Genomic DNA, 47,162 nt, shown 5'->3' on the forward strand with positions numbered 1-47,162 from the left:
GACTTCGCGGACCGGATCGACGCGCAGGGCTTCACGATCGACAACCCGAACGCGCAGAACTCCTGCGCCTGCGGTGACTCGTTCCACTGATCGGGCAACCGCTGCGCTGGCCCGTGGCGTAACCAGCAGGCAACTTCGTATCCGAACAGGCCGTCCCGTTCACGGGGCGGCCTGTTCCACGTCATCGCCCGGTAGTCTCTAGTCGTAACGACCCCCTGTTCCCGACCCTGAGGGCCGCCATGAAGATCGCCGTCACCGGCTCGATCGCCACCGACCATCTGATGCACTTCCCGGGCCGGTTCGCCGACCAGCTCATCGCCGACCAGCTGCACAAGGTCTCGCTCTCGTTCCTCGTCGACGACCTGGTGGTACGCCGCGGCGGCGTCGCGCCGAACATCGCGTTCGGGATGGGCAAGCTCGGTCTACGGCCCATCCTGGTGGGCGCGGTCGGCGCCGACTTCGCCGACTACCGGTCCTGGCTGGAGCGGCACGGGGTGGACTGCGACTCGGTGCACATCAGCGACGTGGCGCACACCGCCCGGTTCGTCTGCACCACCGACGACGACCTCAACCAGATCGCCTCGTTCTACGCCGGCGCGATGAGTGAGGCACGCAACATCGAGCTCGCCCCGGTCGTCGACCGGCTCGGCGGCATCGAGCTGGTGCTGATCAGCGCCAACGACCCGGCCGCGATGATCCGCCACTCGCAGGAGTGCCGCAGCCGGGGCTACCGGTTCGCCGCCGACCCGTCGCAGCAGCTGGCCCGGATGGACGGCTCCGACGTGCTGAGCCTGATCCGCGGCGCGGACTACCTGCTGACCAACGAGTACGAGCGGTCCCTGCTGGAGACCAAGTCCGGCCTCACCGGCGAGCAGGTGCTCGACGAGGTGCGGATCCGGGTCACCACGCTCGGCAAGGACGGCGTGGAGATCACCGGCCGGGACATCGAGCGGATCCACGTGCCTGTCGTCCCGGACGTGATCGGCGAGGACCCGACAGGGGTCGGCGACGGCTTCCGGGCCGGCTTCTTCTCCGGCGTCTCCTGGGGCCTGGGCCTGGAGCGGGCCGCCCAGGTCGGCTCGCTGGTCGCGGCGCTCGTGCTGGAGACCGTCGGTACCCAGGAGTACGACGTGAAGCCCGCCGAGTTCGTCAAGCGGTTCGCCGCGGCGTACGGCGAGCAGGCCGCCACCGAGATCACGCCGCACCTGCCGTCCCGCGGGTAGAAACTTTCGAGCATGGTTCTCGCTGTTTTCGCCGGCCTGCCCGGGGTCGGCAAGAGCACCCTGGCCGGCGCCGTCGCCAAGGAGCTGCCGGCTGCGGTGCTCGCCGTCGACGTCGTCGACTTCACTTTGCAGCGGTACGCGGTGCAGGAGTCCCGCCCGGGCCACGCGGCGTACGGTGTGGTGGCCGCTCTCGCCGAGGAGCAGCTCAGGATCGGCCATCATGTGATCATCGACGCGGTCAACCCGGTGAAGTCGGCCCGTGACCTCTGGGTCGACCTGGCCCACCGGATGGCCGTGCCGCTGCGCGTGGTGGAGGTGCTCTGCGGCGACGACGCGGAGCACCGGCGCCGGGTGGAGGCGCGGTACGCCGCCCGCGACCACGAAGGGGTGCCGGACTGGGTGCGGGTGCTGGAACGCCAGTCGGAGTACGAGCCGTACCTCGGTCCCCGGCTGGTCGTCGACACGTACCTGGCCAAGGACCCGGTCCCGCAGGTCGTGTCGTACCTCGGCTGAGGCCGGCGCTCAGCGGCGTCCCGGGCCCGGGACGCTCAGCCGACCCTCCGGACGTCGAACTGCCGGTCGTGGCCGGCGACGAACTCCTGCCCCTTCAGGCGGCACCAGGCGGGGATGTCGTTGGCCGCGGCCGGATCGTCCGCGAGCACCCGGACGATCTCGCCCACCGCCACCTGCGGCATCACCTTGGCCAGCCGGATCACCGGCAACGGGCACTTCTGCCCCAGGCAGTCCAGCGTGATCAGAGCCCGGCCTCCTTCCGGATGTCCGCCACCAGGCCGGGCAGCACCGCCAGGAACCGCTCGACCTGCTCCGGGGTCGTCCCGCGATGCAGCGACACCCGCACGTTGCCGTGGCTGAGCACGCCCATCGCCTCCAGCACGTGACTCGGGCGCAGTGTGGACGAGGTGCACGAGGAGCCGGACGAGACCGCGAAGCCGTGCCGGTCCAGCGCGTGCAGCAGCGCCTCGCCGTCCACGTAGAGGCAGCTGAAGGTGACCAGGTGGGGGAGCCGGTCGACCGGGTCGCCGACGATCTCCACGTCCGGCACGGTGGCCGCGACCCGGTCGCGGATGCGGTCGACGAGCGCGCTCAGCCGTACCGCCTCGGCCTGCGCCTCGGCCGTGACGGCCCGCAGGCTGGCCGCCGCCGCCACGATCGCGGGCAGGTCGGCGGCGCCCGGCGGCTGCGGGCGATAGAGATCATCTTGCGGGGACGGTGATATCCATCGCACCCCTTTGCGGACCACCAGCAGCCCGACGCCCGGCGGGCCGCCCCACTTGTGCGCGCTGGCGCTGAGCAGCGACCAGCCGCCGGGCACCGGCACGCGGCCGACCGACTGCGCGGCGTCCACGTAGAGGGGTACCCCGGATTCCGCGCAGTATTCCGCCGCGGCGGCCACCGGCTGCACCGTGCCGACCTCGTGACTCGCGCTGATCAGGCTGGCCAGGGCCACCCCGGGCCGGGCCACCGCGGCCGCCCAGGCGTCCAGGTCGAGCCGGCCCAGCCGGTCCACGCCCACCTCGTCGGCCTCCGCGGTCGCGGCCGCGTGCAGCACTGTGGAGTGCTCGATCGCCGAGTGCACCAGGGTCCGGCCGGCGCGCCTGCGCCCGGCCAGCCCGCCGAGCACCGCGGCCTGCGCCGCGGCGGAACCGGACGGCCAGAACGAGAGCTCGTCCGTCCGTACCCCCAGAGTCCGCGCCACCACCGCGGACGCCGCCTCGCGCAGCTGCTGGGCCCGCCGGCCCGCCGCGTAGAGGCGGGCCGGATCGGCCCAGCCGTCGTCGAGCGCCGCGAGCAGCGCCTCCCGGGTCACCGGGTGCGGCGGCGCGGCGCTGGCGGCGTCCAGGTAGACCGGCTGATCGCCTGTGTAATCCACAGAGGGAACGGTATCGTCCGGTTGACGGGTGTTTCCTCGCCGAGGCCCGGGGGTTGCCCGGGGGTTCGGCGTGCAGGCCCCCGGTGGCGGGTGGCCCGGTCCTGGTCGAGTAGTGTGCGACCGTCGGTGAGCCTTGCCGCCAGGTGTCCGGTTTCGGCCACGGCGGCGCTGCTAAGGAGGCAGAAGCAGGTGGGCGCAAGTAGTTCGGCCACACGGCCGCGGGCAGCGAAGCGGGCGGCCGGGCTGGGTCTCGGTGGTGCGCTGCTGCTGGCCCTGCTCGCCGGGTGCTCGGTCGAGGACGTCGGGAGCAAGTTCGGCCACTTCGGATGGCCGGGCCCGGGTGTGAGCCTGCAGGCCCACAAGATGTACGACCTCTGGATCGCCTCGGTGATCGCCGCGCTGATCGTCGGCGTGGGCGTCTGGGGCCTGATCTTCTGGTGCGTGATCCGGTATCGCAAGCGCGGCGAGGACCTGCCCGTGCAGACCCGGTTCAACATGCCGATGGAGGTGCTGTACACGGTCACCCCGGTGCTCATCGTCGCGGTGCTCTTCTACTACACCGCGATCGTGCAGACCGACGTGGACAAGCTCTCGAAGAACCCGGACCAGATCGTTCAGATCACCGCGTTCAAGTGGAACTGGGAGTTCGACTACCGCGACGGCATGGGCACCGACGCCAAGACGGTGACCTCGACCATCGGGTCGTCCGACGTCATCCCGATCCTGGTCCTCCCGGTCGGCGAGAAGATCCGCTTCGAGGAGACCAGCCGCGACGTCATCCACTCGTTCTGGGTGCCGGAGCTGCTCTTCAAGCGTGACGTCATGCCGGGCGACGTCCGCAACGTCTTCGAGGTGACCCTCGACAAGGAGGGCCGCTACGTCGGCCGGTGCGCGGAGCTCTGCGGCACCTACCACGCGTTCATGAACTTCGAGCTGGTCGCGACGTCGTCGGCCAAGTTCGACCAGTTCCTGGCGGCGAAGAAGGCCGGCCAGTCGACTCAGGACGCGCTCACCGCGATCGGCGAGAACCCGTACGCGACGACGACGCAGCCGTTCGACACCCGGCGTGGCACGCACAGCTGGAACCAGGGCGCCGAGACCGCCGCCGCGGGGAAGTAGGGACTCGACACATGCGTACCGAATACAAGATCTTCCTGGGTGTCGCCCTCTTCCTCTTCGGCGCGGCGACCGTGTACGGCTTCTACACCAACGGCACCGGCTCGCACGTCGAGTGGGTCGGCACGGTCGCGCTGATCCTCTCCGGCCTGCTCTGCTCGATGTGCGGCGGCTTCTTCTGGTTCGTCGCCCGCCGCATCGACCTGCGCCCGGAGGACCGTGAGGACGGCGAGATCGCCGAGGGCGCCGGTGAGCTGGGCTTCTTCAGCCCGGGGAGCTACTGGCCGTTCGGCATCGCGCTGTCGTCCGCGGTCGCCGGCCTGGGCCTGGTCTTCTGGATGTGGTGGCTGCTCGCGCTCGGCCTGATCGCGGTGATCTTCACGGCCTGCGGGATGCTCTTCGAGTACTACACGAGCACCCGGCAGCCGGCGGAGCACTGACGCTCGCACGTCACGAAGCCCGCGTCTCCTCTGGAGGCGCGGGCTTCGTCGTTCCCGCCCCACCCCGCGGGCCCGTGGGGCGCACAGAACCGCGCCTTCTCCGGGACGCGGGCTTCGTCTTCTCTCCGTCAGCCCACGGGTGCCCCACCCGGCGCCGAGAGGTGTCTCCCAGCCGTTGAGGGACCTCTGGCGTCCAGCCCGAGCTTGCCGGCCGGGGCCCGCCCCGAGGGGTGTCTCGGGGGCCTTGAGAGACCTCTCGGGGTCCAGCTGTGGGCTGGTGGCCGGTGGTTGGGGGTCGCGGGTTTGGTCGCGGGTTTCGAGCACGCCGGGGGCCCAGCGGGGAGGGTGCCGGCTGGGTGGCTCGGTGTGGGAAGTGTGGGCGCGCGGCGTGGACCGGCGACGAGGGCTGGTCAGGCGGCGGCGGTCCGCTGCTGAGGGGCTATGCGGCGCGGGCTTTTCGGTTCCATCCAGAGGTGGACGACGATCGGGGCGATCACCTCGGCGGCGCCGCAGCGGGTGCAGACCAGCTCGGGGCAGTCGTCGTGGCCGTCCTCGCAGGGCGGCGTCTCGAAGAGCATGTCGCCGTCGCAGATGACGCAGCGCAGTTCGCGTTCGTTCACGGGCTTCTCCTCCCGGTGCGGATGGCGGGATTACCCGAATGTCATTCAGACGCTGTCATGCCACCCGGGAGATGCCGAGCATTGACAGCGGCGTGTTGCGGTCTTTTCCGGATTTTTCAGCATCTAGGGCTTTCGGAATACCTCTCGGCTGGCGCTGAGGAGCCTCCGCCGCGGCCGTGACAGCCCTGCGGGCCAGCCGTAGGTCGTCCCGGTCGGCCGGGCACGGTGGGGCCGCTGTGGCCGGCCAGCGGCCGCGGAGGGCCCGTCCTGGGCTCTGCGCAGCCTGCCCCGGCCATGTCCGGGCCACGGAGGGGCGGCATGTGATCGGTCGGGCTCACGGAGGCCGCCGGCCGGGGCTGGGCAGGCTGCTGAGTCGTACCGCGCGGGAAGGGGTCAGTCCGCGGCCTTGGCCGCCTTGGCGGCGGTGATCCAGCGCCGCAGGAGGGCCGTGGTGGCGCCCGAGTCGATGGCTTCCGCGGCGCGGGCGACGCCGGCGCGCATCGTGTCGCGGAAGTCGCCCGGGAAACCGCTCCGCGCCGCGAAAGCCGCGGCCGCGTTGACCAGGACAGCGTCGCGGACCGGGCCGGTCTCGCCGGCGAAGACGCGGTGGGCCACGTCGGCGTTGAAGGCGACGTCGCCGCCGCGCAGGTCGGCCGGCTCGCTGCGGGGCAGGCCCAGCTCGGTGGCGTCGACCAGCAGCTCCTCCACCTTGCCGTCGCGGGCCAGCCAGACCCGGGTGGGCGCGGCCGTGGTGAACTCGTCCAGGCCGTCCTCGCCGCGCATGACCAGCGCGGAGTCGCCGCGCCGGGCGAAGACCTCGGCCATCACCGGGGCCATCCGCGGGTCGAAGCAGCCCACCGCGGCCGCAGTCGGGCGGGCCGGGTTGGTGAGCGGGCCGAGCACGTTGAAGAACGTGGGGACGCCCAGCTCGCGACGGGTGACGGAGGCGTGCCGCATGCCGGGGTGGTACCGGGCCGCGAAGCAGAAGCCGATGCCGGCCTCGGCGACCGTCCGGTGCACCCCGGCGGGCCCCAGGTCGAGCGGGATGCCGAGGTGCTCCAGCAGGTCGGCGGTGCCGGTGGTGGAGGAGGCCGAGCGGTTGCCGTGCTTGATCACGGTCACCCCGGCGGAGGCGGTGACGATCGCCGCCATGGTGGAGATGTTCACCGTGTTGGCCCGGTCACCACCGGTGCCGACCACGTCGACCGCGTTGGTGCGGATCTCCGCGGGCAGCTCCACCAGGGTGGCGTTGGCCAGCATCGCCTCCACCAGGCCGGCCAGCTCGGCCGGTGTCTCGCCCTTGGCGCGCAGCGCCACGGCGAAACCGGCGATCTGGGCCGGCGTGGCGTTGCCCGCCATGATCTCGCCCATCGCCCAGGCCGTGTCCGCGGTGGCGAGCTCCTCGCCGCGCAGGAGGGACATCGTCAGGTTCGGCCAGGTCCGTGCGCCCATGGCGGGAGCCTCCGTCGGGGGTTACGAAAAATCTGTCGTCAGGTGCGGGGCAGGGCGCCCAGCGGCACGGCGCCGGCCCGGCGGGCACGGAGCAGACCGGCGACCGTCCGACCGGCGGTGACCGGGTCCAGCGGGGCCAGCAGGGTTGCGTCGACCTGCGAGTACGCCGCCAGCCACCGGTCCGCGGCACGGGCGATCACGACGCAGGTGGGCGGGGGGTCCGGATACTCGTCCTTGGTCTGACGGGCGATGCCGAGCCCGCCGGCGGGGGTCGCCTCACCGTCGAGCACCATCAGGTCGATCTCGTAGTCGTCGAGCAGCCGGCGGCACTCCTCCCACGAGGAGGCGTCGGTGAACTCGACCGCCAGGTCGGCCGCGGGGCGCGGACCGATGGCGAGCCGGATCCGGTCGCGGACCGCGGGGTCGTCGCTGTATAGCAGAACCGTGTACTTGGTCGTGGCTGGGTCGCTCATGTATGTGCCCCACTTCACCTCGTAGGTCCCGCCGATCGTACCGAATCTGTTATCCGGCGTCGGGGTCCGGTCGGACCGGCTTCTCCGCGGTTGTGATCTTGGCCGCCGTGGCGTCGCCGGCCTCCGCGGGGCCGCCCGCCGTCGTGGCGCCGTTCGTCGCCGCGGGGCCCGCCGCGCCGATGCCCGTTGCCGCGGTCCCGGCCGTCGCCGCGGCGGCAGCGGCGTCCTCTGCCTCGGCCCGGTCCAGGGCCCGGTCGATCCGGCGCGCCTCACGTTCCGACTGGCGTACCCACTGGATCACCAGGATGCCGAGCATCGTGACGCTGACGATCTCCCCGCCCGCCCACAGGATGCCGCCCGCCGTGACCTGGTCGCTGTGCGGATCCATCCAGTTCAGGTGCAGGTTCGGGTACCAGTCCCCGCCGAGCAGGTCCTTCTGCTGCATGATCGTCAGCCCGAGCACGGTGTGGAACGGCACCGACAGCACCATCAGCAGCGCGCGCCCCGGGTACGGCCAGCGGTTCGGCAGCGGGTCCAGGCCCAGCAGCGGCCAGAAGAAGAGGCATCCGGTGACCATGAAGTGGATGTGGATGAACTCGTGGAGCCAGGCGTGCTCCAGGGTCTGCCGGTACAGCGGGGTGAAGTAGAGGACGAACGGGTTCGCGATGAAGAGCCCGAAGGCGACCAGCGGGAACGTGAGCACCCGCACGTACCGGCTGTGGACGAACGCGAGCAGCAGCTTGCGCGGCCGCCCGTGCAGCACCCGCAGCGCCAGAGTGGTGGGCGCGCCCAGGGCCAGGAAGATCGGGCCGATCATGGAGAGCACCATGTGCTGGACCATGTGCACGGAGATCAGCGTGGTGTCGTACGCCTCGATGCCGGTCACCGAGACCGCCGCCACCGAGCCCAGTCCACCCGCGACGAAGGCCACCGTCCGGCCGGCCGGCCAGTGGTCGCCGCGCTGCCGGAGGCGCCACACGCCGTAGCCGTACAGCGCCGCCGCGGCCAGCAGGCCCACCGCGATCAGACTGACCAGGTTGAAGTGGGTGAAGATGGCCGCCGCGGTGAACGGCCGGAGTTCAGTATTCCCGCCCGCGTCCGCCAGCGAGGGCATTTCGACTGACTGCACCACTCGAAGCTAGACCCACCCCCTGGTCACCGAATCTTCCGGGCCGCCCACAGTGCCGGATTAGGGACCCCGCCTGACCTTGGACCTACCGCGGGGGAATAATGAGCCCGTGACAGCGGCAGCCATCGACAAGAGCCGGATCCACTCGCTGACCCGACCGAACATGGTCAGCGTCGGGACCATCGTGTGGCTCTCCAGCGAGCTCATGTTCTTCGCGGCGTTGTTCGCCATGTACTTCTCCATTCGCGCGGCGGCACCGGAGCTGTGGGAGAAGCACACCGAGGTGCTCAACATCCCTTACGCGACGACGTTCACGGTGATCCTGGTCCTCTCGTCAGTGACCTGCCAGCTGGGCGTCTTCGCGGCGGAGAAGGGTGACGTGTTCGCGCTGCGGCGCTGGTTCACGATCACCTTCGTGATGGGGCTGATCTTCGTGCTCGGCCAGGCGAACGAGTACCGCAACCTGGTCCACGAGGGCGTGAAGCTCAACGAGGACGGGTATGGATCCATGTTCTACCTGACCACCGGCTTCCACGGCCTGCACGTGACGGGCGGCCTCATCGCCTTCATCGTCTACATGATCCGCACGACCATGGGCCGCTTCACGCCGGCTCAGGCCACGTCGGCGATCGTCGTGTCGTACTACTGGCACTTCGTCGACATCGTGTGGATCGCACTGTTCGCCATGATCTATTGGCTGCAGTGACAGCGCCGCAGGCGAGGATCTCTAATGACACCCAGAGGGACACAGCCCATGACTTCTGACACCCCCGCCCGCAGGCGTGCCCGGGTGTTCTCCCGGCGCCGCGGCGCGCCCAGCCGGGCGCGCCGTCGGGTCGGCGCGGCGGTGCGCATGCTCGCGGCGCTCGCGCTCGCCGGCGGCGTCTACACCGCCTTCACCCCCGGCGCCTTCGCCGAGGACAACACCCAGCTCTCCACCGCCGCGCAGCAGGGCAAGCAGCTCTTCGACAACAGCTGCATCTCCTGTCACGGGCGGGAGGCGCAGGGTGTCCAAGACCGTGGCCCGAGCCTGATCGGCGTGGGCTCCGCGTCCGTCGAGTTCCAGGTGGGCACCGGCCGCATGCCGATGGCCCGCCAGGAGGCTCAGGCCGAGGAGAAGACGCCGCAGTTCACCCCGGACGAGACCAAGCAGATCGCGCAGTACGTGCAGGAGCTCGGCGGCGGCCCGCAGGTCCCGGCCGGCAGCCTCACCGAGAACCTGAAGGAGAACCCCGAGGCGCTGGCCCGCGGTGGCGAGCTCTTCCGGGTCAACTGCACCTCCTGCCACAGCTTCACCGGCGCCGGTGGCGCGCTCTCCTCCGGGAAGTTCGCTCCGGCCCTGCACGACGTCACGGCGGAGCACATCTACGCGGCCATGCTGAGCGGCCCGCAGAACATGCCGGTCTTCGGTGACAACCAGCTCTCGCCGGACGAGAAGCGCGAGATCATCACCTACATCACGCAGCAGTTGCAGCAGGACAAGGACCCGGGCGGCATCTTCAACCTGGGTGGTTACGGTCCGGCGACCGAGGGCCTGGCGATCTTCCTGGTCGGCATCACGATCCTGGTGTTCACGTCGCTCTGGATTGCGGGGAAGTCATGACGACGGTGCATCACGGCGAAACCGGCGCTCCGGTCGACGTGCACGATCCGAAGCTGACGCGCTTCGACATCGTGAAGGAAGGCCTGCGGCGCGACGACATCGAGATCGTCACGTACGAGTCGCAGTTCCCGGGACCGAACTCGAAGGCCGAGAAGCGGATCGTCCGCAACATCGCCTTCCTGTTCATCATCGCCGGCCTGTTCTCTCTCGCGTTCCTGGTCTTCTACATCGTCTGGCCGTGGAAGTTCGAGCTCGGCCACACGCTGAGCGACTACTTCACCCCGATCCTCGGGATCACGCTCGGCATCGCGCTGTTCGCGCTCGGCATCGGCATCCTGGCCTGGGCCAAGAAGCTGCTGCCGCACGAGCTCTCGATCCAGCAGCGGCACGGCGACCCGTCCAGCGACGAGGAGCGGCTGATCACCGGCCAGACCATGATGTTCGTCGCGGACGAGCTCGGCGTGCAGCGCCGGCCCCTGCTCAAGGGCGCGATCGCGCTCGGCCTGGCCCCGATCGGCCTGGCCGCGGCGGCGCCGCTGGTCGGCGGCCTGATCGAGAACCCGCACAAGGGCGAAGAGCCGATGATGTACCGCACCGGCTTCGACCCGGTGGCCAACGGCGGCAAGCCGGTCCGGCTGACGCGTGACGACGGTTCGCCGATCCGCCCGGAGGACGTCAGCGCGGGCGGTCAGATGACCGTCTACCCGGGCATTCCCGGTGGCGCCACCAACAAGTACGCCGACTCGCCGACCCTGCTGATCCATCTGCGGGCCGACGACGCGGAGAAGACTCGGACCGCCGCGGACAACGACAAGAACGGGCGCAACAAGGGTTCGATGTGGGGCAACTACGTCGCCTACTCGAAGATCTGCACCCACGCCGGCTGCCCGGCCAGCCTGTACGAGCAGCAGACCAACCGCCTGCTCTGCCCGTGCCACCAGTCGCAGTTCCTGATCACCGACAACGCACAGCCGGTCTTCGGCCCCGCCACCAGGCGTCTGCCGATGCTGCCGCTGTCGGTGGACGACGAAGGTTTCTTTGTGGCAACGTCTGACTTCAAGGACACTGTCGGACCCGACTTCTGGGAGCGGCCGTGAAACGCCGAAAGCTAGATCCAGCCGAGGCAACCGCCAACTTCGCGAAGGGCGTCGACGACCGGTTCCAGGTCGCCACCCCGCTTCGGGCGCTTCTAAACAAGGTCTTCCCCGACCACTGGTCTTTCCTGCTGGGCGAGATCGCGCTCTTCTCGTTCATCGTGCTGCTGCTCAGCGGCGTCTTCCTGACCCTCTTCTTCGACCCGTCGATGAAGGAGGTCGCGTACCACGGCGCCTACCCGGCGCTGCGCGGCACCGAGATGTCCGCGGCGTACGAGTCGTCCCTGCGCCTCTCGTTCGAGGTGCGCGGCGGCCTGTTCATGCGCCAGATGCACCACTGGGCGGCGCTGCTGTTCATGGCGTCGATCGTGGTGCACATGGCCCGCGTGTTCTTCACCGGCGCGTTCCGCAAGCCGCGTGAGATCAACTGGGTGATCGGCGTCCTGCTGTTCCTGCTCGGGTTCTTCGCCGGCTTCACCGGTTACTCGCTGCCGGACGACGGCCTCTCCGGCACGGGTCTCCGCATCGCCTCCGCGATCATGCTGTCCCTGCCGGTCATCGGCACCTGGCTGTCCGCCTCGATCTTCGGCGGGGAGTACCCGGGCGAGCTGATCATCGGCCGCTTCTACATCGCCCACGTGCTGCTCATCCCGGGCATCCTGCTGGCGCTGATCAGCGTCCACCTGGGCATCGTGTTCAAGCAGAAGCACACCCAGTGGCCGGGCCCGCTGCGGACCAACGAGAACGTGGTCGGCGAGCGGATGTTCCCGCGGTACGCGATGAAGCAGGGCGGCTTCTTCATGGCGGTCTTCGGCGTCATCGCGCTGATGGCCGGTCTCTTCCAGATCAACCCGATCTGGCTGTTCGGCCCGTACCGCGCCGCCGAGGTCTCCTCGGCCAGCCAGCCCGACTGGTACGTCATGTTCATGGACGGCCTGGTCCGGCTCATGCCGAACTGGCAGATCTACTTCGGCCCGTACAGCCTGCCGCCGCTGTTCTGGCCCGCCGTGGTCGGCCTCGGCGCGCTGTTCACGCTGCCGATGCTCTACCCGTGGCTGGAGGCGCGCAAGCTCAACGACACCCGGTCGCACCACCTGCTGGAGCGTCCGCGGGACAACCCGGAGCGCGTCGGCATCGGCATGATGGCCCTGACGTTCTTCGTCGTCGCGACCATCTCCGGCGCCAACGACGTGATCGCCGACAAGTTCCACATCAGCCTCAACGCGATGACCTGGGCCGGCCGTATCGGTCTGCTGATCCTGCCGCCGCTGGCGTACTACTTCTCGGTGCGGATCTGCCTCGGCCTGCAGCAGCACGACCGCGAGGTGCTCGCCCACGGCGTGGAGACCGGCATCATCCGGCGCCTGCCGAACGGCGCGTTCATCGAGGTGCACCAGCCGCTCGGGCCGATCGACGACCACGGGCACCCGGTTCCGCTGGAGTACGCGGGCTGGGTCGTACCGAAGAAGATGAACAAGCTCGGCGCTCTGGCGCCGACGGTGAAGGGCTTCTTCTTCCCGGTGGAGAAGCCGGCCGAGGCTCCGGTCTCGCCGGCGCCGATCTCCACCAGCGGCACGCGCGAGGAGATCAGCTCGAAGAGCTGAGATGGTACGGACATCGGCCCGCCGGCTTCTGCCGGCGGGCCGGTTCGTTTACCGGAGATGATCCCGGTACGGATAGCATGGGCTGGACATTCGGCCTCATGGGTGAGGAGACCTCAGGTGAACACCGCGATCGTCCACATCGACTGCGCCACCGATTCGATTCCCGAGGTCGCCGAGGCGCTCGCGGCCCTCGACGGGGTCAGCGAGGTCTATTCGGTCGCGGGCGGCGTCGACTTGATCGCGATCGTCCGGGTGGCGAAGTTCGAGGAGATCGCCGAGGTGATCGCCGGCCGGATCTCCAAGACGCCCGGCGTGATCAACACTGAGTCGCACATCGCGTTCCGCGCCTACTCGAAGCACGACCTGGAGGACGCGTTCGCGATCGGCCTTCCCGACGCCGACTGAGGCGGCCGCCGACGGGCGCCGAGGGGAGAGTGGCCGCTAGGGTGTTTCCGGTGACCGATCCGGATTCGCGGCTGCGCTGGATTCTGTGGGACGAGTTCACCGGGGACGAGGACCGCGCGGCCGGTTCGTGCGTGGAGGTCGACGGGCTGTTCGTGGACCTGCCCGTGCCGGTGGAGCGGTTCGTGCTGCGCGGCTGCGTGCCCGGCGAACCGCTGCGCGAGGCGATCGCGGGGATCGGCACGGAACGGGCCCGCCTCGGGACGGTCCTGATCGAGGCCGAGGACGATCCCGGGATGGACCACCTCGACAACCTCTACGACGTCGTCGTGGTGGCCGCCGAGGGCGACGAGGTGGTGCTCCGGGGCCGGATCGAGGAGATCCGCGGCTACCGCCCCGCGACCGAGCCGCCCGCCGCCGAGGGCTTCCGGCTGCGCGACGCGCACGACCGGGCGCTGGGCCACGCCCGTACCGTCGAAGGTCTTCACCGCGAGCGGCCCGAGCTGGCGCCGCCCGCCGTGACCCTCGTCGGCTTCCGCCCCGAACCCTGGTTCCGTGTGGAGCTGTCCACCCGCGGGCGGCCGCGGTTGACGGCCACCGTGCTCGGCCGGGGCGCCGGCGGCGCGCAGCTGTCCACGTACACCGACGGGCTGGACGGCGCGGTGGTCGCGGTGCGCGAGTCGGCGGCCGGTCCGGGACTGATCGACGTGGAGCTCGACGACGGGGTGTTCGAGCCGATGCCGTCGGCCGCGCGGCCGTTGTGGGACCGCTGGCTGCAGGCGCCGCCCACCGAACCCGGCTCGTGGACCATCCTCCACCCGTCGCTGCGGCACGAGTGGCTGCGCCTCGCCCTGGCCCAGGCGCACCCACGGTCCGCGGACCGGCCAGCCGGCCGGACCTACCGCCTCGACAGCCGGCATGTCACCGACCTGAACGGCTTCTACTGCGCGCTCGGTGAGGCGGTGAACGGGCCGGGCGGCTACTTCGGGTGGAACCTGGACGCGCTGATCGACTGCCTGCGTGGCGGCTGGGGCGCCCGGAGGCCGTTCCGGCTGGAGTGGAGCCCCACCGGCGGCGACTGGCACGAGCCGGTCCTGCGGATCCTCGCGGAGAACGGCGTCGAGGTCGGACCGGCACGGTGAGCTTGCCGGCGGCCGGCAAGAACGGTCCCCGCGGATAACAAGGTGGAGGTCAGACCGTCACGGTGAGACCGTCGGCGGCCCGGATCGTGCCGGTGAGCACCTCGCCGGGGCCGACCTCCGCGCCGGGCCAGACCACGCACCTGGTGACGCTGCCGGTCACCCGGGCGCCGGCGCCGATCACCGATTCCGCCACGCTGCCGGTCACTTGGGCGTCGGCGCCGATCGCCGACCCGGTCGCGGTGCCGGTGACCTGGGCAGACGGGTCGATCACGCCGGTGCCGGCGGCGTGCAGGTTGGCCTCCAGGTAGAGGGCCGGCGTGCCAGTGTCCAGATACAGCCCCTGGTAGCCGATCAGCTCCAGCGCACCGAGCGCCTCGGCGGGACGCCACACCGTACGTACCAGATCGGTGTTCTGATCGTGAAGGTCCGCGATGAAACGCCAGGGGAGCAGCGAGAGGCCGGCGAAGCGGTTGCCGCTGAAGCCGCCGGTCTCGCCGGGACGGCAGGGTTTGGTCAGCATCCGCACCGTGTCCCCGGACCAGCCGGCCAGCAGGGCCTCGATGTCCTTGCCGGGCTCGCGGAACGGATCGGCGAGGTAGGCGTCGGCATTGCCGACCAGCGCGCCCCGGCCGTCGATCCACTTCTTCAGCCGGGCCACGCCGCCGGACGTGCCGAGCGGGCCGTCCGGCTCGACGGAGAGGTGCGCGCGGCCGGTGGCGTGCGCGACGACCTGGTCGGCGAGATAGGCCGCGTTCACCGCGACGCGTTCCGGACCGGCCAGGCCGAGGCCGGCGAAGCGGCGCAGGGCGTGATCCAGCAGCGGCAGGTTGCCGACCGGGCAGAGCGCCTTGGGAACGGACGCGGTGAGCGGGCGCAGCCGCTGACCCTCGCCCGCGGCCAGCACGACGCCGCAGATCTCCGGGGCGGTCATGCCGAGGCCGGGCGGGTCGGGGCGGCGTCAGCGGCCGGGACCGACGGGGGCAGCTCGCCGGCCTTCGGCCCGAGGCCGTAGATGCCGAGCAGGCGCGCGGTCGGCCAGGTCAGCGCGGGCAGGTCGTCCAGCGGCCACCAGCGGGCCTCCAGGACCTCGCCACCGTCCACCACCAGGGGCGTGGTGGAGGCCGGGACCCAGCCGAACCAGACCATGTCGACGTTCGCCGCGTTGGGGTGCAGGATCGCGTTCGGGTTGCCGGGGCGCAGGTCGCCCGGCTCGATCCGGACGCCGGACTCCTCGAAGAGCTCGCGGGCGGCGCCGACGGCGGGCAGTTCGCCGCGCTTGAGCAGACCTGCGGGCAGGCCCCAGCCGCGGCTCGACGGCTGGCGCAGCAGCAGCAGGCGGCCCGGCTCGGCGGCCTCCGAGTCGCGGATCACGGCGACCGCGCCGACCAGGAACTTGGGGGAGATCGCCCGGGCCAGGTGGCGGCGCACCGGCAGCGGCAGGCCGTAGAAGACTTGGTACGCCAGGCCGCGCAACTGCCGAGAGATGTTCACGCGCGTAAGGCTAGCCCGGGTTCCTGAATGTCTCAGTCCGGGTGGTCGACCATCGCGATGAGCTGTTCCACCACGGTGTCCGGCTCGACCGTGCGCTCGCAGACCGCGACCAGCAGCGTCTCCAGGTCGGGGTAACCCAGATCCTCGGCGAGGCGGCGCAGTGGCACCTCGCTGGCCAGGCCGCGGTCGTGCTTGCGAAGGGTCAGGCCGATCGTCGCCCGGCCCAGGCGCACCTTGTCGGTGATGCTGATGCCCGGTTCGTTCCGCTCGTCGAAGTAGCGGTTGATCTGCATCTGCGCCTGGCTCGACTTGACGAACCCGAGCCACTCCTTGCGGGGGCCGCGCGGCGCGTTCGGCTCGACCTCGACGTGCCCGTCGTTCTCCGAGAAGATCTCGACGACGTCACCGTCGCGCAGCGGGGAACTGAGGGGCGCGAGGCGGCCGTTGATGGTGGCGGCGAGGCACTGGTCGCCCTTCGCGGGACCCAGCTCGTACGCCAGGTCGACCGGGGTGGAGCCGCTGGGCAGCTCGTACGCGTTGCCGTGGGCGAAGACCGTGATCTGCCCCTCGGCGAGGTCACATCGGAGCGAGTCGAGGAACTGGGCCGCGTCGGTGGTGTCCTGCTGCCAGTCGAGCACACGTTTCAGCCAGGTCAGCTGGTCGGCGCCGGGTGGCTCGTCGGACACCTTGGGATATCGGTAGCTGGTGGCGACGCCGTACTCCGAGTAGCGGTGCATCGTCCGGGTGCGGATCAGCACCTCGACCAGGCGGCCCTCGGGACCGACCACGGTGGTGTGCAGCGAACGGTAGAGATTGTTCTTCGGCGAGGCGATGAAGTCCTTGAAGCGGCCGGCGACCGGGCGCCAACGGCCGTGGATCGCGCCGAGCGCCGCGTAGCAGTCGGTCTCCGGACCGTTCACCACCACCGCGATCCGGGGCAGGTCGAACGGCACGGTGTGGCCGCCGGCGACGGTGTCCTTCCAGATCGAGTAGTAGTGCCGGGGGCGCGGCGTGACCTCGGCGTCCACCCGGGAGCGGCGCAGCGCGACGCGGGCCTTGCCGGAGACGTCGGCGAGGTACTCGTTCCAGCCGGGACGGTTCTTCACGTGCTCGTCGATCCGGGCGAACGCGTCCGGCTCGAGGTGGAAGAGCACCACGTCGTCGAGGTCGCGCTTGAGCGCCTGGATGCCGAGCCGGTCGCTGAGCGGGACCAGCACGTCGAGCGTGGCGTTCGCGATCCGGGCGCGGCTGGCCGGCGACCGGGCGTCCAGCGTGCGCATGTTGTGCAGCCGGTCGGCCAGCTTGATCACCAGCACCCGGACGTCCTTGCCGGCCGCGACGATCATCTTGCGGATCGTCTCGCCCTCGGCGGCCTTGCCGTAGAACGCCTTGTCGAACTTGGTCACGCCGTCGACCAGGTGGGCCACCTCGGGTCCGAAGTCGCCCTCCAGGGCCTCCAAGGTGTAGCTGGTGTCCTCCACGGTGTCGTGCAGCAGCGAGGCGACCAGGGTGGTGGTGTCCATCCCGAGCTCGGCGCAGATCTGCGCGACCGCGAGCGGATGCGTGATGTACGGATCGCCGGACTTGCGGAACTGCCCGCGGTGCATGCTCTCGGCGATCGAGTAGCTGCGGCGGAGCAGGGCCACATCGGCCGACGGGTGGATGTTGCGATGCGTCCGGGCCAGGGTCGAAACCGGATCGTCGTCGTTGCCCTGGAAGCTCAGCAGCGATCGGAGCCGCCGGGTGAAGCTGAGCGGGCTCGGGGACGTGGTGGCCGGCAGGGCACGACCGAGAGCGGCGCCGTGGCCGGCGTCGACGTCCACCCGGACACCCCCTCACCGATCGTCCATGCCTCGTAGAAGAAGCATGGCACGCGAACCCGCGATGGCTGAACCGTCTACAACCCGAATCACCGAAGGTTCGTGCGTGCCCTACAGCCTAAGCGAGCGGACGTCATCCGAACGGTCAGTTACCGATAGGCGAACGGTCGAGTCTCGGGCTGACGCGGCTGATTCGGCGCTGGTGAGGAGCCCGGAGAAACGCGCCGCGCCACGAGCCGGTGACGCCCAGTCGCCAGAGGTTTCCACCAAGCGGGTGTCCACGCGCTCCAGCCAGGCCAGGATCCGCTCGGTCTCCTCGGCCGTCGCGGACGCCACCGGGCCCGGTCCGGGAAGGACCGTCTCGGCGGTCAGCCGCGCCGCGTCCAGGGTGGGGCGAGGGTGCTCGCGCGGCGGCGAGGTGGCCGCGGCGGCCAGCCGGCCGTGCCGGACCACCACGATCTCCCAGCCGCCCTGGTCGTTCCGGCGGGCCGCGACGATCTCCGGCAGGCGGGTCAGCGCCTCCAGTTTCTGCATCCGGATCAGGGCGCGCAGCAGGGCGATCAGGCGAGACCGGACGGTGGCCGCCTCCTCGTACCGCTGCCGGTCGCTGAGCGTCTCGATCCGGGCCAGGATCGCCTCGATCACCGGGCCCGGATCGCCGGAGGTGGCGGTGCGGAACGGGAGGGCGGCGCGCAGGTCGTACTCCTCCGGGGAGATCTCGTGCTCGCAGGGCGCCGGGCAGCGGCCCAGCTCGGCCAGCGCGCAGGCCGGGGTGCGGGTGCGCAGCGACAGCTTGTGGTTGCACTGCCGCAGCGGGACCGCGTCGTAGACCCCGGCGGCGGCCAGCTCCGCGGTGCGCCGGGAGGAGAACGGGCCCAGATAGGTCGCACCGTCCTCGGCGAGGCGCCGGACCACCGAGAGGCGGGGGAAGGCCTCGGCGGTCAGCTTCAGCCAGACCACCCGCTCGGGATGTTTGGACCTGCGGTTGTACGGCGGGGAGTGCGCCGCGATCAGCCGCAGCTCCCGGACCTCCGCCTCCAGCGAGTGCGCACACTCCACCGCCTCCACCCGGACCGCCGCGGTGAGCATCTCGGAGATCCGCGCGCGTTTCTCGCCGGCGGTGAAGTAGCTGCGGACCCGGGTGGCGACGTCCTTCGACGTGCCCACGTAGAGCGGCCGCTCGTCGGCCGCCCGGAAGATGTAGACCCCCGGGACGTGCGGCAGGTTGTCGGCCAGGTGCCGCCGGCTGCGCTGGGCCGGGGTGATCGCCTTGGCGAACTCGATCGCGTCGCCCAGCGTGTGCACCCGGAAGCTGCCCAGCCGCTCGATCAGCCCGTGCAGCACGTCGACGGTGGCCCTGGCGTCGTCCAGCGCGCGGTGGTTGGGCTCGACCGTGGACCGGAAGAAGTGCGCCAGCGTGCCCAGCTTGCGGTTGGGCACCTCGTCGCGGGTCAGCGCGCGGCGGGCCAGGGCGGCGGTGTCCAGCACCCGGGGCGCCGGCCACGGGTAGCCGTGCCGGGCGCAGGCCGCCTTGAGGAAGCCCACGTCGTAGGGTGCGTTGTGGGCGACCAGCACCGCGCCGCGGAGGAACTCCAGCAGGGCCGGGAGAACCGTCTCGATCGGGGGCGCCGGGCGCAGCATCGCCTCGGTGATGCCGGTCAGGACGGTGATGAACGGCGGCAGCGGCTGGCCCGGGTTGACCAGGGTGCCGAACTCGCCGAGCACCGCGCCGCCGCGCACCTTGACCGCGCCGATCTCGGTGATGCCGCCACCGTCCGGAGCGCCGCCGGTGGTCTCCAGGTCGAGCACCACGAAGGTGGTGTCGGCGAGCGAGACCGCCGCCGGATCGACCGAACCGTCGGCGGACAGCAGCGTGTCCAGAGTGCCCTGCACGTAAGCCGGTTGTGCCACGGCGGGCAACACTAGAACGGGGGTACGACATAAACCGAGCCCGCCCGGAAAAGATCACTTGTCTCGGCAAGCGTTTTCGCGGGCCACGGTGTGAGAATGGGTGGATGTCCGCGCCGATCGAGCCCGACGACCGCCCCGTAGAGGAGGCGGCGTCGCAGGCTGCGGACTCCACCCCGGCGCTGCCGGAGCCCATCCTCCCCGAGCCGGTCCGCCAGCGGATCATGGCGCTGGCCGCCGCCGCCCTGCCCGGGCTGCCCAACGACGAGATCCCGGTGGTGCTGCGCCGGGTGGCCCGCTTCGCGCCGAACCGGCGGGCCCGCCTGGGCGGCCGGGAGATCGCCGCCCAGCTCACCGCCGACCCGCTGTTCCGGCAGCGGATCGGCGCCCGGATCGTGGCCGAGGCCGGTGACCTGGGCGCCGCCGTGACCGGTGGCGTCGCCCCGGCCGCGGCCGACCCGGTGGAGGTCGCCGCGCTGGCCTACCTGGCCCGCCCGGACGGCTGGCGCGAGCTGATCGACGCCGCCGGCGACGTGGTGCGGGCCGACGCGGACAGCGCCGCCCTGGCCGACCGGATCCGGGCCGCCGAGCAGCGCGCCACCCGCGCCGAGCACGACCGGGCGGTGGCCCGGGTGGAGGCCGACAAGCTCCGCGACGAGCTGGCCCGGGTCCGCGAGGAGCTCGGCCAGCTGCGCGAGGAGGCGCGGGCCACGGCCAAGGCGCTGCGTGAGGCGCAGGCCGCGCAGAAACGCGCGTCCGACCTGCTGGCCACGGAGAAGGGCCGCGCGGCGCGCGTCGCTCTGGACCACGAGGCGGAGGTACGCCGGATGCGGGCCCGCCTCGCCGACGCGGAGGCCACCGCGGCCACCGGCAAGCAGGCCGCCAAGGACGCCCGGGCGGTCGACGACGCCCGCCTCTGGCTGCTGCTCGAGACGATCGGCCAGGCCGCCACCGGCCTGCGCCGCGAGCTCGCCCTGGGCCCGACCGACAAGCTGCCCGCCGACTTCGTGGCCGACGCCTCGGCCGACCGCCCCGGCGCCCCCGAGCGCTCCCGGGCCCGCGCCCAGGACACCGACGACCCCGGCCGCCTGGACCAGCTGCTCGCTCTGCCCCGGGCGCACCTGATCGTCGACGGGTACAACGTGACCAAGCGCGGCTTCGCCGACATGTCCCTGGAGCAGCAGCGCAAACGCCTGATCACCGGGCTCGGCGGGATCGCCGCGCAGACCGGCGACGAGGTCACCGTGGTCTTCGACGGGGCCGAGCGGGTGCACGGCCTGCCGCCCGCGCCGCGCGGCGTGCGGGTGCTCTTCTCCCGCAAGGGCACCACCGCCGACGAGCTGATCCGGCAGCTGGTCCGGGCCGAGCCGCCGGGCCGCCCGCTGGTCGTGGTCTCCTCCGACCGGGAGGTGGCCGACGGGGTGCGCCGGCACGGGGCGTACCCGATGGGCGCGGACTCGTTGCTGCGCCGGCTGGCCCGGTCCTGAGTTTCTGTCGTACCCCTCGCCTAGCGTGACGGTCACCTGAGGTGACCGGTCCGTCGCGCGGCCGGCCCTCCCGGTGAAGGGGAGAGGTAATGATCATTGATTGTGGTCGTTGCGTCGAACGGACCGACGAATGCACCGGGTGCCTGGTCAGCGCACTTGCCGAGACGCCCGGCGGGATCACCGGGCTGACTCCCGGCGAGCTGCTGGCGATCGAGACCCTCGAGCTGGCCGGGTTCGAGGTGGAGATCCTGCAGACCCCGGAGCCGCCGGCGATCGTGCCGTTCCGCCGCCACGTGGCGTGATCATGAGGACGGCCTAGGATCTTTCGTCATGACTCCCCGGTGGTGGGCCCTCGTGACGTTCGGGGTGCTGCTCGTGGCGCTCGTGCTGTTCGCGGCGCTGACCGTGCCCTGGCACCGCGCGCCCGCGCCACGTGCCGACCAGGTCGCCGCGCTCGGCCGGTTCCCGCCGGAGCAGGTGGCCCGGGCCCGGCGGTTCCGCGCCGAGTTGCGCCCGGGGACGTACGCGGGCATGGCGCTGGGCCTGATGGTGGCGCTGGTGCTCGGGCTCACCCCGATCGGCGCGCGGCTGGTCGAGCTGGCCGGTCGGCCGTTCGGCGACCACTGGCTGGCCCGGGCGGTGCTCGGCGGCCTGCTCGTGGTGCTCGCCGGTGAAGTGCTCACGCTGCCGTTCGCGGCCTGGCGGCACACCATCGTGGTGCGGTACGGCCTCTCCACCCAGTCCTGGGGCGGCTGGGGCGTCGACCTGCTGAAGTCCGCAGCCGTCTCGGTGGTCCTCGGCGGGCTCGCGTTGGCCGGCTTCTTCGCGGTCACCCACGTCGCGCCGCGCTGGTGGTGGGCGTTCGGCGCGGCCGGCGCGGCCGGGCTGGTGGTGCTGCTGTCGTTCGTGCTCCCGGTGGTGGTCGAGCCGATCTTCAACAGGTTCACCCCGATGCCGGACGGGCCGCTGCGCGCCGAGCTGATCGCCCTGGCCGACCGGGACGGCGTGCCGGTGCGCGACGTGCTGGTCGCCGACGCGTCCCGGCGCACCCGGGCGGTGAACGCGTACGTCTCCGGCCTGGGCCCCACCCGGCGGATCGTCGTCTACGACACCATGCTCACCGAGGCCACCCCGGACGAGGTGGTCTCGGTCGCCGCGCACGAGCTGGGCCACGCCAAGGACGGCGACGTGCTGACCGGCACGATCCTCGGCGCGCTGGGCGCCGCGCTCGCCGTGGTCGCGATCCACCTGCTCGGCTCCTGGACCGGCCTGCTCCGGCTGGCCGGCGTCGACGCCATCGGCGAGCCGCGGGCGATCGGGCTGCTGCTCGCCGTCGCCGCGGTCGCCGGCCTGCTCGCCGGCCCGGGCCAGGCGTTCGTCTCCCGGCGCATCGAGGCCCGCGCCGACCGGCACGCGCTCGACCTGACCGGCGACCCGGCGACCTTCGAGGCCATGCAGCGCCGCCTCGGCTCCGTCAACCTGTCCGATCCCGATCCGCCGACCTGGGAGTTCCTGATGTTCGCCTCGCACCCGTCCACCGTGCAGCGGATGGCCGCCGCCCGTGCGTACGCCCGGGGCGAGCGCTGATGGCTCGCACCCTGCTGGTCACCAACGACTTCCCGCCCCGGCCCGGCGGCATCCAGCAGTTCGTGCACAACCTGGCGGTGCGCCAGCCGGCCGGTTCGGTGGTGGTCTACTCGTCGACCTGGAAGGGCGCCGCCGCGTTCGACGCCGAGCAGCCGTTCGAGGTGGTCCGGGAGGCCACCTCGATCCTGCTGCCCACGCCGCGGGTCGCCCGCCGGGCCGCCGAGCTGGCCCGCGCGCACGGGTGCGACTCCGTGCTGTTCGGCGCGGCCGCGCCGCTCGGGCTGCTCGCCCACGGCCTGCGCCGGACCGCCGGGATCACCCGCGCGGTCGGGATCACCCACGGGCACGAGATCGGCTGGGCGGCGCTGCCCGGCGCCCGGGGCCTGCTGCGCCGGATCGCCCGGGGCAACGACGTCATCACGTTCCTGGGGGAGTATCAGCGGGTCCGGCTCGATCGCGCCCTGCACGGGTTGACCGAGCTGCGGCGGCTCGCGCCCGGGGTCGACGTGGACACGTTCCACCCCGGGGTGGATGGGAGCGAGGTCCGCAAGCGGCACGGCCTCGCCGGGCGGCCGGTCGTCGTGTGCGTGTCCCGGCTGGTCCCGCGCAAGGGCCAGGACATGCTGATCCGCGCCCTGCCGGAGATCCGCCGGCGGGTGCCCGGCGCGGCGCTGCTGCTGGTCAGCGGCGGGCCGTACCGGAAGACGCTGGCCCGGCTGGCGCGCGAGCACGACGTCGAGGCGGACGTGGTGTTCACCGGGTCGGTGCCGTGGGCCGAGCTGCCGGCGCACTACGCGGCCGGGGACGTCTACGCGATGCCGTGCCGGACCCGGGCGGCCGGGCTGGACGTCGAAGGCCTCGGGATCGTCTACCTGGAGGCCTCGGCGACCGGTCTGCCGGTCGTCGGCGGGGACTCCGGGGGCGCGCCGGACGCGGTCCGCGAGAGGGAGACGGGGTATGTCGTGGGCGGCACCGACGTGCCCGCGATGGCCGACCGGATCGCGGGACTGCTGTCCGATCCTGATCATGCTCGGGCGATGGGGGCGGCGGGGCGTGCCTGGGTGGAGCGGGAGTGGCGGTGGGAGACCCAGGCGGCTCGTCTCGGCTCCCTGCTCGCCCCGGACCAGCCGCCCCACCCGCGGGCATAGCCCGGCCCGGCTCCGGACCCGTCCCGGCCACGGAACGCCGGCCGGGTCGGTGGTCGCCGCTTCCGGCGCGTGTCGCGGTGCCGGCTGGCACCGGGGGTGTCTCCGGGGCCCCAGGCCGGGTCGAGAGCCTTCACGGTACGGCGGTTCCTGCTCACCGAGGTGGCGCGGTTGCTGCGGATCTCCACGATGGAGGAGGTGCGCGCGGTGACCCGGCGGGTCCCGACCAACCTGTACGGCCGGGCGTCCAGCGGCCCGGTCACCGGTCTGGCCTTACGTGACACTGTGCTGGCTGCTGTGGACGGGCCGGATGGCGCCGGCCGCCGCGGGGCCGCCGCGTTACGCCATCGGCATCGCGGTTGTTCACCCGGTAGGCCGGCGCCTGTCAATCCGCCTGATCACCTGCCATGGTGTTCCCATGGAATTAGTGGGATTGGCGACGGTCGGCGCGGTGCTGGCGGCCGGGGTGGCCGTGGGCGCCTGGCGCCGGCGCACCGACGGCCGGGTGCGCCCGGTGGAGCAGACTGGTGACGTGAGCGAATCCGTGGCGGCCGAGCAGATCGACCGGGCAGTGCTGGACCGGCTCGGGGTCGAGCCCGGCCGGGTCACGCTGCTGCAGTTCTCCACCGCGTTCTGCGCGCCCTGCCGGGCCGTGCGCCGGGTCAGCGCCGAGGTCGCCGGGCTCCTCCCGGAGGTGCGGCACGTCGAGGTCGACGCCGAGAGCCACCTCGACGAGGTGCGTGCGCTGAACATCTGGCGCACCCCGACGCTGCTGGTCCTGGACGCCGCGGGCCGGGTGACCAGGCGGGCCACCGGCGTCCCGACGAAGCCGCAGCTGATCGCCGCGCTCGCCGAGTCAGGCGCCGGCGGGCGCCGTGACGGGCTCGGCGCCGGACCGGCTGAGGGCGCGGGGCCCGGGGATCAGCGGCTGGGACGCGGCTGAGGCGAACAGCACCAAGGCGCAGCCGACCCGCACCCGGTCCAACCCGGGGCGCGCCGACAGCGGGCCGGCCATCGCGTTGCCCAGCGGCATCGCGGGAGACGACGTCAGGTGGTCCCAGGACGCGACCCGAGCGCGAACAGGCGGCGCTCGCGGCGGTCTCGCCGGAGGAACCGGCGCAGCTCAACGATCTCCCGCGTCAAGTCCTACTATCCCCGGAGGAATAATAGGCGCATGTACGTGGACCCACGTGGCCAGCGCTTCGCCGCGGCCGTCACCAGTGTCGTCGTCGCGCTCGTGCTGATCACCGGCTCCGGCTGGCTGGCACTGGCGCAGGCGGTGGTCTTCGCGATCACCGCGTACCGCCCGCACCGGGGCCCCTACGGGTCGATCTTCCGGATGGTGGCGCCGCCGCGGCCGACGGAACCGGCCGCCCCCGTGCGATTCGCGCAACTCGTCGGTTTCGCGTTCCTCAGCGTCTCCGCGGGGGGATACCTCATGGGCGCGGAGACGCTCGGACTGGTCGCCGCGGCGTTCGGGCTGTTCGCGGCGTTCCTCAATGCGGCTTTCGGGTTGTGCCTGGGGTGCGAGGCCTATCTGAGGATTCGTCGACTCTCAGGCAGAAACGCCGAAGGCGTCGGTAATGTCTAGAACTTCGGGGCGTCCGGGGCTTCCAGGAGCCCCAGGCGAAGCGCGGTCATGAGCGCCTGGGCCCGGTTCGCCGCGCCCAGCTTCTCGTACAGCTTCGAGATGTGGGTCTTCGCCGTCGACTCGGAGACGAACAGCTGCTTGGCGATCCCGGCGACGCTCATGCCGTCGGCGAGCAGCCGCAGCACCTGACCCTCGCGGGGGGACAGCTGCGGGCCGGACGGGGCGAGCCGGCGCTTCATCGCCTCGGCGAGGTCGGCGGCGGTGAACGCGCTGGGTGCCGACGCGGCGTGCCGGGCCGCCGCCACCACCTCGTCAGCCGGGGCGGTCTTCGGCACGAACGCGCTGGCCCCGGCCTCGAGAGCGCCGAAGAGCTGGTCGTCGCCGGCATACATGGTCAGGACCACGATGCCCATGTTGGCGTTGTTCTTGCGGAGGGCGCGGGTGGCCTCCAGGCCGCTGCCGTCGGGCAGCCGCAGATCCATGATCACGACATCCGGCTGCAGCGCGCCGGCTTGGCGAACCGCCTCCGCGGCCGTCGCCGCCTCGCCGACGACCTCGAACTGCCGGTCGCGCTCGAATGCGTGCCGCAGCCCCTTACGGATCAAATCGTGATCGTCGACAAGGAGGACCTTGGTGCGCGTCGTCGGCGCAGGACTGGTCGACATGCTCGGGTTACTCCCCTTCTGGAGCGGAAACGCTATCCCGCACGCTATCGCGCCGGGGCGGGGTTCCGAGCACTACGGCGACGGTTGTCCCGCTGGGGTGTCTCGGCGTGATCCGGAGACGGCCCCGGATGCGTTCGGCGCGCTCGGCCATGATGGTCAGACCGTACCGGCCGTCCGGGCGGTTGTCGGCGAAACCCTTGCCGTCGTCGGAGACCTCGATCTGCGCGTACGGCGGGTCGACGGTGCAGGTGACCCACAGGTTGGACGCCCCGGCGTGCTTGCGGGCGTTGGTGATCGCCTCCTGCGCGATGCGCAGCAGCTCAGCCTCGGTCGCCGCGGGCAGCCGCGCGGTCGACTCGTCGAAGGTGAAGTGCACCCGCAGCCCGGCGCTGGTCCCCAGGGTGCGGGCGTACTCGGCGATCGCGGCCGCCAGCCCGCCGTTGCGGTCCACCTCCGAGCGCAGCTCGAACAGGCTCAGCCGCAGCTCGGTGATCACCCGGGTCACCTCGCCGCGCAGCGTGCGCAGCTCCTCGGCCGTCTCCTCGGCGCCCTCCGGCAGGGTGGCCTGGGCGTTGTCGATGCCGTACCCGACCATCACCAGCTCCTGGGCGACCCCGTCGTGGATCTCCCGGGCCAGGCGCTGCCGCTCCTCGTTGGTGGCCAGCGAGCGGACGTCGTCGAAGAGCAGCGCGGCCTCCAGCCGCAGCGCGGCCGGGCCGGTCACCTCGGTCACCGACTGGACGACCGCGGGCGGGTAGGCCCCGCCGGCGTCCGTCTCCAGGATCACCAGGCCGATCGTGCGGACCCCGGCGACCAGCGGGACTACCAGCGAGGAGACCTCGCCGCCGCGATGCGTCCGGGCCTGCGACCGGCTCGCCACGTGCGGCTGCTGGGTGGCCCAGGCGTCGGCGATCGCCGAGTCCGCGTCCAGGGTGGTCTCCCAGTCGACCCGCTCGGCGCCGGTCTGCGCCAGCACCACCAGCCGGCCGCCGCCGCTGGCCGACAGCACCGCGGCGCGGTCGCCCGGGGTGACCGCGCGCAGCTCCTCCAGCAGGTGCTCGGAGATGCCGCCCGGGTCCAGGGTGGCGCCCGGCAGCGAGCGGGCCACGCTGCGCAGCTGGGTGAGCAGGCGGGTGGCCTCCGCGTACGGCTGCGGGGTGGGCTCGGCCGGCAGCAGGAACTCCCGCATCGCCTCGGCGGCGAACGTCACGATGGCGCCCATCACCAGCCACTGCCCGCCCGCCGCCAGATAGCCCCGGTCGGTCAGCACCCGCAGGTCGGCCAGCGCGCCGCCGGCCACCAGCGCGACAGCGGCCACCCCGAGCAGCGCGGCGCCCTCGGTCGGCTTGCGGCGCAGCGCCGCGGTGAGCAGCGGGACGGCCAGGTAGGGCAGGATCGCCTCGGCGCGGAAGCCGGCGGTCGCGCCCTCGGTCGCGTTGGCGATCGAGCCGGCCGCCAGACCGGTGACGATCACCTCGGCGAACCGGCCGGCCGTCGCGAGCGCCGAGTCCTCCCGGGCCACGAAGGCGGGCACCGCGGTGACCGCGAGCAGGGCGATCCAGCCGAGCTGCCGGGGGTCGCCGGTGGCGATCAGGGTGAGCACGGCGACCAGCGCGAGCATGATCACGCGCGATGCGGCTTCGAGCGGGCGTATGCGCGTGGATCCGCTGGCTAGGGCTGGCACGTGACGGATGGTAGCGGCACCGGCGGGAAACGGCTCGTCGGCGACGGGGCGGTGGCGTGCTTTGTCGTACCCAGCGGGTAGCCTCCCGTGCATGGCGGACACCTCGACCCAGTCGATCCAGGTCGCTGCCCCCCTGGCCCGGGTGGCCGCGGTCATCTGCGACTTCCCGAGCTACCCGGAGTGGGCGGAGGCGATCAAGCAGGCCTCGGTCGTCGAGGAGTACGAGGACGGTTATGCCGCCCAGGTCAGCTTCCGGATCGACGCCGGTGTGATGGCCGACGAGTACACGTTGGAGTATGCGTACGCCGACGACCTCTCCCGGATCGAGTGGCACCTGGTCGCGCCCTCCACCACGCAGAAGTCCCAGGAGGGCTCCTACGACCTGGTCGAGCGTCCGGACGGGACGACCACGGTGACGTACACCCTGGCGGTGGAACTCGCCATCGGGATGCTCGGGATGTTCCGCCGCAAGGCCGAAAAGATGATCATGGACACGGCTCTCAAGGAGCTCAAGCGCCGGGTCGAGAGCCTGCCCGCGGTCTGACCGTGGATGCTTGAGGGAGAGGCCGCCCGTGGCCCGATCACGGGCGGGTGAGGGGGAGCGGATGGCCGGGTCGGCACGGGAAGAGGCGGAGCGGCTGGTAGCCGCGATCCTCGCCAGGGCGGCGTCGGCCGGGGCGGGTGCGGCGGCTCGCGGTTTCCGCGAGGCCACAGACTTCGGCGGTACGGCGTCGGCCGGCGGCCGCGATGGCGCAGATCCTTCCGGTACCGCGTCGGCCGGCGGCCGCGATGCCGGAGGTGCTTCCGGCGCGGGGCCGGGAACCGCCCGGGGAACCGGGTCGTGGGCCGGCTCGTCGGCGGCCGGCGGGTCGCCGGTGTCGGATGCGGCCGCCCGGGTCGGTGACCTGGTGGACGGTTTCTTCGGCCTGCTCAACGACGTGGCCGGCGGCTCCTCGCGGCGGGCTGCTCCGGGCCCGGCCCACGCGGGTGGCGCCTGGGCCACCGGCAGCGCCGAGTGCTGTGTCTGCCCGGTGTGCCGGGCCATCGCCGCGGTGCGCGATCCCAGCCCGGAGACCGTGTTCAAGGCCGCGACCGGGGCCGGCGACATCGCCACCGGGGCGGCCGGCATGCTGCGCGGGTTCTCCTCGCTGGCGGGTTCGGTGCTGGGGGAGCGCCCGCGGCGCCGGCCGTCCGGTGCAGGCGCGGCACGGCACGCCCCGAGCCCCGAGGCACGGCACGCCCCGAGCCCCGATCAGGCCTGGGCCGCGGCGACCCGCGGAGCGGCGGCGACCCAGGGGACCGCCGCGACCGGCGGGTCGGGGACCACCGGAGGGACCGCCGCGACCGGCGGGTCGGGGGCGACCGGTGGGACCGCCGCGACCGGCGGGTCGGGGACCACCGGAGGGACCGCCGCGACTGGCGGGACGGCGACCGGCGGGGCCGAGCCGGGGCCGGGCCGATCGGCAGCGGCTGATCCGGCTGCCGACCCGTGGGCCGCGGCGACGGCGGAGAGCGCGCGGCAGGCCGCGGCGGCCCGGGACCGGGCGCGGGCGGCGGAGCGGGCGGTGGCGCGGGCGGTGGCCGACGCCCGCCGGGCGGAGCGCGAGGCCGCCGCGAAGGAGCGGGCCGCGGCCGTACCGGAGAGGGATCGCCCGGCCGGGCCGGACGGGGACGTCTGGTCCGTGGTCACCTCGGAGGCCGCCGCAGGCGGCGCGGGCGCGGGACGTAGCGTGGATCATGAGCGGGGCGCTGCGGCGCCCGAGGATCGTGGCGTGGTCCCGGGCGATGACGCCCGGGGCGGCGGCGCGGTGTGAAGAGGGGACGGGCAGCGTGACGCTGACCATCGGAATCGACGTCGGCGGCACCAAGGTCGCCGGTGGTGTGGTCGACGAGCACGGGAACGTGCTCGCGTCGAATCGCAGGCCCACGCCGGCGGAGGACCCGGCCGGGACCCGGGACACGATCGCCGAGGTGGCCGCCGAGCTGGCGGCGCAGTACCCGCAGGCGACTGCCGTCGGGATCGGCGCCGCCGCGTGGATCGACGCCGCCGGCTCGACCGTGCTGTTCGCGCCGAACCTGGCCTGGCGGGACGAGCCGCTGCGCGACTACGTGTCGAAGGCGGTCGGCCTGCCGACCGTGCTGGAGAACGACGCGAACGTGGCGGCCTGGGCGGAGTTCCGGTTCGGGGTGGCCAAGCACGCCGACGACTCGATGGTGATGATCACCGTGGGGACCGGTATCGGCGGCGGCATCGTGCTGGGCGGCAAGCTCTGGCACGGCGCCAACGGCATCGCCGGCGAGCTCGGCCACATCCAGTCGGTGCCGGACGGGCACCCGTGCGGCTGCGGCCGGCTGGGCTGCCTGGAGCAGTACGCGAGCGGCAACGCGCTGGTCCGCTTCGCCCGCGCGGGCGCGCGGCAGGAGCCGGAGCGCGCGGCGCAGCTGCTGGAGCTGGCCGGCGGCGACCCGCTGGCGATCAGCGGCCGGCAGATCACCGAGGCGGCCCGGGCCGGCGACGGTGTGGCGATGGACGCGTTCGCGCAGACCGGGTACTGGCTCGGCGTGGCCCTGGCCGACCTGGCGCAGAGCCTCGACCCGCAGATCCTGGTGATCGGTGGCGGCGTGGTGGACGCCGGCCCGCTGCTGATGGGCCCGGCCGAGCGGACCTACCGGGATCAGCTCGCCCAGCGCAATCGCTTCCCGGTCGCCGAGGTGCACGCGGCGCAGATGGGCAACGACGCCGGCGTGGTCGGCGCGGCCGACCTGGCGCGGCGGGCGTAGGGACATCCGGTGGTGGAGATGTCCGGGGTGCCGTTGCGCGTGCTCAGCTGGAACGTGCACGGGTTGAAGGACGACCGGGCCGCGCTGGTCGGCCTGGTCCGTGAGCTGGCCCCGGACGTCTTCATCCTGCAGGAGGCGCCGCGCCGGTTCGGCTGGCGGCCCCGGAGCGCCGCGCTGGCCGGCGAGTGCGGCCTGGTGGTGGGCGCCGGCGGCCTGCCCGCGCTGGGCAACCTGATGATGGTCAGCCTGCGGGTCGCGGTCGGCGTGAACTGGTGCCTGCGCTACCCGCTGACGCCGGGCCGGCACCTGCGCGGCGCGTTCTTCGCCCACGGGCGGGTGCGCGGCGCGTCGTTCACCGTCTCCGGCTCGCACCTGGCCACCGACCCGGCCGAGCGGCCGTCCCAGGCCGCGCACTGGAAGGACGAGCTGAGCAGGCTGGAGGGGCCGGTCGTCGTGGCCGCCGACCTGAACGAGGGGCCGGGCGGCGGTGCCTGGCGCACCGTCGGGGACGGGCTGGTGACCACGAAGGACGACGAGCCGACGTTCCCGGCCTCGGCGCCCAGCCGGCGCATCGACGGGCTTTTCGTCAGCCCGGACGTGGACATCGAGCGGTACGAGATCATCGGCACCGATCGGGCACGTGCCGCGAGTGATCATCTACCGGTCCTCGCGGACCTCCGGCTCCCTTCCGGCTGAGCCGCGGGTCTGGCAGGATCGCCGGGTGCACGACTCCCCGGACCCGGGCGACCGCCGTGACGCCGTGTGCGTCGTGGGCGCCGGCGCCAGCGGCCTGACCGCCGTCAAGAACCTGCTCGAGCTGGGCTTCCAGGTGGACTGCTACGAGCGGGAGACCGCCGTGGGCGGCGCCTGGAACTGGCGGCACGACCGCAGCCCGGTCTACGCCGGCACCCATCTGATCTCGTCCCGGCCGCTCACCGAGTTCCCCGACTTCCCGATGCCGGACAGCTGGCCCGACTACCCGCACCACAGCCAGGTGCTGACCTACCTGGAGCGGTACTCCGCGCACTTCGGGTTGGGCGAGCACATCTGGTTCGGCACCGAGGTGGTCTCCGCGGCGCCGACCGGGGACGGCGGCTGGGAGGTCACCACCCGGTCCACCGGCGGCGGCTCGTCGCGCACGTCACGGTACGCCGCGGTGGTCGTGGCCAACGGGCACAACTGGGACCCGCGTCGGCCCACCATCCCGGGGGAGTTCCGCGGGCGGCTGATGCACTCCAGCGCGTACAAGGATCCGGCCGTGCTGCGCGGCCGCAAGGTGCTGGTGATCGGCGGCGGCAACACCGGCTGCGACATCGCGGTGGAGGCCGCCCAGCAGGCGGGTCAGGTGTGGCATTCGACCCGGCGCGGCTACTGGTACGCCCCGAAGTACGTCCTCGGCCGCCCCGCCGACCAGGTCAACGGCCGGCTGCTGCGCCTGCGGCTGCCGCTGCGCCTGCGACAGTGGCTCTACCGCCGCACGGTCCGGCTCACCACCGGCGATCTGACCCGCTTCGGGCTGCCGGCGCCGGACCACCAGCCGTACGAGAGCCATCCGATCGTCAACAGCCAGCTGCCCTACTACCTGGGTCACGGCAGGATCACCCCGGTGCCGGACGTGACCGCTTTCGACGATGCCTCGGTGGAGCTGGCCGACGGCCGGCGGATCGAGCCCGACCTGGTGATCACCGCGACCGGGTACCGCCCGCGCTTCGAGTTCCTCGCCCCCGAACTGCTCGCCGCCGACGAGCACGGGCGTCCCGACCTGCACCTGCACGTGTTCGCCCGGCAGCACCCGACACTCGCCGTGATCGGCCTGCTGCAGCCGGACTCCGGGGTGTTCCCGTTGGCCCACTGGCAGAGCGTGGCGGTGGCCCGATGGCTGCGGCTGCGCCTGGACGACCCGGCGCGGGCCGCCGCGGTGCAGCAGCAGGAGTCCGCCAAGCCGCTGGCCGCCTGGTCCAAGCGCCGGGTGGTGAAGACCGATCGGCACTGGTTCGAGGTGGACCACCTCGACTACCTGCGGTCCCTGGAGAGCCTGCTCAACGAGATGGAGCCGGCGGCATGACCGGGTTTGATCTGCTGCGCCTCAAGGATTGGACAGATCCGGTGCCGCCGGCCGGGCGTGAGGTCGCGTCGCGGCTGCCGGAGGACGACGAGGGCCGGCCGCCGGTGCTCTTCGTCCCCGGCCTGGGCCACGGCGCCTGGGCGTTCGCCGAGCACTGGCTGCCGCACACGGCCGGCCGCGGCTTCCCGGCGCACGTGCTCGGCCCGCGCCCCGGCGGCGACCTGCGCGCCCAGGTGCACGACGTGGTGCAGACCGCGGCGTCGCTGCCCCGCCGGGCGGTGCTGGTCGGGCACGGCGTGGGCGCGCACGTGGTGGCCCGCGCGCTGGCCCGCTACCCGGCCCGGGCCGCGGTGCTGGTGGCGCCGGTGCTGGACGGCTGGGCGGCGGCCGGCTCGGCGCTGCTGGCAAACCCCGGCGGCACGCTGCCGGCGCTCTTCGGCGGGCGGCTGCGGGTTTCCGCGCGGCAGCTGTTCGGCTCCGGGCTGCCGGCCGAGCGGGCCGCGGAGTACCTGGAGCGGATCGCGCCGCGGCCGCGCGCCGAGCTGCTCCGCCGGGCCGTCCCGCCGCGGCCGGTGGGTGCGCCACCGGTGCTGGTGGTGGGCAGCCCGGACGACCGGGTGGTGTCGCGCAAGGCGCTGGACCGGGCGGCCGCGGCCTATTCCGGTGCGCCGCTGCTGTTCCCCGGGATGGGGCACGACCTGATGCTGGAGGACAGCTGGGCCGAGCCGATCGACGCGATCCTGGACTGGCTGAGGAAGCAGGTCTGACCGGACCCGCCGGCGGGCTGATCCGGCGCGGCCGCCGGGCGGCGGGTGGCGCCGGGTCGTGGACGGCCGGTATGCGGGTGGCGCCGGGTTCGGGGACGGCGGCTGCGCGGGGACGCTGTCAGCCGGGCAACTGCCGGGCGAGCCGGCCGGTGTGATCGAGAGCGGTCAGGTAGGCGCGGGCCCAGGCCAGGATGTCGTGCTCGGCGATGTGCCGGCGCATCGCGCTCATCCGGTCCGCCAGATCGGCCGGCTCCGCCCCCAGCGCGCGCAGCAGAGTGTCCTTCAGCCCGTCCAGGTCGTGCGGGTTCACCAGGAACGCCTGGGTCAGCTCGGCGGCCGCCCCGGCGAACTCGCTGAGCACCAGCGCGCCGGAGCCGTCCTCCCGGGCCGCCAGGAACTCCTTGGCGACCAGGTTCATCCCGTCCCGCAGCGGGGTCACCACCATCACGTCCGCGGTCTGGTAGAGCGCGGCCAGCTGCGACCTGTCGAACGGCTGGTTCAGGTAGTGGATGGCCGGCTCGCCGACCCGGCCGTACTCGCCGTTGATCCGGCCGACCTCACCCTCCACCCGGTCCCGCAGCGCGCGGTAGCTCTCCACCCGCTCCCGGCTGGGCACCGCGACCTGCACCAGCACCGTGTCCCGCACCTTCACGTGCCCGTCCCGCAGCAGCTCCCGGTACGCCGTGAGCCGGTGCTCGATGCCCTTGGTGTAGTCCAGCCGGTCGACGCTGAGCAGCACCCGCTTGGCCTTGCCCAGGTCGAGCCGCAGCTGCTTGGCCTGGGCCACCACGTCCGGCCGGGTGGCCAGCGCGCGCATCTCGCCGACGTCGATCGAGACCGGGAACGCCCCGGTGCGGACGGTCCGCCCGTCCACCGTGATCGTGTCGTCCCGGGTCTGCGCGCCGACCAGCTTCTTCGCCAGCTGTGCCAGGTTGTGCGCGGCCTGCTCGCGCTGGAAGCCGACCAGGTCCGCGCCGAGCATCCCGCGTACCAGCTCGACCCGGCGGGGGAGCTGCATGAACAGCTCCGGCGGCGGGAACGGCACGTGCATGAAGAAGCCGATCAGCAGGTCCGGCCGCAGCTCCCGGAGCATCTGCGGTACCAGCTGCAGGTGGTAGTCCTGCACCCAGACCGCGGCGTGCTTGCCGGCCACCTCGGCGGCGGCCTCGGCGAACCGCCGGTTGACCGACCGGTAGGTCTCCCACCACTCGCGCTGGAAGACCGGCTGCTGTACCGCGTCGTGGTAGAGCGGCCACAGTGTGGAGTTGGCGAAGCCCTCGTAGTAACCGCTCTGCTCGGCGGCGGAGAGCTCGATCGGGCGCAGCCGCACGCTGCCCAGGTCGGGCAGCCGGGGCGCGAGGTCCACCTCGCCGCCCCAGCCGACCCAGGTGGCCGGGGTCTGCTGGAGGATCGCGTGCAGGGCGCCGCTCAGCCCGCCGGGACTTCGGCGCCACTCGCAGGCGCCGTCCCGGGCAGCGCTGTCATCGAGCGGGAGACGGTTGGCGACCACGACGAGCGAACTCTGACGCATCACCGTAGGTTACCGTCAGAGCACCTAAGTTTGTCGATGTGACAGGCGTCGCCCGAGCGCAGCCGCCGGAGCGGTCAGACCACCGCGCCGTCGTCGAACTCGTCGTCGTCGTCGCCCGAGCGCAGCCGCCAGACCAGCGTGACCGCCCCGCCCACGATCGCCGCGAAGCCGAACAGCATGGTGAACGTCGGGTCGATCGGGATCAGCGTGGGGGACAGGAAGAGCACGAACCCGAGGAGCACGCCGAGGACGCCGGCCACCGCGTACTTCGAGATATGCGGCAGCGGCGGTGGCGGCGGCGGGACGTAGCGCTCCTCCTCCTCGGCCTCCTCGGGAAAGCCGAACGGGTCGAGAACCGGGTAGATCACCGGCTCCGGCGGCGGGTCGGTGCGGCGCCGGTTGACCGGGCGGCCGTCCTCGCCGACCGGGCGCTCCTTCTCCGTGCGCTCGGTGTCCGACGTGGTGCCCTCGGACTCCGGCCACGGCGGGGCCGCCTCCGGGTCGACGGTGGTGTGGAAGCCCGCGATGATCTTGTCCCACTCGGCGTCCACCTCGGCCTGCGGCCGGGGCGCCGGAGCGGGCTCGGCGGGCGGGGTGGGCGGAACGCCGCCGGTCACCTGCTGCAGGTGCTCGCGGGCGGTCGCCAGCTGGGTGCGATCCACGTAGAGCCGGTCGATCGGGCGGGCCGGCAGCGTGGTCGCCCGCAGGATCGGATTCAGATCCGCGGTGGGTTGCAGATAGGCCGCGATGCCGTCGCCGGCCAGCACGTCCAGCAAGTGCTCGCCGACGCGCGGGTCCACATCCCCCACGACCGCGTAGTCAGCCGCGTCGAGCCCGTTGTCCCGCCGCCCGCGACGGGCGCCGCCCGCTGTCACCGATGCACACCCCCCTCGCCGACCGTGCCTTGAATGGTGACACGGCAGGCGCCTGTTGCGGGAGTGCGTTGTGGCGTGCCGCCCCCGCTTCGTACGCTTCTGTCGCCCCGGGACGCCGGTGGCATCCGCTGAAAGGACGGCAGTGTTCTACTGGCTGCTCAAGTTGGTGGTCCTCGGACCCGTGCTGCGGCTCCTCTTCCGACCCAAGGTCGAGGGCCTGAAGAACGTGCCCCGTTCCGGCCCGGTGATCCTGGCCTGCAACCATCTCTCGTTCTCCGACTCGATCTTCACCCCATTGGTGATGAACCGGAAAGTGACCTTCGTCGCCAAAGCTGAATACTTCACCGGCAAGGGGCTCAAGGGATGGTTCTCGCGGATGTTCTTCGTCGGCGCGGGGACGATCCCGGTGGACCGTTCGGGCGGTGAGGCGGCCCAGGCGGCGCTCGACACGCTCCTGCGGGTGCTGCGCGAGGGCAACATCGCCGGCATCTACCCGGAGGGCACCCGCTCGCCGGACGGGCGTCTCTACCGCGGCAAGACCGGGGTGGCCCGGCTGGCGCTGGAGAGCGGCGCCCCGGTGGTCCCGGTGGCGCTGCTGAACACCGACGAGATCCAGCCGACCGGCACGCTGATTCCGACGATCAAGCGGGTCCGGATGCGGATCGGCAAGCCGCTCGACTTCTCCCGGTACGCCGATCAGCGTGGCGACCGGTTCGTCGAGCGGGCGATCACCGACGAGATCATGTTCGAGCTGATGGCGCTCTCCGGCCGTGAGTACGTCGACGTCTACGCCGCGAAGCTCAAGGAACCTCAGCCGGCCTGACGTCTCCCGCCCGCGGGAACCGCGCGGTCCGCTTCGGGCCGGTGCTGGTGGTGGTGGTGGTGAGGAACGAATGACCACCGCCGCCGGCGCCAGCCCGAACCGGGAGTCGCGTGCCGGGCGCCGCGGGCGTACCCCGGCAATCAGTTCATCCCGGCGCGGCGCTTCAGCGCCTGCACGTCGGTGACCACGATGCGCCGGCCCTCGGTGCGTAGCCAGCCGCGGTTGGCGAACGAGCCGATCGCCTGGTTGACGCTCTGCCGCGACCCGCCGGCCATCTCCGCCAGCTGGCTCTGGTTCAGCTCGATGGTGATCATCGGAGCCTGGCTCTCCCCGGAGAGCCGGACCAGAGTCTTGGCCACCCGGCCGGGCAGGTCGAGGAAGACGTGGTCGGCGTTCTGCTCGGTGAGGCGGCGGATCAGGCCGCCGACCGAGCGCATCACCGCGTCCAGGATGCGCGGGTTGGAGTGCACCAGGTCCATGAAGGCGGCCCGGGACAGCGAGAGCGCCTGCGAGTCCTCGATCGCCTCGGCCGAGGCGCTGCGGGTGGACGCGTCCAGCAGCGACACCTCGCCGAGCACGTCCGGCGGGCGGACGACGGTGAGCACGGCGCGCTCCCCGGTCGGTGCGGTGCGGAAGACCGCGACCGCGCCCCGTTTCATGATGATCAGGGAGTCCCCGGGGTCGTGCTCGACGAAGAGGATCTGTCCCTTGCGGTAGTGGCGAGGAACCGCTGTGGCGATGACCCGCTGTCGTACGTCCGGCTCCAGCCCGGCGAACATCTCCACGCCGGTTAGCGCGTCGCCGGAATCCGGCAGGCGATGGTCCACGGCGTATCCCTCCCCCGATCGGGGACCGCGTCGACCCGGCCGGCGCCGGCCCCACGGCGCGAACGATCACTCTTAGCACAGAGCGAGCTCCGAACGCCATTTCTACTCCGGACATTGAAGCTCGCCTCGTACGATCATGTCCCTTCAGTCGCTTTCTGTAAACACCCCATCGCCTTCTGTGATTGTCGCCCTGCCTGTCCGTCGGATTTGGGTGGTGTGCCGTGATAATCCCGCCGTGCCGGAAGATGAGATTGTCCGAGCCGTGCTGCGAGACCAGTGGCACCTCGCTCCGTCCGAGATATTCGAGCTCCCCGCCGCGGTGATGTCGCGGGGCTGGGAGATCACCGCCGCCGGCGACCGCTACGTGGCCCGGCTCGCGGAGACCTCCGCGCGGCTGCCGGTCGAGGCCGGCCTGGCCGCGGCGGTTCACCTGCGCGGGGTACGGGTCGAGGCCGGCGAACCGGTCCGCACCCTGTCCGGCGCGCTCACCGTGGAGATCCCGCAGGGCGCCCTGGCCGTGCTGCGCCGGCCTCCCGGGCGCCGGCTGGACGGCGCGGACCCGGTGGACCAGCAGTGGTGGGGTGAGCGCCTGGGGGTCGTCCACCGGGCTCTGGAGGGGTTCCAGCACCCGGGCCTGCGCCCGTGGCAGCCGATCGATCCGGAGGCCCCGCATCTGGACGCCGAACCCTGGCTGCGCCCCGCGGTCACCGGGGCGGTCACGGCGGCGACCCGCCTCACGGTCACCGACCGATTGACGTACGGGGTGCTGCACGGCGACCCGGCTCCGGACGCGTTCGTGCTGGACGCCTCGACCGGGCGCTCCGGCCTGATCCACTACGGCGCCAGCGGGACCGGGCCGCTCGTCTACGACGTGGCCTCGGCAGTGGTCTACGCCGGTGGCCCGGACCGGGCCGCCGAACTCCTGGACGGCTACCGCGCGGCCGGCCCGGTCGCGGCCGACGAACTGGAGGTCGCGCTGCCGGTGCTGCTGCGGCTGCGCTGGGCGGTGCTGGCCGAGCGGGCGGCCCGCCACCACCTCGTGAGGGACCTGGAGCGGGCCCGGGAGGCCCTGGCGTCCATGCCCGGATGACGATGGGCAAGGATGTACCGCGATGGTGTACCGGTATTTCTACGACTGCGAGTTCATCGAGGACGGCCGGATCGTCGACCTGGTCTCGATAGGTATCGTCGACGAGTTCGGCCGCGAGTTCTACGCGGTCAGCACGGAGTTCGACGACAGCCGCGCCGTGCCCTGGGTGCGGCGCAACGTCCTGGACAAGCTGCCCTCCCCGGCCGACAGGTCGTGGCGCAGCCGGGAGCGGATCCGCGAGGACCTCTACGAGTTCCTGATCGAGCCGATCCGCGGGCGCGGCGAGCGGATGGAGCTCTGGGCCTGGTACGCGGCGTACGACCACGTCGCGCTCGCCCAGCTCTGGGGCGCGATGCCGGCCCTGCCGCGGGAGATCCCCCGGTTCACCAAGGACCTGCGCCAGCGCTGGGACGACCTCGGCAGGCCCACGCTGCCGGAGATGTCCGGCCGGCACGACGCGCTGGTCGACGCCCGGCACAACCTGGCCCGCTGGGAAGCGATGCGCAAGGTCCAGGACAAGTCCTAGCCGCGCCGGCGGGCCTCGATCGGGGGCACGCAGTCGTGCACGATCGCCTCGACGTCGTCCTGGGTGAGCGCCGGGCCGAGGTCCCCGTTCCCCGGGGCGGCGCGCAGCCCGTCGATGATCAGCTCCAGGAACCGGCGGTAGATCTCCGGTCGGCCGCCGCCGCTGTGCCGGGCCAGGTCGGTGACTGTCGCCATGATGATCGGCAGGTCGTTGATCCCGACGTCGGCCCGCAGCGACCCCTCCGCGTGGGCGCGGCCGATCACCTCCTGCAGCAGCGGCAGCAGATGCTCGCCGACCTCGGCGAAGTGGTGTTTGCCGATGCCTATGCAGAGCGCCGCGTCGCGCAGCCCGCGGTCCACCGCGTGCATCTCGATCGTGCGCCGCAGCAGCATGGTCAGCCCGTCCCACCCGGAGGGCAGCGCCAGCGCGTCCTCGGCGAGCGAGACCAGGTCCTCCAGCCGGTCCGCGAAGAGCGCGTCGATGAGCGCCTCCTTGGTGGGGAAGCGCCGGTAGACCGTGCCGACGCCGACGCCTGCGTGATGCGCCACGTCGTCGAGCGTGGCGGCGAACCCGCGGGCCGCGAAGACGTCGTGCGCGGCGAGCAGGATCCGCTCGCGGTTGCGCTGGGCGTCACGCCGCAGTGGGCGGGTGGTCTCGGTCATGTGGCCAAGCCTACAAGAAAGTGGAGGCGATTCCTCAACTTCCCCTGTTAGCCTGCCGAAGTGGAGGATGAACCTCAACTTTCGAAAGGTCACGATGAGTACCCTTACTGATCGACCCAGGGGAGCCGGACGTGAGGCGCCGGTCGCCGCGCCGTCCGACGGCGGGCGCTGGTGGGCGCTCGTCGTGCTCGCCCTCGCCCAGCTGATGGTGGTGCTGGACGCCACGATCGTGAACATCGCGCTGCCCACGGCCCAGGCCGACCTGGCCTTCTCGGACGCCGACCGCCAGTGGGTGGTGACCGGTTACGCCCTCGCCTTCGGCAGCCTGCTGCTGCTCGGCGGCCGCCTGTCGGACTTCTTCGGCCGCAAGCGGATGTTCCTCATCGGTCTGATCGGCTTCGCGCTGGCCTCGGCGCTCGGCGGCGCCGCCAACGGCCTGGAGATGCTGATCGTCGCCCGCGCGCTGCAGGGCGCGTTCGGCGCGGCGCTGGCTCCGGCCGCGCTCTCGCTGCTCTCCACGACGTTCACCCAGGCCGCCGAGCGCGGCAAGGCGTTCGGCATCTTCGGCGCCATCTCCGGCGCCGGCGGCGGCATCGGCCTGCTGCTGGGCGGCGTGCTGACGGAGTACGTGTCCTGGCGCTGGTGCCTCTACGTCAACCTGGTGATCGCCGCCATCGCGGTGGTCGGCGCCATCGTCAAGCTCCGCGACGAGCCGGCCGCGCCGCACGGGAAGATCGACATCCCGGGTACCGTCGCGGCGGTCGTCGGCCTGGTGGGCCTGGTCTACGGCCTCGGCCAGGCGGAGACCGACGGCTGGACCGCGGGCTGGACCCTCGGCCCGATCGCGGTCGGCGTCGTCGCCCTGATCGTCTTCGTGCTGATCGAGCTGCGGGTCGAGCACCCGCTGCTGCCGCTGCGCGTCGTGCTGGACCGCAACCGCGGCGGGTCGTACGCGTCGATCGCGATCGCCGGCGCCGGCATGTTCGGCATCTTCCTGTTCCTCACCTACTACCTGGTGGCGATCCTCGGGTTCACCCCGGTCAAGACCGGCCTGGCGTTCCTGCCGATGCTCGGTTCGGTGATGCTGACCGCGACGACTGCCGGCTCGATGCTGACGCCGAAGGTCGGTCCGCGCCCGCTCGTCCCGCTGGGCGCGCTGATCGCCGCCGGCGGCATGCTCTTCCTGACCCGGCTGCAGCTCGACTCGACGTACGCCGGCGGCGTCCTGCCCGGTCTGATCATCATCGGTCTGGGCCTCGGCCTGGTCTTCGCGCCCACGCAGAACGCCGCCACCTCGGGCGTCGAGCACCGGGACGCGGGCGTCGCCTCCGCGATGATCAACACGGTGCAGCAGATCGGCGGCTCGATCGGCACCGCGCTGCTCAGCTCGTTCGCGGCCAGCGCGGCCGGCGACTACCTGAAGGGCAAGGACCCGGCCAGCAAGCTGGCGCAGGCGCAGGCGGCGCTGGAGAGCTACCACACCGTGTTCTGGTGGTCGACCGGCTTCTTCGTGCTGGCCGCGGTGGTGGCGGCGGTGCTGTTCCGGACCGGGCCGCTGGACAACGACCCGGACGCCCCGCCCGCCATGGCCCACTGATCCGGCTGGTCCCCAGGGGATGTCTCCCGGCGCGGGAGGCACCCCTGACGGCCAGCTGCGAGGTGTGGGCCGGTTCTCCAGGGGTGTCCCGGGTTCTCCCGGAGCCCGTCGAGGAGCCGGTCACCTGATCGGGTTAACCGTGGCGAGTGGTTCGCGATCTGCTCGACCGGCCGTGGCGGCGTCCGGAGGCGGGTCCACCGAGGCCCGGCCGTGGACGGACGGCCCGTCCGGCGGGCGGCGCCACGGCCCGCCTGGTCGCGGTGCGGCCGGACCGGGCGCCCGGTCCGAGGCGCCGGGCGCGGGCGGGTCCTCGCCGTGAAGTGGGAAGGGGCGCGTTGAGCAGCCTCGCGAGCGGAGACTAGAGTTCGGCGTGCGGCTCGCCCCGGGCCGGCAACGCTGCCGATGAAGACGCTCCCGGGGCCTCTCACGGGCTATCTGCATCTCGCTACCCGTTCAGGGGAAGGACGAGGAGAAACATGCGTATCGGCGTGCTCACCGGTGGCGGCGACTGCCCCGGTCTCAACGCGGTCATCCGTGCCGTGGTGCGCAAGGGCGTCACCGCTTACGGTCACGAGTTCGTCGGGTTCCGCGACGGCTGGAAGGGTCCGCTGGAGGGCCTGACGAAGCCGCTCGGCATCGCCGAGGTCCGCGGCATCCTCCCGCGTGGCGGCACGATCCTGGGCTCCTCGCGCACCAACCCGTTCAAGATCGAGGGCGGCGTCGAGAAGATCAAGGCCAACCTGGCCGAGCAGGGCGTCGACGCGCTGGTCGCGATCGGCGGCGAGGACACCCTCGGCGTCGCGACCAAGCTGAACGACCTCGGCGTCAACGTCGTCGGCGTGCCGAAGACGATCGACAACGACCTCAACGCGACCGACTTCACCTTCGGTTTCGACACCGCGGTGAACATCGCGATGGAGGCCATCGACCGGCTGCACACCACCGCCGAGTCGCACCACCGCACCCTGGTCGTCGAGGTCATGGGCCGGCACGCCGGCTGGATCGCGCTGCACGCCGGCCTCGCCGGTGGCGCCAACGTCATCCTGCTGCCGGAGCGCAAGTTCGACGTCGAGCAGGTCGCGACGTACGTGACCAAGCGCTTCCAGGTCGAGTACGCGCCGATCGTGGTCGTCGCCGAGGGCGCCCAGCCGCTCGACGGCCAGATGGTCCTGCACAACCAGGAGCTGGACAGCTTCGGTCACGTCCGCCTCGGCGGCATCGGCCAGTGGCTCGCCGAGCAGCTGGAGGAGAAGACCGGCAAGGAGGCCCGCACGGTCGTCCTCGGTCACATCCAGCGCGGTGGCACCCCGACCGCGTTCGACCGGGTGCTTTCCACCCGCTTCGGCCTGCAGGCGATCGACGCCGTCCACGAGGGCGACTTCGGCAAGATGATGGCGCTGCGCGGCACCGACATCGTGCGGGTCCCGCTGATCGAGGGCACCGGCGAGCTGAAGACCGTTCCGCTGTCGCGGTACGAAGAGGCCGAGGTCTTCTTCGGTAACTGATCGTGTTCTGATGAATGCCGGGGGCTGTCCTGCCCCCGGCATTTCTCGTTCCCGAACGGAGCTCTGCGTTGACCAAGCACACCGTCGCGGTCCTCGGCACCGGCAAGATGGGTGAACTCGTCCTCTCCGGCCTGCTGCGGTCCGGCTGGCCGGCCGACCGGCTGCTGGCCACCGCCCGCCGCCCGGCGCGCGGCGCGGAGCTGGCCGAGAAGTACGGCGTGGCGGTGGTCGGCAACGCGGAGGCCGCCGAGCGCGCCGGGATCCTGGCCGTCGGGGTGAAGCCGCAGGACGCCGGCACGCTGCTCGGCGAGATCGGCCCCCGGGTGACGGCCGACCGGCTGGTCGTCTCGCTCTGCGCCGGGCTGCCCACCACGTTCTTCGCCGCGCGGCTGCCCGAGGGCACCCCGGTCGTCCGGGTCATGACGAACACGCCGGCCCTGGTCGGCCAGGCGATGAGCGCGATCTCCGCGGGCGTCCACGCCACCGCGGAGCACGTGGCCCTGGCCGAGGAGCTGTTCCGGCCGCTCGGCTCGACAGTCGTGCTCCCGGAGTACCAGCAGGACGCCGTCACGGCGCTGTCCGGTTCCGGCCCGGCCTACTTCTATCTGCTGGCCGAGGCGATGATCGACGCCGGGGTCCTGCTCGGGCTCCCGCGCCAGGTGGCGCACGCGCTGATCGTGCAGACCGCCGCCGGGTCCGCGGCGATGCTGCGGGACTCCGGCGAGCACCCGGTGAAGCTGCGCGAGGCGGTCACGTCCCCGGCCGGGACGACCATCGCGGCGATCCGCGAGCTGGAGAACCACGGGGTACGCGCGGCGTTGCTGGACGCCCTGGAGGCGGCGCGCGACCGGGCCCGCGAGATCGCCAACCAGGCGATCTGACCTCTCGCGGCGGGCGGGGAACCGCTCGCGGCACCCGGCGCGTCGTGGGCCCGCGACGCCGCCGGGGGCTCGCTCAGCGGCGCGCCCCCGGTTCCGGCTGGTGCGCAGGGCGCCTCAGCCCCGTCGAGGCACCCATGAGCACCAGCAGGAACCTGGAGGCGCGCCGGGACCTGGAGGCGCGCCGGGGTCTCCCGCCAGCGCGCCGGGGCCGGGCCCGTTCCGGGGTCTCGCGCCAGCGCGCCGGCCGGTGACCCGTGCCGGGTCGGGACGCGTGGTGGGGCCGTGGGTGGTGAGGCTGGGCTCACGGCGTACCACAGCGGGGGTTCAGTAATAGATGGCGATTTTCGAGCCGTTGTCCTCCTCAGGGGGACTGGGGTAGGACAGCGCCGTGTTGGTGGCGACGCGATGGGCGGTCCAGGCGACCGCCGCCGCGTCCAGGATGTCGTCGGGCGGGGCCTGCCCGGCCGGGCCCAGTTGGTCCGGCAGCACGATGCCGTTGCGGGCCAGCAGCTCCCGGCGCCGGGTCTGGCCGCTCCAGGTCTTCTTGGCGAACGGCAGCGGCTCCCCGGCCATGGTCCGGAACGAGACCTCCGGGTGCGCCTCGAAGAGCAGGCCGGGATGGCGCTCCCAGATGGCGTTGGCCTCCAGCAGCTTGGGCCGCAGCGCCCAGGACTGCCGGCTCAGGCCGGCGCCGGTCAGCTCCCGGCACAGCCGGTTGGCGGCGGCGAAGTCCGCCTCCATCCAGACCGCGCGCGGCGGCACCCGGAAGACGCTGCCGCGGCGCGGCCCGAGCTGGTCGGCGGCGAGCGTGTCGGCGGCCCGCCAGCGGTCCGGCAGCATGCCGAGGGGAATGTCGACGCCGATCACCGCGGCGCCGGAGCTGCCCGCGACGATCTCGTAGAGGGTCGAGGCGAGCACCGCGCGCCCGAAGGCGCCGTCGCGGAGCTCGACCCCGACCCAGCCCAGCGCGTACGCGTCGACTCCGATCACCTGGATGCTCATCGGCGGCTCAGTGGGGCAGCAGCTTCTCGATGGTCGCGACCAGCTCCGGGTCGTCCGGTTCGACCCGTGGGCTGAACCGGGCGGCCACCGTGCCGTCGGGGGCGACCACGAACTTCTCGAAGTTCCACTGGATGTCCGGCCCGGCACCGATGAGCTCGGCGTAGAGCGGGTGCCGGCCGGCGCCGTTCACCTCGATCTTCTCGGTCATCGGGAAGGTCACGCCGTAGGTGGAGCGGCAGAACTCGTCGATCTCCGCGGCGGTGCCCGGCTCCTGGCCGGCGAACTGGTCACAGGGCGCGCCGAGCACCACGAGGCCACGCTCGCGGTAGGTGTCGTAGAGCGGCTGCAACTTGTCGTACTGCGGGGTCAGGCCGCAGCGCGAGGCCACATTGACCACCAGCAGGACCGATCCGCGGTAGCGGTCCAAATCGGTCACGCCGCCGGTGAGAGCGTCAATCTTGACGTCGAAGATGGTCATGACGGAAGCCTACGCGGTGTAGCCGCGTGGACGCACGCCGTGTTCATCTCGTGGTGTCTGTTAAACAGACCTTATAGCCATGTCACCCATTCGGATGACCTGAAGCGGGATCCTGTGACGAAACCTGGCCGTTCGGATGATCCTGCCGCGCCCCGTCCCTCCAAGGCTGGCCCGTTCGCAGGAGGCCGGCACGATCGCGCCCGCCCCGTATCGGCTGTTCCGGCGACCTCCAGGCGCCCCAAGATGCTCCGGCCGGGAGGTCGCTCGGGTGATCGACCCATGCCGCGGTAATCACGCTGCGAGAAAGATTGATCACGCAGAGATGCAGGCCCCCGGCTGGTGTGCCACCACCAGACCGGAGACCGTTTGACCGCCTACCAGGGAGGCGACCCAATGCAAGACGCTACGCCTGATCCGATCCGCGACTACCTCCGCTACCGCGAGGACGGGGGAGGCGGGCACAAGCCCCTCGGCGAGAGCTCGCTGAAGCACTACGAGGGGATCCTGCGCCGAATGGACTACGGGCTCGACGCGGGCATCCTTGAGTCAACCACCGACGAGATCCGGTCCTGGATCTGCAAGCCCAACCGCGACAAGGCCACCCGATCGAACTACATCACCATCGTCCGCGGATACGTGCGGTGGGCCGCCGCCGAGGGCTGGATCGACTTCGACGCCACCGCGCGCCTGCCACGGATCCAGCCACCCAAGGGCCGGCCGAACCCATGGCCGGAGGACGCGCTCCGCGACATCCGGCGGCGGGCGAAGATGCCATGGCTGCTGGCCATCGACCTGGCCTCGTACGAGGGCGCGCGCTGCGTCGAGATCTCCCGCCTGGACCGCCAGGACGTCACCGAGACCACGACCCGGCTCTTCGGCAAGGGCGACAAGTACCGCGACGTCCCCACCCATCCGCACGTCTGGGCCCGGGTGAAGGATATGCCGCCCGGGCCGCTGGTAATCGCTCCGCGGACCAAGCGGCGCGCGACGCCACAGCAGATCTCGCACGGCGTTCGCTGGGAGCTTAAGCGGCTCGGCTACCCGGGCTTCCACAACCACATGGGACGCCACCGCTTCGCGACCAAGGTGCACGAGACGAGCGGAGGAGACCTCCGTGTCGCCCAGGAGCTCCTCGGCCACTCCTCGGTGGCCACCACGCAGATTTACGTCGGGATCGGCTCCGGCCGGCTCGCGAGCGCCGTGGCCGCGCTGGATTGAATGACGACAGCGCCGCCGGTCCCCGATTCCCCGGGCCGGCGGCGCTGTCGTGTGAGGGGCTACTCGCGGCGTAGCTGTCGTGGGCGCCGATCGCGGGCGGCGCTGGGGGTCGAGGTGGGGACCTCTGGGCGAGCCTGGGGGCGGCTCGTGGGCCGGCGGCTGTCGTCGCCGACGAATTCGACCCGGGGGAGGCTGCTCGGGTCGATGTGGTCACGGCGCGCGGCGACGATCACCTTGGCGGTGCCTTCGTACAGCATGCGCATGCCGTCCCTGTAGGTGCGGACAATGCCCACGAACGCGTAGCCCTTGGCGGCGCAGTAGTCCATGCACAGGCTGGCGTAGCGGGCGTCGATCTCCCCTTCTACTTCGGGCACGAAGACGACGGCTGGTTCGGCTTCGTGCAGTGGATTGATTTGGGTCACGGTGGATCTCCCCTCTGATCACACGCGTGGGGCGGTGGAGCTGGCGCTGCCCCTGCGTTTTCCTGACCCCGGGACTGTGCATATGTCCTGATCCCGGGACTGGAGAGATCACTTTCCCTCAATCGCCACGCAAAGCGATATGGCCGTAACGGATCGCATTGTGATCACCCGTCCGGATAGGACTTCGCTCTCCACTTGCCCTTCCGTGCGACCGGGTGGATCATGTCGCCCGTCAACTGCCGACGCTGGACAGTTCCCGACCTTGACAGTTGCCACCCTCATATCTTCAGCCGGTGCGCACGGGCAGACTCATGATGGTCGGCGACATCACCCGTCGGCTGGGCGTGAGTACGACTCGCGCCAAGCAGCTCATGGCTCGGCCGAACTTCCCCGAGCCATTCGACGAGCTGCCGGTGGGCCGGATCTGGCTGGCGGCCGACGTCGAGGCGTGGATCAGCGAGCACCGTCCTACGCTGGCCGAGGAGCCGGAAAGCTGACGCCCCCCGGCCACGACGAAGCCCCCGGCGGCGACTGCCGGGGGCTTC

General features: G+C 72.2%; 50 protein-coding genes (1 of these 50 only partly in view). 31 read left to right on the forward strand and 19 right to left on the reverse strand.

Translation table 11 applies throughout. The features are described 5' to 3' along the window. The 3 genes from erpA to Asi03nite_RS10165 all read left to right on the forward strand — a co-directional run. Positions 1–90: the final stretch of an iron-sulfur cluster insertion protein ErpA gene (gene erpA / locus Asi03nite_RS10155; protein WP_203678347.1), read on the forward strand. Its footprint begins 279 nt before the window's first position; only the last 90 of its 369 coding nucleotides appear in the window; its start codon lies beyond the left edge, outside the window; it ends in the stop codon at positions 88–90. Positions 91–239: 149 nt separating this feature from the next. Then, a complete protein-coding gene (locus tag Asi03nite_RS10160) occupies positions 240–1,223 on the forward strand; it encodes a carbohydrate kinase family protein (protein WP_203678349.1) in 984 nt (327 codons plus the stop codon). A gap of 12 nt (positions 1,224–1,235) precedes the next feature. Next, positions 1,236–1,736, forward strand: a complete 501-nt coding sequence (locus Asi03nite_RS10165; RefSeq protein ID WP_203678351.1) for a P-loop nucleotide/nucleoside kinase family protein — start codon at positions 1,236–1,238, stop codon at positions 1,734–1,736. Positions 1,737–1,771: 35 nt separating this feature from the next. Here Asi03nite_RS10165 and Asi03nite_RS10170 read toward each other — a convergent pair whose 3' ends face one another. Both Asi03nite_RS10170 and Asi03nite_RS10175 read right to left on the reverse strand, forming a co-directional pair. Next, positions 1,772–1,981, reverse strand: a complete 210-nt coding sequence (locus tag Asi03nite_RS10170) for a sulfurtransferase TusA family protein (protein ID WP_203678450.1) — start codon at positions 1,979–1,981, stop codon at positions 1,772–1,774. Further along, positions 1,978–3,114, reverse strand: coding sequence for a cysteine desulfurase family protein (locus Asi03nite_RS10175; protein ID WP_203678353.1), 1,137 nt, complete (start codon positions 3,112–3,114; stop codon positions 1,978–1,980). The genes Asi03nite_RS10170 and Asi03nite_RS10175 overlap by 4 nt, the downstream gene beginning before the upstream one ends. A 189-nt stretch (positions 3,115–3,303) precedes the next feature. Between Asi03nite_RS10175 and ctaC the strand changes: the two genes are divergently transcribed. Then, on the forward strand, positions 3,304–4,233 hold the full coding sequence (gene ctaC / locus Asi03nite_RS10180; protein WP_203678355.1) for an aa3-type cytochrome oxidase subunit II: 930 nt from the start codon (positions 3,304–3,306) through the stop codon (positions 4,231–4,233). An 11-nt stretch (positions 4,234–4,244) separates the two neighbouring features. Beyond that, positions 4,245–4,670, forward strand: coding sequence for a cytochrome c oxidase subunit 4 (locus Asi03nite_RS10185; RefSeq protein WP_203678357.1), 426 nt, complete (start codon positions 4,245–4,247; stop codon positions 4,668–4,670). Positions 4,671–5,080: 410 nt separating this feature from the next. Here the strand turns inward: Asi03nite_RS10185 and Asi03nite_RS10190 are convergent, their stop codons facing one another. The 4 genes from Asi03nite_RS10190 to Asi03nite_RS10205 form a co-directional block, all read right to left on the reverse strand. Further along, a complete protein-coding gene (locus Asi03nite_RS10190; RefSeq protein WP_203678359.1) occupies positions 5,081–5,290 on the reverse strand; it encodes a hypothetical protein in 210 nt (69 codons plus the stop codon). Positions 5,291–5,683: 393 nt separating this feature from the next. Further along, positions 5,684–6,742, reverse strand: coding sequence for an anthranilate phosphoribosyltransferase (gene trpD / locus Asi03nite_RS10195; protein ID WP_203678361.1), 1,059 nt, complete (start codon positions 6,740–6,742; stop codon positions 5,684–5,686). A 38-nt stretch (positions 6,743–6,780) separates the two neighbouring features. After that, positions 6,781–7,215, reverse strand: a complete 435-nt coding sequence (locus Asi03nite_RS10200; protein WP_203678362.1) for a DNA-binding transcriptional response regulator — start codon at positions 7,213–7,215, stop codon at positions 6,781–6,783. A gap of 49 nt (positions 7,216–7,264) precedes the next feature. After that, positions 7,265–8,329 (reverse strand): cytochrome c oxidase assembly protein, encoded by a 1,065-nt coding sequence (locus Asi03nite_RS10205; RefSeq protein ID WP_203678451.1) that lies wholly within the window; start codon positions 8,327–8,329, stop codon positions 7,265–7,267. 124 nt (positions 8,330–8,453) lie between these two features. Here Asi03nite_RS10205 and ctaE point away from each other — a divergent pair, with 124 nt between their 5' ends. From ctaE to Asi03nite_RS10235, 6 genes are all read left to right on the forward strand, one after another. Then, on the forward strand, positions 8,454–9,050 hold the full coding sequence (ctaE, locus tag Asi03nite_RS10210) for an aa3-type cytochrome oxidase subunit III (protein ID WP_203678363.1): 597 nt from the start codon (positions 8,454–8,456) through the stop codon (positions 9,048–9,050). A 48-nt stretch (positions 9,051–9,098) separates the two neighbouring features. Then, positions 9,099–9,947 (forward strand): cytochrome bc1 complex diheme cytochrome c subunit, encoded by an 849-nt coding sequence (qcrC, locus tag Asi03nite_RS10215; RefSeq protein ID WP_203678364.1) that lies wholly within the window; start codon positions 9,099–9,101, stop codon positions 9,945–9,947. Further along, the gene (qcrA, locus tag Asi03nite_RS10220; protein WP_203678369.1) at positions 9,944–11,044 is read left to right on the forward strand and encodes a cytochrome bc1 complex Rieske iron-sulfur subunit; all 1,101 of its coding nucleotides are present in this window, start codon (positions 9,944–9,946) and stop codon (positions 11,042–11,044) included. The genes qcrC and qcrA overlap by 4 nt, the downstream gene beginning before the upstream one ends. Then, positions 11,041–12,645 (forward strand): cytochrome bc1 complex cytochrome b subunit, encoded by a 1,605-nt coding sequence (qcrB, locus tag Asi03nite_RS10225; RefSeq protein ID WP_203678371.1) that lies wholly within the window; start codon positions 11,041–11,043, stop codon positions 12,643–12,645. Before qcrA ends, qcrB begins: the two co-directional genes overlap by 4 nt. A 117-nt stretch (positions 12,646–12,762) precedes the next feature. Then, the gene (locus Asi03nite_RS10230) at positions 12,763–13,050 is read left to right on the forward strand and encodes an Lrp/AsnC family transcriptional regulator (RefSeq protein ID WP_203678372.1); all 288 of its coding nucleotides are present in this window, start codon (positions 12,763–12,765) and stop codon (positions 13,048–13,050) included. A 50-nt stretch (positions 13,051–13,100) separates the two neighbouring features. Then, positions 13,101–14,189, forward strand: coding sequence for a barstar family protein (locus tag Asi03nite_RS10235; protein WP_203678373.1), 1,089 nt, complete (start codon positions 13,101–13,103; stop codon positions 14,187–14,189). 49 nt (positions 14,190–14,238) lie between these two features. On the opposite strand, the gene Asi03nite_RS10240 is transcribed toward Asi03nite_RS10235, so the two are convergent. The 4 genes from Asi03nite_RS10240 to Asi03nite_RS10255 form a co-directional block, all read right to left on the reverse strand. Then, entirely contained in the window at positions 14,239–15,120 is an 882-nt protein-coding gene (locus tag Asi03nite_RS10240; protein WP_203678374.1) for a sugar phosphate nucleotidyltransferase, read from the reverse strand. Then, positions 15,117–15,680 carry an NUDIX hydrolase gene (locus Asi03nite_RS10245; RefSeq protein WP_203678375.1) on the reverse strand — a complete coding sequence of 188 codons (564 nt, stop codon included), beginning with the start codon at positions 15,678–15,680 and terminating at the stop codon, positions 15,117–15,119. Before Asi03nite_RS10245 ends, Asi03nite_RS10240 begins: the two co-directional genes overlap by 4 nt. 32 nt (positions 15,681–15,712) lie before the next feature. After that, positions 15,713–17,503 (reverse strand): RelA/SpoT family protein, encoded by a 1,791-nt coding sequence (locus Asi03nite_RS10250; protein WP_203678376.1) that lies wholly within the window; start codon positions 17,501–17,503, stop codon positions 15,713–15,715. Between the two features lie 108 nt (positions 17,504–17,611). Then, positions 17,612–19,411, reverse strand: coding sequence for a DEDD exonuclease domain-containing protein (locus tag Asi03nite_RS10255; RefSeq protein ID WP_203678377.1), 1,800 nt, complete (start codon positions 19,409–19,411; stop codon positions 17,612–17,614). Positions 19,412–19,632: 221 nt separating this feature from the next. Between Asi03nite_RS10255 and Asi03nite_RS10260 the strand changes: the two genes are divergently transcribed. The 6 genes from Asi03nite_RS10260 (at position 19,633) to Asi03nite_RS10285 (ending at position 25,218) form a co-directional block, all read left to right on the forward strand. Continuing rightward, positions 19,633–20,895 carry an NYN domain-containing protein gene (locus tag Asi03nite_RS10260; protein ID WP_239102580.1) on the forward strand — a complete coding sequence of 421 codons (1,263 nt, stop codon included), beginning with the start codon at positions 19,633–19,635 and terminating at the stop codon, positions 20,893–20,895. 89 nt (positions 20,896–20,984) lie between these two features. Further along, the gene (locus tag Asi03nite_RS10265; RefSeq protein WP_203678380.1) at positions 20,985–21,197 is read left to right on the forward strand and encodes a hypothetical protein; all 213 of its coding nucleotides are present in this window, start codon (positions 20,985–20,987) and stop codon (positions 21,195–21,197) included. A gap of 28 nt (positions 21,198–21,225) precedes the next feature. Then, on the forward strand, positions 21,226–22,482 hold the full coding sequence (locus tag Asi03nite_RS10270; RefSeq protein ID WP_203678381.1) for a M48 family metallopeptidase: 1,257 nt from the start codon (positions 21,226–21,228) through the stop codon (positions 22,480–22,482). Beyond that, complete coding sequence (locus tag Asi03nite_RS10275) at positions 22,482–23,630, forward strand: glycosyltransferase family 4 protein (RefSeq protein ID WP_203678383.1); 1,149 nt, start codon at positions 22,482–22,484, stop codon at positions 23,628–23,630. Before Asi03nite_RS10270 ends, Asi03nite_RS10275 begins: the two co-directional genes overlap by 1 nt. Before the next feature lie 415 nt (positions 23,631–24,045). Continuing rightward, positions 24,046–24,570, forward strand: a complete 525-nt coding sequence (locus Asi03nite_RS10280; protein WP_203678384.1) for a TlpA family protein disulfide reductase — start codon at positions 24,046–24,048, stop codon at positions 24,568–24,570. Between the two features lie 231 nt (positions 24,571–24,801). After that, positions 24,802–25,218, forward strand: coding sequence for a DUF4395 domain-containing protein (locus Asi03nite_RS10285; protein WP_203678385.1), 417 nt, complete (start codon positions 24,802–24,804; stop codon positions 25,216–25,218). On the opposite strand, the gene Asi03nite_RS10290 is transcribed toward Asi03nite_RS10285, so the two are convergent. Together Asi03nite_RS10290 and Asi03nite_RS10295 are read right to left on the reverse strand one after the other, a co-directional pair. Next, complete coding sequence (locus tag Asi03nite_RS10290) at positions 25,215–25,883, reverse strand: response regulator transcription factor (RefSeq protein ID WP_014688640.1); 669 nt, start codon at positions 25,881–25,883, stop codon at positions 25,215–25,217. The genes Asi03nite_RS10285 and Asi03nite_RS10290 overlap by 4 nt on opposite strands. A 7-nt stretch (positions 25,884–25,890) precedes the next feature. Continuing rightward, positions 25,891–27,567, reverse strand: a complete 1,677-nt coding sequence (locus Asi03nite_RS10295) for a sensor histidine kinase (protein ID WP_203678386.1) — start codon at positions 27,565–27,567, stop codon at positions 25,891–25,893. A 91-nt stretch (positions 27,568–27,658) separates the two neighbouring features. On the opposite strand from Asi03nite_RS10295, the gene Asi03nite_RS10300 reads away from it, so the two are divergent. The 6 genes from Asi03nite_RS10300 to Asi03nite_RS10325 all read left to right on the forward strand — a co-directional run bounded on the left by Asi03nite_RS10300 (position 27,659) and on the right by Asi03nite_RS10325 (position 33,180). Further along, on the forward strand, positions 27,659–28,111 hold the full coding sequence (locus Asi03nite_RS10300; RefSeq protein WP_203678387.1) for an SRPBCC family protein: 453 nt from the start codon (positions 27,659–27,661) through the stop codon (positions 28,109–28,111). Positions 28,112–28,442: 331 nt separating this feature from the next. After that, positions 28,443–29,381: a hypothetical protein gene (locus Asi03nite_RS10305; protein ID WP_203678388.1), complete on the forward strand. Its 939-nt coding sequence runs from the start codon at positions 28,443–28,445 to the stop codon at positions 29,379–29,381. Positions 29,382–29,397: 16 nt separating this feature from the next. After that, entirely contained in the window at positions 29,398–30,348 is a 951-nt protein-coding gene (locus tag Asi03nite_RS10310) for an ROK family glucokinase (protein WP_203678391.1), read from the forward strand. Between the two features lie 18 nt (positions 30,349–30,366). Further along, complete coding sequence (locus Asi03nite_RS10315; protein ID WP_203678452.1) at positions 30,367–31,044, forward strand: endonuclease/exonuclease/phosphatase family protein; 678 nt, start codon at positions 30,367–30,369, stop codon at positions 31,042–31,044. A 25-nt stretch (positions 31,045–31,069) separates the two neighbouring features. Then, entirely contained in the window at positions 31,070–32,413 is a 1,344-nt protein-coding gene (locus Asi03nite_RS10320; RefSeq protein WP_203678392.1) for a flavin-containing monooxygenase, read from the forward strand. Next, the gene (locus Asi03nite_RS10325; protein ID WP_203678394.1) at positions 32,410–33,180 is read left to right on the forward strand and encodes an alpha/beta hydrolase; all 771 of its coding nucleotides are present in this window, start codon (positions 32,410–32,412) and stop codon (positions 33,178–33,180) included. Before Asi03nite_RS10320 ends, Asi03nite_RS10325 begins: the two co-directional genes overlap by 4 nt. A gap of 118 nt (positions 33,181–33,298) precedes the next feature. Here Asi03nite_RS10325 and Asi03nite_RS10330 read toward each other — a convergent pair whose 3' ends face one another. Together Asi03nite_RS10330 and Asi03nite_RS10335 are read right to left on the reverse strand one after the other, a co-directional pair. Then, positions 33,299–34,711, reverse strand: coding sequence for an alpha,alpha-trehalose-phosphate synthase (UDP-forming) (locus Asi03nite_RS10330; protein WP_203678396.1), 1,413 nt, complete (start codon positions 34,709–34,711; stop codon positions 33,299–33,301). Positions 34,712–34,785: 74 nt separating this feature from the next. Further along, positions 34,786–35,586: a DUF308 domain-containing protein gene (locus Asi03nite_RS10335; RefSeq protein WP_203678398.1), complete on the reverse strand. Its 801-nt coding sequence runs from the start codon at positions 35,584–35,586 to the stop codon at positions 34,786–34,788. Between the two features lie 142 nt (positions 35,587–35,728). Here Asi03nite_RS10335 and Asi03nite_RS10340 point away from each other — a divergent pair, with 142 nt between their 5' ends. Further along, positions 35,729–36,409, forward strand: coding sequence for a lysophospholipid acyltransferase family protein (locus Asi03nite_RS10340; RefSeq protein ID WP_203678400.1), 681 nt, complete (start codon positions 35,729–35,731; stop codon positions 36,407–36,409). A gap of 140 nt (positions 36,410–36,549) precedes the next feature. On the opposite strand, the gene Asi03nite_RS10345 is transcribed toward Asi03nite_RS10340, so the two are convergent. Further along, a complete protein-coding gene (locus Asi03nite_RS10345) occupies positions 36,550–37,236 on the reverse strand; it encodes a Crp/Fnr family transcriptional regulator (protein WP_014441566.1) in 687 nt (228 codons plus the stop codon). 262 nt (positions 37,237–37,498) lie between these two features. Between Asi03nite_RS10345 and Asi03nite_RS10350 the strand changes: the two genes are divergently transcribed. Beyond that, a complete protein-coding gene (locus Asi03nite_RS10350; RefSeq protein ID WP_239102577.1) occupies positions 37,499–38,326 on the forward strand; it encodes a phosphotransferase enzyme family protein in 828 nt (275 codons plus the stop codon). A 22-nt stretch (positions 38,327–38,348) separates the two neighbouring features. Continuing rightward, positions 38,349–38,852, forward strand: a complete 504-nt coding sequence (locus Asi03nite_RS10355; protein WP_203678410.1) for a polyadenylate-specific 3'-exoribonuclease AS — start codon at positions 38,349–38,351, stop codon at positions 38,850–38,852. Here the strand turns inward: Asi03nite_RS10355 and Asi03nite_RS10360 are convergent. Further along, entirely contained in the window at positions 38,849–39,514 is a 666-nt protein-coding gene (locus Asi03nite_RS10360) for a TetR/AcrR family transcriptional regulator (protein WP_203678412.1), read from the reverse strand. The two genes, Asi03nite_RS10355 and Asi03nite_RS10360, sit on opposite strands and share 4 nt — an antisense overlap. Before the next feature lie 94 nt (positions 39,515–39,608). On the opposite strand from Asi03nite_RS10360, the gene Asi03nite_RS10365 reads away from it, so the two are divergent. From Asi03nite_RS10365 to proC, 3 genes are all read left to right on the forward strand, one after another. After that, positions 39,609–41,111 carry a DHA2 family efflux MFS transporter permease subunit gene (locus tag Asi03nite_RS10365; RefSeq protein WP_203678414.1) on the forward strand — a complete coding sequence of 501 codons (1,503 nt, stop codon included), beginning with the start codon at positions 39,609–39,611 and terminating at the stop codon, positions 41,109–41,111. A gap of 476 nt (positions 41,112–41,587) precedes the next feature. Further along, a complete protein-coding gene (locus Asi03nite_RS10370) occupies positions 41,588–42,616 on the forward strand; it encodes a 6-phosphofructokinase (RefSeq protein ID WP_203678416.1) in 1,029 nt (342 codons plus the stop codon). 14 nt (positions 42,617–42,630) lie between these two features. Further along, positions 42,631–43,497: a pyrroline-5-carboxylate reductase gene (gene proC, locus Asi03nite_RS10375; protein ID WP_203678418.1), complete on the forward strand. Its 867-nt coding sequence runs from the start codon at positions 42,631–42,633 to the stop codon at positions 43,495–43,497. Between the two features lie 324 nt (positions 43,498–43,821). Here the strand turns inward: proC and Asi03nite_RS10380 are convergent, their stop codons facing one another. Together Asi03nite_RS10380 and Asi03nite_RS10385 are read right to left on the reverse strand one after the other, a co-directional pair. Next, entirely contained in the window at positions 43,822–44,499 is a 678-nt protein-coding gene (locus Asi03nite_RS10380) for a DUF429 domain-containing protein (protein ID WP_203678424.1), read from the reverse strand. Positions 44,500–44,506: 7 nt separating this feature from the next. After that, positions 44,507–44,977 carry a glutathione peroxidase gene (locus Asi03nite_RS10385; protein ID WP_203678425.1) on the reverse strand — a complete coding sequence of 157 codons (471 nt, stop codon included), beginning with the start codon at positions 44,975–44,977 and terminating at the stop codon, positions 44,507–44,509. Between the two features lie 393 nt (positions 44,978–45,370). Between Asi03nite_RS10385 and Asi03nite_RS38465 the strand changes: the two genes are divergently transcribed. Beyond that, positions 45,371–46,195, forward strand: coding sequence for a tyrosine-type recombinase/integrase (locus tag Asi03nite_RS38465; RefSeq protein ID WP_203678426.1), 825 nt, complete (start codon positions 45,371–45,373; stop codon positions 46,193–46,195). Positions 46,196–46,254: 59 nt separating this feature from the next. Here the strand turns inward: Asi03nite_RS38465 and Asi03nite_RS10395 are convergent, their stop codons facing one another. Continuing rightward, complete coding sequence (locus tag Asi03nite_RS10395; RefSeq protein ID WP_203678427.1) at positions 46,255–46,617, reverse strand: hypothetical protein; 363 nt, start codon at positions 46,615–46,617, stop codon at positions 46,255–46,257. A gap of 293 nt (positions 46,618–46,910) precedes the next feature. Between Asi03nite_RS10395 and Asi03nite_RS10400 the strand changes: the two genes are divergently transcribed. Further along, a complete protein-coding gene (locus Asi03nite_RS10400; protein WP_239102578.1) occupies positions 46,911–47,114 on the forward strand; it encodes a DNA-binding protein in 204 nt (67 codons plus the stop codon). Positions 47,115–47,162: the final 48 nt, after the last annotated feature.

Origin of the sequence: Actinoplanes siamensis, from assembly GCF_016862395.1 — a bacterium.
GTDB classification, from domain to species: Bacteria; Actinomycetota; Actinomycetes; order Mycobacteriales; family Micromonosporaceae; genus Actinoplanes; species Actinoplanes siamensis.

Bases quoted from the DNA above. Each gene is read 5' to 3' on its own strand.
- Asi03nite_RS10160 (WP_203678349.1), top strand. From the start codon at position 240: ATGAAGATCGCCGTCACCGGCTCGATCGCCACCGACCATCTGATGCAC.
- Asi03nite_RS10165 (WP_203678351.1), top strand. From the start codon at position 1,236: ATGGTTCTCGCTGTTTTCGCCGGCCTGCCCGGGGTCGGCAAGAGCACC.
- Asi03nite_RS10185 (WP_203678357.1), top strand. From the start codon at position 4,245: ATGCGTACCGAATACAAGATCTTCCTGGGTGTCGCCCTCTTCCTCTTC.
- trpD (WP_203678361.1), bottom strand. From the start codon at position 6,742: ATGGGCGCACGGACCTGGCCGAACCTGACGATGTCCCTCCTGCGCGGC.
- Asi03nite_RS10200 (WP_203678362.1), bottom strand. From the start codon at position 7,215: ATGAGCGACCCAGCCACGACCAAGTACACGGTTCTGCTATACAGCGAC.
- Asi03nite_RS10205 (WP_203678451.1), bottom strand. From the start codon at position 8,329: ATGCCCTCGCTGGCGGACGCGGGCGGGAATACTGAACTCCGGCCGTTC.
- qcrC (WP_203678364.1), top strand. From the start codon at position 9,099: ATGACTTCTGACACCCCCGCCCGCAGGCGTGCCCGGGTGTTCTCCCGG.
- qcrA (WP_203678369.1), top strand. From the start codon at position 9,944: ATGACGACGGTGCATCACGGCGAAACCGGCGCTCCGGTCGACGTGCAC.
- Asi03nite_RS10240 (WP_203678374.1), bottom strand. From the start codon at position 15,120: ATGACCGCCCCGGAGATCTGCGGCGTCGTGCTGGCCGCGGGCGAGGGT.
- Asi03nite_RS10260 (WP_239102580.1), top strand. From the start codon at position 19,633: ATGGCGCTGGCCGCCGCCGCCCTGCCCGGGCTGCCCAACGACGAGATC.
- Asi03nite_RS10265 (WP_203678380.1), top strand. From the start codon at position 20,985: ATGATCATTGATTGTGGTCGTTGCGTCGAACGGACCGACGAATGCACC.
- Asi03nite_RS10270 (WP_203678381.1), top strand. From the start codon at position 21,226: ATGACTCCCCGGTGGTGGGCCCTCGTGACGTTCGGGGTGCTGCTCGTG.
- Asi03nite_RS10275 (WP_203678383.1), top strand. From the start codon at position 22,482: ATGGCTCGCACCCTGCTGGTCACCAACGACTTCCCGCCCCGGCCCGGC.
- Asi03nite_RS10280 (WP_203678384.1), top strand. From the start codon at position 24,046: ATGGAATTAGTGGGATTGGCGACGGTCGGCGCGGTGCTGGCGGCCGGG.
- Asi03nite_RS10285 (WP_203678385.1), top strand. From the start codon at position 24,802: ATGTACGTGGACCCACGTGGCCAGCGCTTCGCCGCGGCCGTCACCAGT.
- Asi03nite_RS10290 (WP_014688640.1), bottom strand. From the start codon at position 25,883: ATGTCGACCAGTCCTGCGCCGACGACGCGCACCAAGGTCCTCCTTGTC.
- Asi03nite_RS10300 (WP_203678387.1), top strand. From the start codon at position 27,659: ATGGCGGACACCTCGACCCAGTCGATCCAGGTCGCTGCCCCCCTGGCC.
- Asi03nite_RS10315 (WP_203678452.1), top strand. From the start codon at position 30,367: ATGTCCGGGGTGCCGTTGCGCGTGCTCAGCTGGAACGTGCACGGGTTG.
- Asi03nite_RS10325 (WP_203678394.1), top strand. From the start codon at position 32,410: ATGACCGGGTTTGATCTGCTGCGCCTCAAGGATTGGACAGATCCGGTG.
- Asi03nite_RS10330 (WP_203678396.1), bottom strand. From the start codon at position 34,711: ATGCGTCAGAGTTCGCTCGTCGTGGTCGCCAACCGTCTCCCGCTCGAT.
- Asi03nite_RS10355 (WP_203678410.1), top strand. From the start codon at position 38,349: ATGGTGTACCGGTATTTCTACGACTGCGAGTTCATCGAGGACGGCCGG.
- Asi03nite_RS10360 (WP_203678412.1), bottom strand. From the start codon at position 39,514: ATGACCGAGACCACCCGCCCACTGCGGCGTGACGCCCAGCGCAACCGC.
- Asi03nite_RS10365 (WP_203678414.1), top strand. From the start codon at position 39,609: ATGAGTACCCTTACTGATCGACCCAGGGGAGCCGGACGTGAGGCGCCG.
- Asi03nite_RS10370 (WP_203678416.1), top strand. From the start codon at position 41,588: ATGCGTATCGGCGTGCTCACCGGTGGCGGCGACTGCCCCGGTCTCAAC.
- proC (WP_203678418.1), top strand. From the start codon at position 42,631: ATGCCGGGGGCTGTCCTGCCCCCGGCATTTCTCGTTCCCGAACGGAGC.
- Asi03nite_RS10380 (WP_203678424.1), bottom strand. From the start codon at position 44,499: ATGAGCATCCAGGTGATCGGAGTCGACGCGTACGCGCTGGGCTGGGTC.
- Asi03nite_RS10385 (WP_203678425.1), bottom strand. From the start codon at position 44,977: ATGACCATCTTCGACGTCAAGATTGACGCTCTCACCGGCGGCGTGACC.
- Asi03nite_RS38465 (WP_203678426.1), top strand. From the start codon at position 45,371: ATGCAAGACGCTACGCCTGATCCGATCCGCGACTACCTCCGCTACCGC.